The following is a 57,671-nucleotide window of genomic DNA, read 5'->3' as shown; positions in this document are numbered from 1 at the left end:
GATAAAGAAAATTGAAAAAGCGGAACGAGTTTTTTTCGTGGGGGTTGGCAGAGTACTGTTAGCGCTAGAAGGAATGGCAAAACGCTTAGGGCATCTAGGAATTCAGACAGTAGTCGTAGGACAAATCACTGAACCGGCAATTACAGATAAAGATTTATTGATTGTTGGTTCTGGTAGTGGGGAAAGTGCTTTCCCACTAACTATTGCAAAAAAAGCAAAGGAATTTGGGTCCCAAGTTGCCCATATAGGATCAAACCCAGACAGCACAATGAAAGAATATTCAGATCTTTTTATTCGTATACCCGTACAAACAAAATTAGCGTTACCAGAGGAAATTTCTTCTATACAGCCAATGACTAGCCTGTTTGAACAAAGTGTTCTTTTGTTAGGAGATAGTATTGCTTTAGTGATGATAGAAGAAAAAGCAATTGATATGTCAAAGTTGTGGCAATACCATGCTAACTTAGAGTAGGTGAAAAATGAAAGCGGTACATTTTGGAGCAGGGAACATCGGCAGAGGGCTTATTGGACAAATTCTACATCAGAATGGATTCGATCTATGTTTTATTGATACGAATCCTGAATTGATCCATCAATTAAATCAAGATAAGGGTTATACTATCGAAATTATTGATGAAATGAACAGGAGTGATTTCATTGATCATGTTGTGGCACTGAATAGTTTATCCGAGCTAGAAGAGGTGATTACAGCAACAAAAAATGCAGATATCTTAACAACATCTGTTGGCGCAATAAATTTAGTAAAAATTGCACCGATCATTGCGCAAGCCTTAAGTAAGCGATTTGAACAAAAGCATAGCATCAATATCGTAGCTAATGAAAATGTGATAAATGCAAGTGATGTGTTGAAAAAAGAAATTTATTCTTTGCTGTCAGAAAAAGAACAAGAGAATTTTGATGAATATGCATATTTTGTGAATACGGCAATCGATCGACAATCTTTAGGAAAAGTTCTTGGAGGAAAAATGATCTCTGTTGTCGAACCTTATTATGAATGGATAATGGATCGACAGCAGTTAGATCCAACTACATCTTTTGATCTGAAAAATGTAAATTTGGTTGATGATATGGAGCCTTACATTGAGCGAAAGCTTTATATCGTTAATGCTGCCCATGCGGCAGTAGCTTATTTAGGCGCACTGAAAGGATATAAGACGATTCAAGAAGCAATCCAAAATATGGAGATTTTCAATCTAGTCAAGCAATTTTTAATGGAGAATATAGAGTACTTTGTACAAAAATATCATTTTTCTAGAGAAGAATTAACATCTTTTGTGGAAAGAACATTAAACCGTCATGGGAATCAGAAACTCTCCGATGAAATTACTCGTGTAGGAAGTTCCCCTATTCGAAAATTAGGCCCTAATGATCGTTTAATTGCTCCCATAGTAAAACTAGATTCATATCATTTACCTTACGATGCAGGAATAAAAGTAATTGCTGCGGGATATCATTATCGGAATCTTGCTGATCCAGAAGCTGAACAACTACGTCGAATGATTGTAAATGATGGGTTGAAAGCAACGATTAAAAAGATTTCTCGTTTGGAAGGTAAGCTGCTGAATGAAGTTGTCGCTGCTTATGAGTCCCAGATTTAGAGGAGGAGAATATGCTAAAAGAACAATTGTCAGGAAATACAATGTTTATGGATGCGATCGATTCATGGCAAGAGGCAATCCGAGTAAGTGCGCGTCCTTTGATAGGAAAGGGAATAATAGAGGAAAGCTATGTACAAGCGATGATACAAAATGTGTTGGATAACGGAAATTATATTATATTACTGCCACTAGTAGCAATGCCTCATGCGCGTCCAGAATTTGGGAGCAAAGGGGTCGGGATGAGCTTTTTATGTTTAGATAAGCCAGTCATGTTCCCAAGTGAAGAACCAGTAAAATTCTTCTTTACCTTTTCTTCTGATTCGCCAAAGGGACATTTAGACTTAATGGCCAATCTTGGAGAATTGCTGAGTGATGAAAAAATGTATCAAAAATTATTCGATGTGAAGACAGAAAAAGCATTGTTAGATTTGATAAAGAAGTAAAGGAGAGAAGAAAATGGAGGTAGCAAACAAAAAAAACGAGTCTCCATGCGAGCTAAAGTTCAAGCGATTGGCGGTTTCTTAACAAATATGGTATTGCCAAATATAGGCGCATTTATTGCATGGGGAATTGTTACTGCATTATTCATTCCAACCGGGTGGTTCCCAAATGAATCTCTGAATGAACTCGTAAGTCCGACAGTCAGCTATCTATTGCCGTTACTACTTGCCTATACTGGTGGTCGGATGGTTGGTGGTACACGTGGAGCTGTTTTAGGTACAATCGGAACAATAGGTTTGATTATTGGTGCTGACATACCAATGTTCATGGGAGCAATGATTATGGGGCCACTTGGTGGGTGGATGATGAAAAAAACAGATGATTTTTTAGATGGGAAAGTTCCTGCTGGTTTTGAAATGGTCGTCAATAATTTTTCTATAGGAATTATTGGTTTCATACTGATGTGCCTTTCTTATCTGGTAGTTGGACCAATAATCCAATCAGCTAATCAATTTGTAACGAGTGCAATTGAAGCATTAGTTTCAACTGGTTTTTTACCGATACTGTCCTTAATCAACGAACCGGCAAAAGTCTTATTTTTAAATAATGTTATTGACCAAGGTGTTTATTATCCATTAGGTATGCAACAAACATTAGAGGCAGGCAGATCAATTTATTTCATGGTAGCATCAAATCCTGGCCCTGGCTTAGGACTATTGTTAGCTTATTCTTTATTTGGTAAAAAGGCAGCAAAACAGACAGCACCAGGTGCAATCATCATCCATTTTTTCGGCGGAATACATGAGATTTATTTTCCATATGTATTAATGAAACCACTCACTATATTATCTATGATTGCTGGTGGAATGACAGGAATCATCACTTTTGAATTATTTGATGCGGGCCTGGTAGCAGGTCCAAGTCCAGGTTCTATTTTTTCTTATTTAGCTCTAACGCCTCGAGGAAATTTTTTGGGTGTCATGGCGGGAGTGGTCACAGCAACACTGGTTTCCTTTTTTGTAACATCAGTAATTTTAAAAGCAGATAAATCAACAGATGAAGACAGAAATTTTGAACTATCAGTTCAAAAATCGAAAACGATGAAATCAGAAGGAAGAAAATTATTAAAAGAAGAAAATGCTAGAGAAATATGTACCGAGAAAAAAGAGATGAATAAAATTTCCTTTGCTTGTGATGCAGGAATGGGAAGCAGCGCAATGGGCGCAACAATATTCAAGAAAAAATTGCAAAAAGCAGGTATTACTGATGTTGAGATAAAAAATTATCGAATTGAAGAGGTACCAGAAGATAGTGATTTGGTGATCGTACATCAAGATTTGGAGGAACGGACTAGAAAAGCACATCCTAACATGAAAATTGTGACATTAAAGAATTATTTGCAAGATCCAGTAATCAATGGATTAGCAGAAGAAATCATTGGATTAAAAACAGAAGACTAATTTATGGGAATTTTTGATTAACCTTTATTAAAATTATTTTGCCTAATATAAAAAGGTTGTGACATGGCTTGTGTCGCAACCTTTTTTTGTCGCACAAATAATTAATCGGATATTTTATGTTCATATTTTTTGTGATCAACGAGAACTGATGGGGCAAAGATACATTTTAGATACTTTTAACTGTTAATTTACAAAACAAGGTGAAACGAATAGAAAAATGAAAAAATCGATACGGAAGAATATGTTTGATTAAAACATGCATGAAGAGAAGGAGGTTGATGATACATGAAAAAAATATATTCAAAGGAAATCGATTGTTTTAGAGGCATTGCTGTTTTAGCAGTTATATTTTATCATTTGCCAAATAGTTTGCTGCCAGGCGGATTGCAAGGAGTAACGATCTTTTTTGTGGTTTCTGGTTTTTTAATGGCTAAAAATACGATAAGAGATGAAAAAAACAGACAATTCAATTTTTTACATTTTTACTATAAGCGTATCAAACGTATTTATCCATTTTTACTGTTTTCTTTGGTCGTATTCATTTTCATACTAGGGATTAGCAACATTCGATTGATAGGAAACATTCGTAGTGAGCTACCCAGTTTGATTTTTGGCTATAACAATTGGTGGCAGCTGAATCAAGGAGTATCTTATTTTGACTCTTACTTTAATGCTTCTTTATTTAAACATTATTGGTCGCTTTCAGTTGAACTACAATTCTATTTGATATGGCCATTTTTGTTTATTGTCATTAAGCGTATGAGAAGAAAACAAGTGTTTTACTTAATCTATACATTGATTTTTGTTTCTATTCTTTTTAGTTTGTTTTTACCTTCAACTAAGGCATATTATCATACGATAGCTAAACTTTTTCCATTTTTATTAGGAGTTTGGGGGTATTTTAATCGAATAACTATTGGCCGTTTCTTTGAACAAAACACTTTTAGTAAAATCTGGCTTTTATTACTAGCTAGTCTTTGTCTGATTCTGTTCCCGATTTTTCCTTATACACTAAATGAACTACTGATCAGTATTTGTTTTGCTCTATTGTTAGCCAGTGTCGATGATATGAACATTGCAAAAAAGACCAAAATCGCTAGTACAAAACTTTCTTTTGTAGGAAAAATCAGTTATGAACTTTATTTGGTGCATTTCCCAGTATTGATTGCTCTGACAAATCTATTCAAACATCATCATTGGAAATATTTGGATATCGCAGGTCTATTCACTGTGTTTTTATGTACATTACTCATGATTACTTGCTTTAGAAAAGGAGTGCAGAAGATGAGATCACCCAAAATTTGGACAGCTATGGCACTAATGATAATCGGAGTTTCTGTACTGGTATTACGTGCTCCTGAAAATCGACTGACCGCTGACCAAAATCAGTTGCAAAGTTTATTAAAAGAAAACTCTAGTAAAGCAAATGCAGGAGAAAATCTGTTGTCACAAGAGAAGAAAATATTATTTATCGGTGATTCTGTTATGCTGGGGGCGTATCAGGAACTGAAAGAGACATTTAAAAAAGAAGCATTGGTAGATGCAAAAGAATCAAGACAAATCACTGCGTTACCAGAAATCTTAAAGGAGCATAAAGATTTAGTTTCTTACCAACAAATAGTGATCGGGTTAGGAACCAATGGTGTGATAACAGATGAAGCTATAGAACAAACAATGTCTTTGCTGAAAGATAAAAAAGTATACTGGGTAAATATAAAAGCACCAACTGGCTGGCAAGATACGATAAATGCCACATTATCTACATTGCCAAATCAGTATTCTAATATAACGATGATCGATTGGTATAGTGAGAGCAAAAATCATCCTGAATTTTTTTATGATGATGAAACCCATTTGAATGAAAGTGGACGTACAGCTTATGCAAAGTATATTGCTTCAGTTATTCAATAAGGTAGTGATTACGTGTGTTAACCTTACTTTTTCCTAATAGGTGAATCAATTTAAATAAAAAATACTTCATATGATAAACGGTGTTTAAGAGGAGGAGCTTTTTAATATTCGTGGTAAAAAAGAGATGGGCGAGGTCGTTAACTGAGAGCTTCTTGGAAAGAAATCGCTTTGGATTTATCCTCTTTGTTATACAGAACATGAGCGAGACGACAATACTAGGATGTATGTTCTGATCGAAGTTTTATGGTTACAAGCAGCAATCAGCTTAGATAAAATTAAGGATCGTAGGAACCAAGTAAAGAAGGCTGTTAGTAAAGAAACAAACGATCAAGTATGTTTTACTCTTAAGAAGATGCAGTGAATAAATAATAGTAATATAATGCTAGAAGGGACTGTGACAAAAGACGTGTCACAGCCTTTTTTGTTATTTTAATTATCGTCCAGTCTTTTTTTATAAATGATTGCTTAAGCATTAAATATTAAAAAATATAGAGTTCAAAATTACTGCACAAATTAGATGAAAAATTTGAACAACAAAAAGTGTATTTTTATACTATAATAGCTTTTGAATTTAGTTACTCTATTCAAAAGTTATGCTATGGACAAGAAAAAGAATAAATAGAGGTGAGAAAATGAATAGTTTCAAGAAAAAATTTGTGAGTAGATTTTTAAATATGAAAAATTTTTTTGAAAAAAAGGGAGATTATGATGCATATAATTATGTATTAAATCTAGAAAAGCAAACATATTATACACTACGTAAAAACGATGATAATGACTTTTGGACTATGTTACCTAAAATGCTTTCGATTGACTCTAAGCTTTCCCTTTTAGAGGAATTTATTAATTTAGACATTGAAGAATTTTGCGGGGGAAAAGAGTTAATTAATATGGTAGAGAGTGATTATCATACCTATTATAAAGAAAGTTGTGGATACAAAGTGGATGAGCAATGTCCACAATCAATTATTTTTTACATTGAGTAATATGAACTATTAAGCAGGAAAGCAACTAGAAGCTACTGATTTAGTATTTACAAATATAAACTATATTGCTAACAATTATTTTCTAGAAGGAATAAAAGAACTAAGAATCAAGATGACGTCTTGATTCTTAGTTCTTTTAACATGGAAAAGATTGATAATGCACTGTTAATTCATGATGCATCAACAGAAAAGTTGGAAGGAGAAGATAGAAATCATTAAATGATTTCTACAGATGGTAAATGAAAAAACAAAATATTAGCAAAAATTTGCCTAAATAGATAGTAACACTTTCTAAATTAAATACAAGCGCATTCATAAAATGTTTATACAAATATCTATGTGATAAAAATTGATATGTTCACAATAAATAGGAATTAAAATAACGAATTTACGTTTGTTTTTATTTACCAATCAGATTATCTTAATGCAGGAATAAAAAATTAAATTACATATTGTTAATCATTTACATCTCCGTTAATAACTCAAAATGAAAAGATGTTTTTATTTTTATTCTATATTTCAGAAAAAAATTAAACTAGATTATAATAATTCTTTATGTAAAAATAAAAACAATTACAGATATGATGTTTAAGATAAAACAATTATGAAATCGATATCCGTTTATATACTTATCATAAGCTAGAAGCAAATAACTAGCCTATGTATGTAAGTGAGATTATATTTATTAAAAGGCTTCTTTTGTTCGATCAGTTATAGTCGAGCGAGAGAAGTTTATTCTTTGATTAAAATAAACAAAAGTAACTTATTGAGGTGAAATGATGCAAACTTTTTTAACTAAAACATCTTTCAAAAAAGTAGTTTTATTAGATTATTTGTTAGAAAAAGACAATTGGTGTGCAATGGAAGAACTTAGAAATTTACTTAATGTTACGGAGAAGTCGATCTTACACTATATAGAAGAACTAGAGGATTTATTTAAGCAATATAATGGTAATATCCTTCTGAAAAATGGAGATAATAAACGCTTTTTCATAAAAAAAGAGAAAGATTTTCCTATTTATAATATTTATCTTCATTTTTATAAAGCTTCCTATAATTATCATTTGATTGATTTTATGTATAAATATCCTAGAAGTGTTCTAAATGATTTTGCTAAAGAGCAATTTACTAGTGTATCTACTGTTTTCAGATATGCGAAGCTCTTAATTCCATATTTTAGGCGTTATCATATAACATTTCATCCATTTCAGTTAGAATTGAATGCATCAGAGGCAAACATTCGTAGCTTTTTTTATTATTTCTATTGGAATTCTACACGTGAAAGTAGTGATAGGTGGCCATTTCATATCGAACAAAAGGAAATAGAGAAGTATATAGTTGCTTTTGAGGGGATTTATGATATTACGTTAACTATTTTTCAAAAACGTGTATTTTCTTTTTGGTTAGCCATTAATATAGAAAGAAGTTCATTTAGAAAAGTACGAGTAGATAATGAATATAAATCAGTTATCTCAGATGATCCGCATTTTAATCTTTTGAAGAAGTGGTCAAAACAAATCAATCTTTCTTTTAACAGCGATGAATTGTGTTTCCTTTATCGAATAATTTATTCTTTTGGAGTAATTGATGGAAATGCAATATATGAAAATAGTCATGCATATGCACATCAGCGACAAAATACTTGTTCTTATCGAGCAGTTGAGAATTTGGAGAAAGTTTTACAAAGCATGTTCCGTTTTTCTTTAGATATAAAGGATCCAGAACTCATATTCAATTTTATTGCGTTTCATGAAAGAAGTTATCTATTTTATGGTAATCCAGATCTTTTTTTTAATCGTTCGTATATCGAAGAAATGAAAGAAGAAGAACCTCGAACTTATCACATAATGGAAAAACTCAAAAAAGAATTACAAGCAAATGCGGATTTGGACGTATCAAAGAAATTAGAAAACTGGGCACAATTATTTTTGGATTATTATTATGTGTTAGATTATTATGATTTATTTTTAACAAATGTTAAACCGATTAAGATTTTAATACAAGATGATTTACACCATACGCATCGGTTATGGTTAATGAATAAAATTAATTTGTATTTTGGGCATTCTTATGTTTTTGCTTTTTATGATTACAGGACAAATATAACTGAAGTAGATTTGGTTATTTCTAATTACTACATCGACACTGGAAAAACGCCATTACTGTTAATGAAAAATATACCTACCGAAAGAAACTGGCGTTTGTTCGAGAAAACGATTTATCAATTGAAAAAAGAAAAAGAGGTTGTGAAATCAGCGTTTTGTCCTGAGTATTAGAGAAACAAACGGAAAAATAGTTTTTCATATTTTGCCGTTTTTGAGCTAATACCGAGGGACAGCTGATTGAACACCATTTATTGAGAGGTTGTGAAAAAACTGTCCTGCATCAAGTAATAAGAACAGCCAAGTAAAAATAGCTTCTTATGTTTTTAACTTGGCTGGACTTATTACCGCAGATGCAAGCTTTTGAACACCGTTTTCCAAGAGGTCGTGAGCCTCCCGTTCATCTTCGAGTCACAAGGAACAATTTCAAAAAACAGCTTCTCATGTTTGATGAATATTGTGACTTGTGACCGAGGAGTTGGCAAGAGAACAACGTTTATTCGGAAAAAGGGACTGTGACACTACATGTCACAGTCCCTTTTTGATTGAATTATCTCATTTGTTTTCTAATTTTTTTCTTTATTTGGGAAAATAGTTGAACTAGATAAAAAGTACTGGACGTGTCAAAATTATTTTGGATCAAATTAGATCTATTATTATTTAGGAGGAATTATAAAATGAAGAAAACAATGATCACAACTGCTGCGTTAGGTTTGTTAGCAGTAACTGCTTCGGGAAGTATGGTTTCTGCAGATATGATATCAGGGACAACTAATAAGACAGACGTTACTTTGACGGAGGGATCTGGAACAGATGTCACACCAGTTGTGCCAGATGACACACACGATGATGATCCAAGTACAGGAGACGTTGGTTCTTTATCGATTCCCTTTGCATCTAATATCACATTTGGCCAACAAGAAATCCAACAGGGAGATACGGATTACTATGCATTGAATAAAAAACCGCATGTACAAGTAAACGATACTCGTGGAGGAGCAAAAGGCTGGACATTGGGAGTTACCATTTCTCCATTTATTGGAGAAAATGGGAAAGAGCTAACTGGAGCGAAGATGTCTTTGACAAATGGCCGGGTAGTAACTAAAGACAATACTTCTGAAGCTCCTAAATTAGCCAATCAAACATTTGATTTAAATGAAGCTTATCAAGATGTGATGCTTGCTAAAGAAGGACAGGGAGCTGGAGCTTTTGCTGCAGTTTTTGAAGGAGAAGATGGACATAATGAAAGCGTGAAGCTTCATGTACCACGAGCTGGAGTAGAAGCACAAAGCTATACAGCTGATTTGACTTGGGTGTTGTCTGATGCTCCAGCATAATGTCCAAAAAGGGTGGGGAAGAAGCTTTCCCCTCTTTTTTGTTGGTATAGTATTCTTTGCTTTATTTTATTTGTCTACAAACATATTCGCAGATTCAAACAAGGTATCTTATGATGCACAAGCCATTTTACCAGATAACCAGCAGTCAGAAGCAAGTTATTATGATCTAAAGGTGACACCTGGCGCCACACAAGATTTATCACTAAAATTGAAAAACACTACTGCCAAACAAATAAAAGTAGTGGTAGAGGCCAATAATGCTTGTACTAATAAAAATGGAGCAATCGATTATTCTAACCATGAGGCTAAGTTATTGGGAAAACCTGTATTCCAAGATTTAATTTCTAAATCACAGACGATCACATTGAAACCTTCTGAGGAACGTGATGTGACCTTTCAATTGAAAATCCCAGAGAAAGGTTTTGAAGGAACCATTTTAGGAGGATTTTATTGCTATGAAGATACAAAAGGAAAAGAAGAAAAAAATGAAGGTTTTAGTCTAAAGAATAAGTTTGCATATACAATCGGTGTAAAGCTGGTTTGTTCAGATAAAAAAGTGGAACCAGGATTTGCTTTAACGAAGGTTAAACCCGGATTAGAGAATGGCTATTTGACTCTTTTTGCCAATTTAGAAAATTCAGAGCCTGTGCTTAAAAGCAAAATGGATCTACATGCAGTTATCAAGAAAAAAGGGGAAAAAGAAGCGTTACATGAATTCAACCAAAAAGTGTCTTTTGCACCACGCACACAATTTCAGATTCCTTTTAATTTGAATGATGAGCCACTGAAAAAAGGAACCTATGAATTAGGTATTCAGTTAAAAGATGATTCAGGTAAAAAATGGATACTCTATAAAGAATTCGTAATCAAAGGAGAGGACGAAACGCTCAACAAAGATGCAGTGGAAGTAAATAAAGAAAATAATGATCATTCTTTATTCTATATTCTTTTAGTTCTTTGTTTGATCATTATCATCAGTTTAATTGGGTATATTACTAAGTTACGACGAAAAAATCCATAAAAGTATTCGAATCATTTTTTAAGATTATGAAGTGGGGAAACGATCTTAAAAAATGTGTGAATAATTCATATATATAATAGATGATTTGGATAACTTTCTATAAAAATGATTGTATAAAAGATGTAGAAAGGAGACAAAAATGAAAAAAATTTTAACAATTATTTGTCTGGGATTGCTGATTGGGGCAGCAATCCCAGTGTCTGCATCAGCTGATGATCAAACAACTAGTAGAGTAGGAATTGCTTTTTACCAGTCTACTAATAAGGTAGTACCTATGAAAAGAATAGTTGTACCTGATAAGCTAGATCAGATTGCGCCAAAAGAATATAACCAATTGTTACCTAAAACAAATGATAAACAAAACTTTTTTAGCAGTCTAATAGGTATAAGTTTAGTATTAAGTGTTGCGTTATTTTACTATTTAAAAAAACACAATGGGACGTGGAGAAAAAATGAAAAGAAGTAAAAATTTAATATTACTATTTCTTATTTTTAGCGTTATTTTAATTTTTACCTCTAAAAAAGTAGATGCTGCGCCACATTCTTTAACTGGGTTGGGGTATTTTCACTGGGCAAACGAGGTAAAAACACCGGCTGACAATACTTTTATTATGCACTACAGTGATGATCTTTCAGTAGAGCCAATAGAAGGGATAGCTAATACAAGCTTTATAGAAGTTAATCGTAACACTAATAAAAGTAAAGCATTAGTAAAAAATGTAGGGTTTTATAAAGGAAAAAAAGTAAATTTACTAATAACTTTGGAAAGAAATAGAGGAAACTTAAATGGGGGATCTATTTATTTAACCAAAGATGATTTTTTAAGAATTTATATTTACGGAGAAATGATTGTAACCTATGATTTTTTAGATGAGGATAATCAGCCTCTGACATTGGAAACTGCATTTAATTATAGTGGCTTAAATCAAAACAAATATATCGGTTTTTTGTCTCCTGCAACTTTGATTAAAGGGCTGTATGCTAATAATCCCACGAATATTCTATATGATGTTTGGGATGGAGGGCCAGATGACTATTGGGTATATTTTAAAAACCCAACAGGAGGAGGAGCTTGGGCAGTTGATCCGAGACAAGATTTGGAACTAACAACAAAACCAATTTCTAACGTAAAATTTGTCATCCATAATAATGATTCAACTACTTCTTCGATAAAGTACAGAACAGATTTCTTAGCTGAACCAGAGTTTCCTGTAGCTTACGGAGTAGATTCTTCATTTGAGAAAGCAAATCAGGACATTTATTTAAGAGCACAGCAAACGATTCCTAATATAGAAAAATGGGAAAAAAATAAATCGATGGAGTTATGTTTTAATTTACAAAAAATTTATTCTACCCATCAATATTCTTTTAAGGAAGCAAAAGTAACTAATCTCAATGGTGATGATTTAACAGACTTGTTTAAAATAAGCAATGAACCAAACGGCAATGTCGCTTTAGTGATAAACAATTTAAATGACAAACGTTTATATGACACGGTACTGCTATATGATATTAAACTAAACTGGAAAGGAATGGATTATCCTGTAGACATCGGTCTGCTTAAAGATGAAAAGTTACCATTATCATTCGACATAAAGACATTGCTCAATGATCAACCACTAGGAGAACAATCAGGGAAAAGTTCTGTAAATTACAAAGGTAAAATAATCATTCCTTTTCTTGATGAGAAAGATAATATCTTACAATCGCCTTCAGTCAAAGAGGGAATTATCACAACTCCATATGATGTTTCAAAAGATTATCCTGAAATAAAAGATTATTATCCTATAAAAAATGAGAAGGAAGATGTAGGGGTTTATTTACCAGATGAACAGACGATTGTTCATAGGTATAAGAAAGGCGAGCCAATACAATTTGAATTACTAGATAAAGAAGATCCCTTATACGTATCTCGCTTCACTAAAGATAGAGAAATTACGTTTAATTTTTCACATAAAGCTAACGAAAAGATTTATTTGATGGCTAAATGTGGGAAAGAAGAAATAACTTTGGAAAAATACTCTGAAGCGGCTGAAACAGTAAAAAATCGTACTTTCCATTTTAAAGCACCAGAAAAATGGTTGGGTCAACAAGTCTCATTTTATTTAAAAGATGAAGAAGGCCGTGTTTCTCAAGAGGAAGTAAGAACGATTCAAACAGAACCAAGTCCCCAACTCACACTTCCTGAAGATATTAATTTTGGGGTGAAAGAAATACCATCCATGAATACTGTTTCTTCGCTAGAAGAAGGAAATATTTTTAAAGTAGAAGACAATAGCAAATTAGATAAGAGCTTATGGACCATTAAACTGTCTGAAGAAACCCCATTAATGAATAGCCAAGGTAACAAACTTAATGACCGATTGTCTTTTACTACGTATGAAGGAAAAGAAGTTCATCTAAATTCTACGGAACAAATTATTTGGCAAGATAGCGGGAATGCAAAAGTCGATCTATCTGATAAACTGCATTTGAAACTACAGCCTTCGGATAACGTAGGCATCTACAGTGGTATATTAAAATGGAATTTTGAAGATGCGCCAAATTAAAATAAGGGTGGGCTGGATGAGGAAAAACGGAGGGAAAACATGTGGCATTTACTAAAAAAAGAGTTTTTATTAGGTATATCTATTGTTTTTATGCTGACACTTATCTGTGTTATGGAACCAATAATAGTATGTTCTGAAGATATCCAGCCCGACTCTTCTATTTCAGATTCCTCCTTTCCAACTAAGAAAGGTAAAGAACAAGTAGTAAATTCTGATAATAACCAGAATGAAATATCAGATTCCAATAATAACAAAACAATAAGCGGCTCTAAAGAGGAGACTGATCCAACTTCAGAGTCTATTAATAAAGTAGAAGGAAAACAAAACTCTGAAAAATCGGATAGTCGTGAATCTATGCCTTCAGACGATAGCGAGAGTATTAAAGATTCAAAAGAAAATTCTAGTGTGAAAGTAAGTAATTATAAAGAATTCAAAGATGCTTTGTTGAATAAAAATATTCGTACGATTTATTTGGATAAAGATATTAAGATACTTGAGTCGTTTAACTTTTCTAGTAATAAGGACATTTACGGAAATGGTCATATTATTGACATGAATTTTCAAAGCATTGGCATAGCTTTAAAAAATGCTAATTGTAAAATCAGCGATATTAAATTAACCAATCAACCTATTTATCCTTTATTTTGGTCAGAATATCCTGGTGTCACAGTAGATTATACTAATGTTTCTTCAACAGGTTATCAGTTTATTTATCTAAGTGCTGGAACAGCTAATTTAGAGGGAGAAATAGAGGCTACGGCAACTGCGGAAGAAGTATTTCAGGGAAAGCACATAAACATAAACAAGCAAGCAAACGTTTATTTTAATGACACTTCTGGCGCTAATGCTATCTATACAGGAGACGGAATCAATATAGAAGAAGGTTCAAATTTAATCATGAATGCTATGGGACTAGGTTTGTACATGTATAAGCCTAATGGAGCCATCAACATTGCTGGCAATGTGCAAATAAGTTCCCAAACTAATTCTGCTATTAGAAGTGATGCTACTGGTGGAGAAATGAATTTACAAGAAGGAGCTACGCTAAAGGCATATTCAAAAGGTACAGATGAAGAAGCTATTCTGCTATGTAATGGTAGCATCGTGGTAAAAAAACAAGCTAATTTGGAAGTTACTTCTGAAGGGTATCAATCAACGGTACAAACAGGGAATAAGCTAGAGTTATTAAAGGGTTCTAATTTCTTGATTTCTAACAGGAAAGGAAACGCTTTAGGCGCTTGGACGCAAAAAACTTCAGTAAGTCTCTCTTCTTCTAAAGGAATAGATACTTGGAAGGTAGGTAGTTCTTTATCGGAAGATCCTGATAAAACCTATAAAGGCCCTTTGACGGCTTCATTTATTTTAGATACGTACGTGCCTGCTCAGCATACTACAAACGTGATATCTAACAACATAGATTTTCAAAAAAGTTTTGATTCAGGGGATGTCGGGACAATAGCTGGAGGAGACTATGTGAAAAGAAAAGAGATAGCTCCAACTACTATAGAAGAACTGACAAATGAAAGTACTGAGGTTAAGGGTACGGCAGAACCGAATGCACATATAGAAGCAAAGATTAATAATCGCTTAATAACTAGTGGAAAAGTTGACGGTAATGGGATTTATCAATTATCTATCCCTAGACAAAAAGCAGGTACAGTAATAGATGTAGTGGCTAGTATAGATGGGTTATATTCCGAAAATAGTACAGTTGTAAAATATGTGGGACCTTCTATTTCAATTCCTAATGCTATTAATTTCGGGAAACAAGAGATTCCTCCTGTCGACAAATTGATTACTGCCAGTGACTCACAAAGTATAGATATAACAGATAACAGTTTACTTAAAGATAGTACATGGAAGCTATCAGTGAAAGAGGATCAGCGATTAATAAATGAAAAAAAAGAGCAGCTTTTTAATCGTATACTCTTTAATAAGGGAAATAAAAAAATAACTATTAATGCTCAAGACCAAATAGTTGCGGAAGGAAAAGGTAATAAGGAATTTAGTTTAGATAAACACATGTATCTATCTTTACATCCTTCAGATAAAATTGGCATGTATGAAGGGGAACTAACGTGGACATTTATTGTCGCACCAAGTTAAAAAATATAAAGTAACATCTTTTTTACTTTCTTATTCATTTTAATCCTAAGCCTAATAATATAGATTTTTAAATAAAATATTTATATAAGAAAAATAAGTTTTGGGAGGTATTTGATATATAATAAAGGAAAAGGAGGAGAGTATGACATATTATTTAGAAAACAAGGTTATTGGAAAGTACTTTCGATCAGCTACTAATCAATTTTTAGGAATTGTTCGTATCTATGGTACTTATACAGAATACCGTGTAATAGAAGGGGTCCCTGAAAAAGATGCTATGCTAGAAATCATAGGTGTTCAGTCCGGTGTGCTTCTTACAAGAGTGAATAATAGTTTATTTGAAAATGGAAGAGGGTATATAGAATGTTGGTTGTGAAAATAATCGTTGGAGTAATTGTTGCAGCTTTTCTTATATGGTTATTGACTAGTACGGCAGTCGTTGTACGTCAAGGGGAAGTAAAAGTAGTAGAAAGTTTTGGGAAATATGTGAAAATTCTGGAACCAGGATTACATTTTCTTATTCCAGTACTATATACTGTTCGAGAAAGAGTATCGCTAAAACAGATTCCTTTAGAAATAGAACCTCAAAGTGCTATTACAAAAGATAATGTAATGGTTGAGATTGACGAAGCTATCAAATATCATGTTACAGATGTACGAGCATTTGTTTATGATAATGAAAATTCCGTAGTATCAATGATCCAAGATGCGCAATCGAATTTGCGTGGAATTATCGGGAAAATGGAGCTAAATGAAGTATTGAATGGTACTGAAGAAATTAACGCCTCTTTGTTTGCTTCAATTAAAGATATTACTTCTGGCTATGGTTTGGCAATCGATCGAATTAATATTGGGGAAATAAAAGTATCTAAAGAAATTGTTGAATCAATGAACAAATTGATAACAGCTTCAAGAGACAAAGAATCAATGATTACTCGTGCAGAAGGTGAGAAATCATCTGCGGTACTTAATGCTGAAGCTAATGCATCTAAAATGACCATTGATGCACAAGCAAGGGCACAACAAACCCAAATTGACGCAGAAGCAAGAGCAAAGCGTATTCGTATTGACGCAGAGGCAGAAGCTGATCGTATTGAAAAAATTACTGAAGCAGAGAAAAAAAGAATAATAATCTTAAATGAAGCAATCAAAAATAGTCAACTCGATGAGACATCCTTATCTTATTTAGGAATAGAAGCATTTAAAGAGGTAGTTTCTAGTCAAACAAATACAATTATATTACCTTCTAACATGACGGAATTAGGCAATATCCCTGTAGCAAAACAGTTATGGGAGAAACAAATAAAAGAAAATTAATTATGAATTGCATTTATATTTTAAAATAGTATAAACCTTTATCTTACTTACATTGTTACTGAAAAGGTTAGTGATACGTAACCTTGGATTTCATAGTTAGAGAAAATTCACTATCCTGTTTTATATTGTCAAAAAGTAATAGATACAATTCTCCCTCTCAAAAGTTAGTTTAACTATTAACTTAGGAGGGAGAATTTTTAATTAGATATAGATTTCAATAGATGCAGATTCAAGCCTTATGTTCAATGAATGTCACGATATCTGACTAGAGATGTTCTGAAAAAACTTTCTGCAATATAATATTTATTCTGGGCCAATACCTTTCCGGTGTTTGAATACAAGTCTTCAGTCATCAAAACCAGTTTTTCGCCTTCAGCAAACCCTCTTCTAAAACTATCGGGATTTCTTGAAGAAATAGTAATAGTTAACTTTGAATTACTCACATCTTCATAAATGTCTTTTTCTAGAAATTGGATAATTTGATTTTTATCTTCTAGATTTAGGTTGAATTTTTCAATTGTCTCTGGTAATAAAATAGAAAAAATATTTGCTATATTTGAATTGCCCAGTACATACCATACATTTAAAGTGAAATAGGAAATATCTTTCACTTCAAATAATTTATCTGTAAAAATACTACTAGGATTCTTAAAATAGTAAGCATCTTTTTTTGAAATTTGTTCTATAGGAACTGTCAAACTCTCTAAAAGAGGACAACTTAATGAGCGAAGACCTTGTTTGCTTTTTTGGGCGTGTGTAAAATTAACAAAATGGCCTTGACCATGAATACTAGTAATGATTCCATCCTCTTTTAATAAAGATAATGCAGTCCTTAATGTCACTCTACTAACATTAAAATCACTAGTCAATTTTTCTTCCGATGGCAATTTTGAACCAGGAAGAAACTGAGAACGTTTGATCATTAATAAAATTTGGTTATAAACTTGGACATATTTTGGCGTACGATGCATATTTCACCATTCCTCGCATAAGTATATAATTAATTTTAACATATTACTTGTTTACTTAGTAAAGAGGATAGATAAATTCAATAAAATCACCAAAATGTTCACGTCCAGGAATTATATAAGCTCTTTTAGAATGGAATCCTAGATCCTTAACTAAATTTTGCATAGGAAAATTAGAATGATTCGTAATTAATTTAATATTATGAACAGTGGGCCTGATTTTTTCCTTTGTGATAATGTCTTTTAAAATCATACGAGCTATGCCTTTTCGTTGGTAACAGGAATGAACAACTAGACGTTGGATCAATAACGAACAATCGCTTGTTGTAAGAGTTACGCAGCCATAAATAGGATGACCGTAAATCCATAATTGTTGCTCTGTAATATCCTTCAAGACTGTCCCAGAACTAGGATAAACATTAGTCCATTGATTGATACCATTTGTTATCATTTGTCGCTTTCCATCAGCAATAAGAGCTTTAATCTGTAAATAGTCTTTTACTGTGGCTAATCTTTTATCTAAAGTCATTGGTCTATTGAAAAAATAAGATAGATAGTATTAGTGATAAAATTACTCCGAATACCATTGGGACAGAAGTTCTGCGTACAATTTGCATGGGAGACAATTTTGTTGTTCCAGCAACAATCAAAACCACAGCAGCCACTGGAGAAACCGCTCTCAGTAAGTTGCCGGATAATTGCATTGGAATAGATAAAGCGACAGGGTCTATTCCAGCTGCTTTAGATAAAGGGATCATTAAAGGGATCATTGCAAATAGTAAAGCTGTTCCACTACCGCTAAGTAAAACAATAATAGCTGTAAAAGCAACCATTACAAGCGGTAAAAGTATACCTGCACTATTAATATTTTCCATTGTTTTTTGTATAATCTCAATAATTCCAATCGAAGTAAGGCCTTGAACGAATACTTGAGCAGAAACTAATAATGCGACGATATTCATCACATTTCCCATACCCTCAAAAAAGTAACTAGTTTCTTTTAATACGGTATTTATCGAACGACGATTGAAGAACTCTATGATAACAGCAATCATAAAGCTAATTAAACTGACTACCTGGACACTTATATTTAACGTGGTATTTAAAACAATATTTCCTATAAACACAATTAGAAGCAAGATAATCGGTAGTAAAGGCAAAATACCATAGACAATTGCTTTGATACCTGAGTAAGAAACTTGGATCTCCTCATCAGAATTGCTGGAGCTATATAAGTTTAGCTCTTCTTCATAAGATAAAGTTTCTTTGCTCTTCTTATCTTCATGCTTTTGCCACCAGTAATGTACAAGAGCAATTGCTAGTAACGTCGGCACTGAAACGATAGCATGATTTTTAAACACATAGTCTGTAACATTGATATTTAGCAAAGATGCTATCGCTACATTATCTGATCCCAATGGTGTTGGTACAATTGTTGCTGAGGTACCAATAATTGCAGCTGCGCTTAATCTGGACATTCCAGCAGATCGCAAAACAGGATATAAAGTTGCTAACAGAATAATTGCTAAATTTGAAGCACTTGGAATAACTAATGACAATAGATTTCCGATTAAAAAAACGATGGGAATAAGGATATAAATGGATCGAATCCTTGAAATAGGCTTTGTTAAAGCTTGTACAGTAACTTTATTTGCGCCAATATGATTCATATAAGCGCTGTAGCCTCCTAAAATCAATATAACGAAGCCTGGTCCTACTAACGTACTCGTGAATTGGTCAACAACAACTTGAAAAGGATCTAACAAAGAAGTGCCAGTACTTTCACTTATTTCTAAATGTCCACCTATTAAAATTGCAATATATAGCAGTAGTATACCTAATATTAGTAGAGTCATCTTTATATCATTTTTTTTAAGTAACATATAAACGAGGATTCCTACGGCCAATAATCCAATGAAGCAAGTCAATAAAACATTCATTTACAGCCCAACCTTTCTTTTATTAAAAAGTTTTAGCAATCGAAGCAACGAACCATTTTTCAAATTTATTTGGATCCACATGGGTAGCGACCTCTGCATTAGCAGGGAGATTGAGATACCCATTTAAATCAATTAACGATGCACCAGTAGTTAATTTACCAACTGTTTCAATTTCAACTCTTGTTTTAACAGTCTCAAACATATCTGGATTTAATATTAAACCTACAGCTAAACTATCATACATGTTGAGTCCTGTTTCGAAACTGCCACTGCGATATTTTGAAAATAGTTGGTAAAACATATTACCTATTATTCCAAAATCCTTTATTTTTTTTGAAACCTCCGGCATGATTTTTGCCTGACGACCTACTTCCATGGGGGCAACTCTAATGGGAAGACCACTATCAAAAACAATTTTTGCAGCTTCCGGATCAGCAGCAAAATTAAACTCAGATAATACCCCATAATTTCCTCTTCCTAGGCTGCCACCCATGACAACGATTTCTTCTATTTTATCTAAATCATGAGGATATAGATGGATGTATAAAGCAATATCAGTTAGCGGCCCTATGCCTACTATTGTCGTTTTATTTTCTTCCTGGGTAATAGTTTCATGCATCGCCGATACAGCTGTTAATGATTGTTCGCAGTGAATAGTTGGTTCTGGGAATAGATAACCATCCATTCCAGTTTTTCCATGAACATTACTGGCATTGATCACATTTTTTAGGAGGGGATGCGCACTCCCTAAAACAACACGAGGATTTTTTTTGTATAGTGTTAGTAACTTTTCCACATTGAGTTTAGTGTATTCTAAGCCGACATTTCCAAAAATGGGACAAATTAACTTCACGTCTAGATTCTCACTGAATAATGCGAGTGCAAGGGCAACAGCATCATCTATGCCTGGATCGGTACTAATAATTACTGATTTTTTATTCATAATCTCTCTTCTTTCTTGATTTTTTAGAAGCGCTTCCAAAAAGATAATACAACATTGTATTATATAAGTCAAATTTAGATACAACGTTTTAGTCTATATTGTTTCTAATATTTCCAAGACATGTGACTAGTATTTTATATTTAGAAAAAATATTAATTTGTAATAATCGTTAACTCTAAGTATAGTACTAGCTAAAAAATTCTTAATAGGATATAACTATTTTGAAATAAAACAGCAAAACTACAAAGTTAGCTGAACAGTCTAACTTTGTAGTTTTGCTGTTTTTAAACATTTCACTCAAATTCTAGTGGCTTATTAAGAATATTTCTTTTTCGCCATACTAATATAATAAGTATTACCAACACAATAGATGAAACAATTATACTCATATAATCAATTGAGCTATGGTAGATAGTTTGAAAAAGTATGCCTTCGCTATCTTTTGGAGAGTTTGCTAAACCAAAAAAGTCCGACATAAAAAAGTTATAGGCTCCATGAGAGGCTGCGGCTACCCAGGTGTTAGAAAATAGAACTCTTAGTAAAGCCCAAACCATACCGATCAAAAAATAATCTAATAACTCTAGAGTGAATCCTCCAGTATTGCTAAGATGCATTAACATAAAAAATAAACTACTTACTATAACTCCCCATAAAAGATTAGTTTTTTTAGCAATTCCACCTAATACGAAACCTCGGCTAATTACTTCTTCTTGTGATCCTTGTGCTAGATAAAACACTATGCTTGTTAGTAATTTAGACCAAGAAGATTTCGAAAAAACCTCTTGAAAATCAGCACCACCGACTAGGACATAGCCAGCTACGATAAAAGTAATTATAAAAGCTCCAGTAAGGTACCCAAAGAAAAAGTTTTTAAAAAAATTCTTTTTGGAGAAACCTAGTATACGTATATCTTTATAAATTATTTTAGTTAGAAGGATAAAAAGGAAACTAATCATCAAAAAAAAGAATACATCCATTATTAGGCTAACAAATAGATTTCCTTGTAAATTTGGAAATAACTGTTCATAAAAAATGGACTCTAAATAGCTTGAAATAAACAAACCAAAAAAAGCAATAAAAAAACTTAAAATGGGAGGTATTAAGATTACAACAGTTTTTTTATTATTTTCATAAATCCAACTCCTTTTATTATTAAATTTTAATTAACTATACTTATTTAGTAAAGAGTAAAGTGAGTTCTTTAAAATATGATTTTTATTCTATCAGCATATCTATAGATAGAAATGCCGGATACTTCATGGTATTTAAATAGGTTCATTATACTTTTTCAAAAGTATATGTGTTTTCATAACATCTTTTGATTGTTAAATCAAATTTCTGGTTTACCATTGAAATTAGGCATATTGCTAATTGATAATACTGTTTTTTCTTCCTTAGTAACCTGCTGAAAGCAGTACATCCTTAAAAATTAAGTGAAAGCTGATTACTTTCAAAGCAGGAGACCAAGGCAGATAAATAAAGGCCGTTTATAAAGTAAATAAAGAAGAAAAATGATAGTACGAAATCATTATGAAAAGCTGTCTCAATAAAATATTGAGAGAGAATTTTAGCTCTTTGAAGTGTAAGTTTAGCGCTTGCTTAAGAGAGGTATTTGCCAAAAACATGTTCCATAATAACCGTTAAGAGAATATTTTTTATTTATAGATTTAAAAAAATTCTAAAAACAGTAAAATTTTCAAACTATTTTTATTTCTATTACTGTGACATAATTAAGTCACTATCACAGACCGTTGACAACTATCTTCCTTTTGAAAACTATTCTAAGAAGTATTTGTGATAGTACTCTTGTCATTATCATTATTCTGCTAGCACTAAACCATCTCCTATAAGTATGATGATAATGAGCTTCCGTTCAAAAGCCACTTAAAAAAGTGGTTTTTTTGTAATTGAAAAATTCATCTTTCGGGAGTGATAAAAAATTATTTTTTACATTTTGGGTTATTAGTAGTCTTACCTTAAAATTTTTGTGAAAAGAGGATTTTCTCTCATATATTGAATGAAAGTTAACCTTAGCGAAAACGCATATGTATAGTTAATTAGGTTCGAAGTTCGTTATAACTTAAAAGGAAAAGTACTACTGGTTTAGGCAGATTTACTAACAAGCTTTCTGTCACCTATTACCATCTGTTTAGAAGTAAATCAAACTGTTTAAACAGTTTGAAAAGTATAAGAAAGCTCAAGAAATGGGACTTTCTTATACTTTTCTTTTTTGGCATAGTATTTGCTTAATATAAAGTGAGGTGAAAAATATGAAAAAAAAATTTTTAGTTGCAACACATGGGCGACTGGCAAGCGGTTTTCAAAATTCAATGGCGATTTTAGCTGATAAAGGAGCAGAACTTGAAGTCATTAATGCATATTTAACAAATGAAGACTATACGCCCATCATTTCGAACTTTATAGATTCTATCGAAGAAGGAGAACAAGGAATTATCTTTACCGATCTGTTTGGCGGAAGTGTAAATCAAACAGTGGTAGCAGAACTGATAAAACAAAAAAAAGATCAATTGTTTGTCATTTCTAATAGTAATTTAGCAATTATATTATCTTTAGTCCTCACACCGGAAAATGAAGTCTTTACAAAAGAAAGTATAAACGAAGCAATTGAGATAAGCCAGGTTCGTTTAGTATCAACAGATTTGCCTACAGAAGAGACATTTTTTTAAATCAAAAGTGTAAGAAGAAACTATTATAGTAATTTGATACAAAATAAGGAGGAAAAAAGGATGATAACTCAAATACGTGTGGACGATCGACTAATCCATGGTCAAGTAGCTGTAGTTTGGACGAAAGAATTAAATGCGCCATTATTAGTGGTTGCTAATGATGAAGCAGCAAAAAATGAGGTCATGCAAATGACATTGAAGATGGCTGTACCAAACGGAATGAAACTATTAATTCGTTCGGTGGATGATGCTATCAATATATTCAATGATCCAAGAGGAGCCGACAAACGAATTTTTGTCATTGTAAATAGCGTATCCGATGCAAATAAAATAGCTCAAAATGTGGAAAACATAGAAACAGTCAATGTTGCTAACGCAGGTAGATTTGATAAATCTGATCCATCAACGAAAAAAATGATATTTCCTAGTGTGCAGTTGAATCCTAATGAATTAGCTGCAGCAAAGGAATTAGCTAAGTTAGATCGAGTAAATAGTTACAACCAGGTGTTGCCGTCAAATCCGCAATTAAGTTTAAAAGATGCATTAGAATAGGGAGGAATAAAATATGTTAATGCACGCAACTATGGCAGCTTTAGCAGTATTTATCTGTTTTGCGGGTAACTATTTGACTGGACAAAGTATGATGGAACGTCCATTAGTAGTAGGTCTCGTTACAGGTATTTTAATGGGGGACATGAAAACGGGTATTTTGATGGGAGCCTCTTTGGAAGCCGTATTTTTAGGAAATGTAAATATTGGCGGAGTGATAGCAGCAGAGCCAGTAACGGCCACAACTTTAGCTACAACTTTCGCCATCATTTCTAATGTAGAACAAAAAGCAGCAATGACTCTCGCTGTGCCAATTGGTATGTTAGCTGCATTTGTCGTTATGTTTTTGAAAAATGTTTTCATGAATATCTTTGCTCCAGCTTTAGATAAAGCTGCACGTGAAAATAACCAAAAAATGATCCTTACGCTGCATTTTGGTACATGGGTGATCTATTATTTAATCATTGCATCTATTTCTTTCATTGGAATTTTAGCGGGGAGTGGTCCGGTAAATTCCTTTGTTGAACATATCCCTCAGAGTCTAATGAATGGTCTTAGTGCAGCTGGAGGGTTGTTGCCTGCTGTTGGATTTGCCATGTTGATGAAGCTCTTATGGGACAATAAGTTAGCTGTTTTTTATATCCTTGGATTTGTTCTAACCGCTTACTTACAACTTCCGGCAGTGGCTGTTGCTGTGATTGGGGGTGTTATCTGTGTTGTCAGCGCTCAGCGGGATATTGAAATTAGAGAGGCTGGTAAAAATGGTAATAGGCACGATAAAGGGCTAATGACAAAAGCAGAAGAAGAGGAGGACTTTTTCGCATGAAATTCCAAGAAAACTTGACAAAAGAAGAAAAGAAAATGATGCGTTCTGTCTTTTGGCGTTCATGGACGATGAATGCCAGTCGTACTGGAGCAACGCAATACCACGCAGTAGGCGTCATCTATACGCTGCTGCCAGTTATCAATCGTTTTTATCAAACAAAAGAAGAACGTGCAGAGGCAATTGTTCGCCATACAACTTGGTTCAATGCAACGATGCATATTAATAATTTCATCATGGGATTAGTTGCTTCAATGGAAAAGCAAAATAGTGAAGATGAACATTTTGACGCCAGTTCAATCACTGCTGTTAAAGCATCATTAATGGGACCAATATCAGGTATTGGTGATTCATTTTTCTGGGGTATTTTACGGGTAATCGCAGCGGGTATCGGTATCTCTTTAGCAGCAACCGGTTCTCCGCTAGGTGCAATCATATTTTTATTGATTTATAATATTCCGGCTTTTCTCATTCACTATTATGCACTGTATAGCGGTTATTCTGTGGGTGCCAGTTTTATTCAACGAATGTATGAATCAGGTGGAATGAAAATTTTGACAAAAGCTTCAAGTATGTTGGGCTTAATGATGATGGGATCAATGACAGCATCGAATGTCAAATTCAAGACCATCTTAGAGGTGAGCGTAGAAGGCAGCAAAGAAGTGATGAAAATTCAAGATTACCTTGATCAATTATTTATAGGTATCGTACCATTAGCGGTGACGTTATTTGCATTTTGGTTATTACGGAAAAAAGTCAACGTAAATGTAGTAATGTTTGGTATTATGTTTTTAGGTATTATATTAGGTCTGTTAGGGATATGCTAGAAAACATTGCTGTTTTTTTCGATGTTGATGATACATTATTAGACAATTATAGTGCCTTCAAATGTACCATCCGAAAGTACTATCCTGACTATTTCCTCGAAGAACCTTTTTTAAAGCGTCTTTATCATGAATTTCGCTGTCATAGCGAAAAGATTTATAAGTTTTATCAAGAAGGAAAACTAGCTACAAAAAAGAAAGACGAACGATGGTTACTAGTGATGGAAACATTAAATTTAAAGAAGAATACCAATTTATCGGAATTAGATGCTTACTATCATTTATGTCAAAGCAAACAGACTTTGTCAGTCGAAATGTCTTTGCTTTTAAATGTTTTGAAAAAAAGTGGAATTCTATGTGGAATTATAACAAATGGATTCACTCAGCAACAGCAAAGAAAATTAGAACAATTAGATCTTGATCGTTTTATCGAACCGAGATGGCAATTTATTTCGGAAAAGTTAGGTGATGCAAAACCAAGTGTAAGCTGTTTTCGAAAAGTTTCTAAACAATTGCCAGAAAAGATAACAAAAATTTACTATTTAGGGGATAGTTATCAAAATGATGTTATTCCATCTAGATTAGCCGGCTGGTGTCCGATCTGGTTGAATCATTTTGTTGACGATGAAGCAGCAGAGATTCTACAAGCTAAAACCGATAATGAAGCAGCCACCTTGATATTATCTGAATTACTACATTCGAAATAAATAGAGCCGTGTCCCATAGGAAAAACTACTGTAGCTAAGAGTATGATTTGATGCACTCTGACTGCAGTAGTTTTGATTTTTTAATATTTCATCTGATGTGAGGCTTTTTGGAAAATATGACATTTCCATTTCTTATCATATACTGTATTTTTTATGAGGGAGGTTTAAGTATGCGACAAGAAACGAGAGAACAGTTACTAAATTTATTATCTGAAGCAACTACTTTGACGACACAGGAGATTGCTGATTCTATCTCATTAAGTCGCTCAGCAACAAGCTTATATTTGAATGAGTTATTAGATCAAAATGAAATACAAAAAAGCGGAACAAAACCAGTGTATTGGTCAATTGCCGAATCAGAAAACAAAGGTGGGAAAGACGCGTTTGCTCAGTATATTGGAAGTAATGGCAGTGCTAGACGAGCAATTGAGACGTGTAAGGCAGCGGTATTGTATCCACCATTAGGATTACCACTTCTTTTGCATGGAGCAAGTGGAGTTGGAAAAAGTTTTTTAGCACACTTAATTTTTAAATATCTTAAAGAAAACAAGTGTAAAGGAACAAAAAATTTCTTTGTTTTCAATTGTGCAGATTACGCTAATAACCCTGAGTTATTATCTTCTATTCTATTCGGACACACAAAAGGTGCTTTTACAGGAGCAGAAAAAGAAAAGGTTGGTCTTTTAGCGCAAGCTGATGATAGTGTTTTATTTTTAGACGAAGTACATCGATTATCTCACGAGAATCAGGAAAAACTATTTCAATTTATGGATACAGGGAATTTTCGGTCTATCGGCGAAGAAGCAGAAATGATTTCTTCGAATGTTCGATTATTATTTGCAACGACTGAAACGCCTGAAGAAGCACTATTACCGACATTTTATCGACGTATTTCCGTTATTGTTGAATTACCAGCTTTTCATGAACGACCAATATTTGAGCGTATAGAGCTAGTCAAATATTTGTTTGAAAGAGAAGCAAAGCGAATAAAAAAGAATATAGTTATTTCAAACGAGAATTTTTTTGCCTTAACAACACAAGAACTTTCAGGTAATATTGGAAGCTTATCAAATCAGGTAAGGATGAGTTGTGCTGATGCATTAAGGCTGACACCTCATAGTCAAACATTATTTATAGGTCAAGATAAGAAAACAACAGTTAAAATAACTTACCCTTCTACATCTAGTCCATCTATTGAGGAATACCAGATTTTTGCAGAGAGACTGATGCCTATATTAGATATAAATGAATTTGCTGAATTAAAAGAAAAATTACAAAAATTTGATAGTCAATACTTAGAAAATGTAGTGACTTTGTCAAATGATAGTTTGTCTTTAAGTATGAAAACAAGCATCCAAAAACAAAATCGTAGAATCATTGACAATGAAGCGATGACGCTAGAACCCCTTGAAATTGTTTGCAGGTTACTACAAATCTTAAAAGGAAAACTACCAGAAAAAAAATTAAAAGAAAAAATACATCTACTATCAAAACAGTATCCTAGAACTATACTTTTAACTACTAATCTCACAAGAGAGCTTCCTCTAGAAATTCGCCCCTTTGTTACTTTCTTCTTAGGTGTAATGCTGATCGGCAAGGTCTCAGAAGACATCCGTTACCAAGCATTACTAGTAGCTCATGGAAACGCGACTGCTAGTAGTATTCAAGCTGTGGCAAATAAAATGTGTGGAGATTACGTTTTTGATGCTATCAATATGCCTTTATCATCTTCTGCTAGAGATATTATCACAAAAGTTAATGATTGGCTTTCAGAAAGAGATACATCTGAAGGAGTGATCATGCTTGTGGATATGGGCTCATTAACTCATTTATATAAGAGCTTGAAGCCTCAAATTTTAGGAGAATTATTAGTTATTAATAATTTAACTACCTCTTATGCACTAGAGATTGGACAGCAACTAATCAATGGAAATCTTTTTTATGAGATTGCAAAAACGGCAGAAAGTGATTTTGTAACGAATATCCAGTATTTTGAAGGTTTTGCCGTAGAAAAAAATGTCATTATTTCCAGTATATCTGGTCGTGATATTGCTAAGAAAATAAAAATGATCTGTGAAAAATACTTTAATCCTGATATTAAGCTAATCGTATTAAATTACGGAGAATTAGTGAGCGCATTAGAACGCGCTTCTTCGGAAGAAGGATATTTGAAAGAGACGGCGTTGATCTTGACAACTTCCTATCTGGATAACACAACCCCGGTTCCCAGTATTAATCTAATTGATGTTTTGGATGAAGATGCAGAGAATAAATTGAATAGACAATTGAAAAACCTAATTCATCCTAGTAGTGTTCCATTATTAACGAACGAATTCATCCATTTCTTTTCAAAAGAAGGCTTATCTGAAAAACTCGAATTTTTAAACCCTGATGTAATTATCCGGCAAGTAGAAGATGTAGTAGAAAAGTGCGAGAAAAGATTCAGTCTTCAGTTGAATGCTAAAATGAAGTTCAATTTAATGATGCATCTAGCTTTGATGGTCGAACGAACGATACTTGGTGCAAAAGACTATCCAGTCCCAGAAGATATCAACCAGCTGAAAATCAACAACAAATTGTTTTATCAAAATACACAAACGATTTTCTATACTTTGGAACAGTTTTATAAAATCAAAATATCGACATGGGAATTATATATACTTTATGAAATTTTAGCAGGATAGAAAGTATGAATCCATCTGTTTGAATATTTTTTATTTGAGTATGATCAATACCACTAAACGTGTATCATTGATTAGTTTTCTTTTATTCATTACTTTTAAATATTTATAGTCATAGATAAGCTTCATGTAGGAATTCGTCAGCCGCGTATTATTCTACATGGAGTTTAATTTTTGTATGGTGATCCAGTCAAACTTTATTTAGGATAGAACGTGTAAGCCATGATATTTTTAGAGAATATACGGTTTAAGATATTGAAAGCTGTTCTCAATTTTTTAATTTAAAAAATTTGAAAAAGCGTTTGATTATTTATATTACGACTTAGTGCAATAAAAAACGCATTTTAACAGTACATGTAGTCGTCTTTATAATAGATAAACTCTGTAATATTAGTTAAAAAGCTATAAGTTGCACTTAGTTAAGTGCAAACATTTCATATTGTCGTTAGTTTAGAAAACGCTTATATTAGCAATGTAAGGAGAGATGATAATGCAGCAGCTAACAAAAAGAGAAAGGCAGCTTTTGATTTACTTGGTGGAAATGTCTGAACCGGTAACAATCAAAAAGTTGGCTGAAAAAGAAAATGTTAGTGTTCGGACGATAAAATACGATCTAGATGATATAAGAGAGTGGCTGAATGAGCGGAAGCAAGTCCTATATAGCAAACGTAGTCAGGGAATTTGGATGAATATTAGTAGCTCTGATCGAATCAAATTAAAAAGCGAATTGATGGATGTTAATCGTTTTGAAATATTTGCAGATCAAAGTCTCCGAATCAAACGTTTACTAATTATGCTTTTAGTAACAAAAGAAGCTATTACTGGAATGAAAATGGCCAACGCATTAGATGTCAGCAAAGATACGATCATGAACGATTTAGATGTGCTGGAAAATAATTTTCTTAAGGAAGGATTGACCTTGAATCGTCAGGCGCGAAAGGGTTTTTGGATCACAGGAGAAGAACGTCTAGTTCGATTAACGATTGAAGAGATTCTTCAAAAAGAGTTCACGGATTATGACATTTATAAATTAATGTCATTGTTATTGAATGGCGGTGAGACTGAATACTTTGAAATGTATTCTGCTACTGCTACTGCTACACCTATCCAAGAGGTATTTAATCAAGTAATCATTCGAATGCGGCACTTACTGGAATTTGAAAATCTAGAGAAACTGAATTACGCGGAATTACTAAATATTCTGATTCGAGTGACAATTGCTACCGTTCGCTTACGCAAAGAGGCTACGATTGGTCGTTATCAATTGGTTGCTGAACAAGAATTAGACAAAAACGATCTTTCTTATCGCGTCATGCAGCAGGTCTTTGATTATTATCAGTTGCCACTGTTCGAGGATGAATATCATTATATCTATAGTGATACATTCGACACGATTCACCAGCAAGACGTCATGAAACTAGTTGAGAATGTGATTTATAAAGTAAGTAAAGCAATCAACCATTCTTTTTATCAAGATCCACAATTGTTGACGAATCTGTATGCTCATTTATCCATGCGATTATCGAGAAAGAAAAAATTTGTCAATGAATATAATCCTTTTAAAGAAGATATCAAGCAGAAATACCCGGAATTATTTGATGCGATCAAGCAAGCAGTTCGACAAGAAATAAGTGAACAAAATATTCTGATCAATGATTCTTTCGTGGCATATATTGCCTTACACTTTTTGGTTTCCTACGAAAGAGAAGAAGATCTACGAAGCGTTAGAGCCGTCTACATTTGTTCAACAGGGTTGGGTGTGACTAGTCTGATCAAGCAAAAGATCAATGAAGAATTAAATAATATCACTATCGTGGCATTTGCTTCAGTATTGAATGCGCAAGAAATGATTGCTACCAAAGATCCTGATTTGGTGATTAGTATTTTTCCAATCAATGGCATCGATCGTCCTTTCATCAAAGTCCATCCATTACCCACTGAACAGGACTTGAAAAAAATTCAACAAATAATAAAAAAAATACTTGCTTCTTCCAATCAGCAGGAAAGGCATAACTTGAATCTTAGAGAAACGTCCATCAATAAAGATACTTTAGAAGACTTTAGCAAGGAATTGATTTTGAAAGCTTATACGATTTATGAACGTTTACTTGTCATTTTGGAAGCAGAATTGATCCAAGAATATCGAGAAGCTTTTTTGCTTCATGTATTCTTAATGGTTCATCGTATCACATTTGATCAACAATATATGGCAGAAGGTCGTCAAGCAGACCAGATTATTTTAGACAAAGGAACACTGGTAGGAAAAATCGAAGCAGTTTTTGCAGAAAATAATTTAGGAATCAATCAGTCAGAAATCAGTGCATTATTCTCATATATAAAAGAAGGAGCGTCAAGTTAGTGAAAATGTCAGACGAGGCTTTAAAAATTATCGAGGAAAGTCAAAATCGGGAAAAGTTAAAACAAGTGATTGATCTAATTGAAGAGCGATTAGCAGAACATGCTATTGTACCAACCGAGTTGCAGTGGACCATTCTAATTAATCACTTGAATGAGATGCTGAAACGTTCTCAAAGAAAGGAAACGATTCCCGTAGTCGATCGGGATTTGTTCAAAGAAGTATCCAAAGAAGCCATAACTATTTCTGATGAAATAGTTAGAAGTATCGGTAATTTAACCGAGGATGAAATATATGTTTTGTCGATTCATTTTGAAACAGCAAAAAATAATTAATATTTAGGAGGAAACAATCATGATTAAAGTAGTTATTGCAGACCGTATGGGTAAAGGACAAAATGTGGCCAAAGGGGTAGAAGCAGCTGGCGGAAAAGCAGTTGTCGTACCAGGAATGGGGGCAGATATGCGTTTGGGCGATGTGATGCAACAAGAGCATGCAGATATGGGTATCTCTTTTTGTGGTAGTGGTGGTGCAGGTGCATTAACAGCAGCAACAAAATATGGCTATCCAGAACGACATGGTATGCGTTCGATTGAAGAAGGGATCACAGCTATCAAGGATGGCAAAACTGTTCTAGGTTTCGGCTTTATGGATCAAGAGGAATTAGGGAAACGTCTGACAGAAGAATTTATCAAAAAGCATGGAAAATAGAAAGAGGGACATGAAATGAGCGTTCAAAAGACAATTCAGCAAAAAGTTATCGTCTCCGGTAAAGGGGAAACAAAGCAACATGCTTTTGCATCAGCGTTAGCAGAAATTCAAAACAAAATAATGGAACAATCAAACGTATTATTGCGAATCGAACCAGTCAATGTGGATATTTTAAAGGCGGTCGAAAACAAATACACAGAACGCTTTCTATTTTTCTTCTTCCCACGGCAACGTATTAGCTATGAAGTCGAACTCTCTGTTACTGTGGCTGTAACAGAAATAAAATTGGCAGACATATCGTTCAGCCAGCAAATGACTGAAGATCCAAATGGGATTGCCATTCCATTTGTAACTAAAAAAATCTAATTTTGAATCATAAGGGGGAAAGAATAACGTGGATTTCGTAATCATTCTAGTCAAATCGGTCATTATCGGGGGATTACTTGGTTTTGCAGCATCTGTCGGGGCAGCTCGAATGTTTCATGCACCTAATACACAAGGTTTAGGAGCTTTTAGAACATTAGACGAAATGAATGCCTGCATGGGTGATCCAGCTTCTCATTTTTCATTTGGTTTAGGCTTTTTCTTTAATGCATGGGCTTCTTCAGTTGGTGCTGGTGCATTCACACAAGATGTGACGCATCGAATCATTCCCAATTGGGCAGCGGCAGCACTTCTAGCAAAAAACAAAGATGTCACCCAGACCATGCATGATCCGAAAAAAATGGGGATCATTGGAGCGGTTATCGGGGCAGTGGTGGTAGCCTTCTTAAACACAACAGCTGCAGCAATTCCAGAGGCGTTACAAGTGACGGCGGTTTCCGTTTTGGTACCAGCAGCGACGATTCTGATCAATACAGTAATGCCAGTTATTTTTTGGTTGGCAGCTTTAGACGCAGGGAAACGAACTGGTTTTTGGGGCACTCTTTTTGGTGGTATCGCGCAATTGATTATGGGAAATGCGGTACCTGGTGTTGTTCTAGGAATCTTGATTGGTAAAGGCGTCGATGAGAGCGGTTGGAATCGCGTCACGAAGAGCATGATGATCGCTATTGTTTTATTATTTATTTTCAGTGGATTTTTCCGTGGATTTGATATGGAAATGATCAAGAGCTTCCAGCTTCAAGTGCCTAATTGGCTTGATAACTTGCACAACATCTTTAGTGTGAAATAGGAGGAGAATCATGGAGACAACAGAAGAACAAGCAAAAGTATTAGAAGCAAAGCGGCAAAAGAGCTTTTGGTTTGCAGACTGGTCTTTTCCGCTAATCGTAGGAATTATGTCCGCTGCTGTATTTGCAGGAACACACATGTATGTGATGTATGGTGTGGGTGCATTCAATGAAGTTTCGATCGTGGCGATGTTAAAAGCCGGGCTGGATGGCGGATCCTATGGCGCAGCGGCAGCGTTTGGTGCTAGTTTCTTATTTGCCAGAATTTTAGAAGGCTCTTTAGTTGGGATCTTGGACTTAGGCGGTTCGATCCTAACTGGGATCGGAATTGGGGTACCAGCAATTCTCTTAAGTATGAAAATAGCGGCACCAATCGATAATTTTGCACTCTCTTTATTGACTGGTTTGGTTCTAGGTTTGATTGTTGGTGGCATCATTGTCTTGATTCGTAAATTTACGATCAATCAATCAAATTCCACTTTTGGTGCTGACGTCATGATGGGGGCAGGAAATTCATCTGGACGTTTTTTGGGTCCATTAATTATATTAAGCGCGTGTGCAGCATCTATTCCAATCGGTATTGGCGCTACATTAGGAGCACTAGGATTCTATGCTTGGAAAAAACCAATTGCTGGAGGTGCTATTTTAGGAGCAATGATTTTAGGAGCAATCTTCCCGGCAGTAAATTAATAGAAAGAGGGTCATTAAATGTTTGATACTTTGATTAAAAATGGAAGGTTGGTTGATGGATCTAAAATAGAGGTCGCTATAGAAAAAGGCATGATTAAAGCAGTTGCAGCAGAAATAAATCAGCCGGCGCAAGAAGTAGTTGACTTGGAGGGAAAGTATTATTTATCCGCTGGGTGGATCGATGATCATGTCCACTGCTATGAAAAGATGAATCTTTATTATGACTATCCTGATTAGATAGGGGTCGAAAAAGGTGTGACGACGGTCATTGATGCTGGAACTACGGGAGCAGAAAACATCCGTGAATTTTATCAATTGACGAAATCGGTCAAGACAAATGTGTATGCGCTAATGAATATCTCTAAATGGGGCATTGTCAAACAAGATGAACTTGCTGATCTAACAAAGATTCAAGAAGATCTAGTAAGTACTGCGTTAGCAGAACTGCCGGAATTTATTGTCGGGATCAAAGCGAGAATGAGTAAGACAGTTGTTGGTGAAAATGGCATTAAGCCATTAGAATTAGCTAAAAAAATCCAGTCAGAAAACAATGATCTGCCATTGATGGTTCATATCGGTTCTGCACCTCCTGAGTTAGAAGAAGTATTGTCAAGAATGGAAAGAGGCGATGTATTGACCCATTGTTTTAATGGAAAACCAAACGGTATTTTAGATCCAAAGACAGATCAAATTAAAAACTTTGTCTGGGATGCTTACAATAATGGTGTCGTCTTTGATATTGGACATGGGACGGATAGCTTTAATTTCCATGTGGCAGAAACCGCACTAAAAGCAGGAATGAAAGCTAGCTCTATTAGTACGGATATCTACATCCGCAATCGTACAAATGGCCCAGTTTTTGATCTAGCAACTACTTTAGAAAAATTGAGGGTAGTCGGCTATTCTTGGGAAGAAATCATTGAAAAAGTTACAGCAGTTCCTGCACGGAATTTTCATTTGAAGAGTAAGGGCCAGTTAGCTGTCAATTATGATGCAGATTTGACGATATTTGAGATTGTTGAAAATGAAAAGGAATTGAAAGATTCCAACGGATTTACACGTATAGCTAAAGAACAAATTTTACCGATTAAAACAATTATTGGAGGCGTCATATATGACAATTAGCTATGGAAAGTTTGATTTAAAAGAAGTCATTAATGCATCGGGAAAAATGACGATCCTAGGGGTTTCTAAGGTATCTGAAAGTGTCCTAGCAGCACAACGATTTGGAGGCGAGCATTTTTTTGAGATGAGTGATCTTGCCATCAAAACCGGCGCTTATCTTTCTCAATTACTGAAAGTGGAAGATGCGCAAATCGTTTCTTCTGCTTCAGCAGGGATTGCTCAATCTGTTGCTGCTTTAATCGGACAGGGCGACATGTACCATGTCTATCATCCCTATACAGAAAAAATCGCTAGACGGGAAATCATCATACCTAAGGGACATAATGTAGATTATGGGACACCGGTTGAAGTAATGGTTGCTCAAGGTGGAGGAAAAGTCATAGAAGCTGGCTATGCAAATATGTGTACACCGGAACATGTTTCCATGATGATTACGGAAAAAACTGCTGCGCTTCTATATATTAAAAGTCATCATGCAGTTCAGAAAAGTATGCTGACGGTGGCAGAAATGGTAGAAGTTGCCAAAGCTCATCGTTTGCCATTGATCGTTGATGCAGCTGCGGAAGAAGATTTATTCAAATATAGCGAAATGGGCGTTGACTTAGTGATTTACTCTGGTGCAAAAGCAATCGAAGGTCCGAGTGCCGGACTGGTCATAGGAAAAAAGAAGTATATTCAATGGATTCGGCTACAGTCTAAAGGTATTGGCCGAGCAATGAAAATCGGTAAAGATAATATTTTAGGCTTTACCCAGGCACTAGAAGATTATTTAAAAAATGGGAGCGAATCTGGTGACTCCATGAAGCAACGATTAGCGCCTTTTGTTAACGCAATCAATCAACTTCCTGACCTAACAGCGAAAATAGTTCAAGATGGTACCGGCAGAGATATTTATCGAGCAAGTGTAACGATTAATGGTGATAAAAGTGCGAAAGAAGTCATTCAGGAATTAAAAGCACGAAATCCAGCAGTCTACACCCGAGAATATCAAGCAAATAACGGAATCATTGAGTTCGACATTCGTTCTGTCAGCCAAAACGAAATGGAAAAAATTATAAAAAGATTGAGAGAAATCATGTAGGAGGCTTTTAAATTGTCAGTTATCCCAAATTATTATAAAAATCGTGTATGTTTAAATGTATTAGCTCATTCAGTTGAAAATGCAAAAGCATGCTATGAAGCAGCGGAAGGGCATGTCGTACTAGGTGTGCTATCGAAAAATTATGCTAGCGATGAAGCAGCAATCGAAGATATGAAAAGGTACCAAGACGCAACCAATAATGCGTTGTCAGTTGGATTAGGCGCTGGAGATCCAAACCAAAGTCAGATGGTTTCGCGTTTATCTGGGGTTTTACATCCACAACATGTCAATCAAGTATTTACTGGCGTGGGGACTTCTCGTGCTTTATTGGGCCAAAATGATACGGTCATCAATGGATTGGTTTCACCAACAGGTAAGATCGGCTATGTCAATATTGCTACAGGTCCGTTAAGTTCACAAGCGCCAGCAGCTGAAGTGCCTATTGAAACTGCCATTCAAATGCTGCAAGACATGGGAGGTACTTCAATCAAGTATTTCCCGATGAAAGGCTTAGCACATAGGGAAGAATTTAAAGCAGTTGCGGAAGCTTGCGCAAAATATGAATTCTATTTAGAGCCAACAGGAGGAATTGATCTTTCAAACTTTGAAGAAATTCTGAAAATTGCAATCGATGCAGGTGTAAAAAAAGTGATTCCTCATGTTTATAGTTCAATTATAGATAAAGAAACAGGAGATACGCGTATAGGAGACGTAAAGATACTATTAAGCATGGTAAAAAAAATTATTCACTAACTCATTAGAAAATAAGAAGCTTATTCCAGAATGAAATTAAATGGAATAAGCTTTTTATAATTAATTACGGAAATTGTTAATGTAGATAATAATTTAGATGTACGTAAGCAGAAGTACAGAAATGTAAGATTTTCCAATATTATTTTATTCAACATAATAAATTGTATATCAATTTTTTTAGCGAAATTTCTATTTATTCCAAGAATTTCAGTTATTACGGAATCATTTTGTGCTTAATAAAAAGAAACCGTTTTTATATACTGTAAATGTAGAAAGAAAGGCGGTAGGAAAATGAAAAAAATTATTGCAATCACATCCTGTCCAGTTGGCATTGCCCATACATACATGGCAGCAGAAAACTTAGAGAAAGCGGGAAAATCTGTTGGCGTCGAGGTAAAAGTCGAAACACATGGTTCTATCGGTATCGAAAATGAATTGACTGCAAAAGATATCGAAGAAGCAGCTGGTGTAATCATCGCAGCGGATACTAAAATAGATAAATCACGATTTGGCGGCAAACCATTGATAACCGTAGGCGTGCAAGAAGGAATCCATCATGCAGATGAATTGGTAGGAGAGATTTTAGCAGGAAAAGCGCCAATCTATAAAAGTACAGAGACAACTATTTCTGCCGAAAATAAAAGTGAATCAGAAAATTTAGGTAAGAAAATCTATAAGAGTTTGATGAATGGTGTTTCATATATGGTACCATTCGTAGTTACAGGAGGATTATTGATCGCAATTTCATTAACATTGGGCGGAACAGCGACACCTGAAGGAATCAAGATATCAGAAGGAACGATTTGGGCAACGATGAATAGTATCGGAAGTATCGCTATGGGGTTGATGGTTCCAATTCTATCTGCATTTATTGCGCAAAGTATTGCAGACCGTCCAGGACTTGTTCCTGGATTTGTTGGTGGGATGTTAGCGGCAAACGGAGCATTATATGGTAGTGATGCGAATGCGGGATTCTTAGGCGGGATCATCACTGGATTTTTAGCAGGATTCATTGCTTTAGGAATCAAGAAAGTGCGAGTACCGAAAGCTTTACAATCGATCATGCCAATTATTGTTATCCCAATTTTAGGATCATTGGCAGTTGGTTTTGTGTTTATCTATGTTATTGGAGAACCAGTAGCTCTTCTATTTAGTTCATTGACTCACTTTTTAGCAGGGATGCAAGGAGGAAGTGAAATTGTTCTAGCTATGATCTTAGGAGCGATGATTGCTTTTGATATGGGGGGGCCGTTCAATAAAGTAGCCTTTTTGTTCGGATCTGGCTTGATTGCAGAAGGCAATTATTCCATTATGGGGCCAATTGCTGTAGCTATCTGTATCCCTCCATTAGCATTGGGGCTGGCATCATTGATTTTAAAAACCAAATTTACGAAAACAGAACGAGAAGCTGGTAAGGCGTCCTTAGCAATGGGACTGTTTGGGATTACAGAAGGCGCTATTCCGTTTGCTTCAACAGATCCACTGCGGGTGATTCCAAGCATTGTAGTCGGGGCAATGACAGGAAGTGTGATCGCGATGCTTTCAGGAGTGACAGATCATGTAGCTCATGGCGGTCCGATCGTAGCGGTTTTAGGAGCAGTGGATCACGTAGCCATGTTTTTTGTAGCAGTGATTGCTGGTATTGCTGTAACCGTGCTAATGTTAAGAATCCTTAAACCGACATTACAACAAACTGCGGTTGCTGCAGCAAATGGTGTGACAGTAGCAGATCTATCAGAGACTGAAACAAGTGATGTTTATACGAAAACTGAAACTTTTGATTCTATCACGGATATTATGTCAGATGAAGCAATCGTTTTAGGTGAAACAGCAACAACAAAAGACGGAGTAATCGAAGATTTAGTCCAACGTTTAGAAAAAACAGCGGCGATCACAGATAAAAACGGGTTTAAAGAAGTCATCTATGATAGAGAACATGAAAGTACGACGGGAATCGGCATGGGAATCGCTATTCCACACGGAAAATCAGCTTATGTTCTTAAACCAACAGTGGCATTTGCCAGAAGTCAATCTGGGGTAGATTGGCATTCTTTAGATGGAAAACCTGCACATATGATCTTTATGATTGCTGTACCTGAAAACAGCCAAGGTGATATGCACTTGAAAATACTGCAACGTCTATCACGTAAATTGATGGATGATGACTTCCGTCAAGCACTGATGGAAGCGCCAGATAAAACAGCAGTTCACCAATTATTAAGCGAAATGTAACATAAGATGAAAAATCGACCGTGATGAGACATAATAGATGTGTTATCATGATCGATTTTTTATTTAGAAGGGAGTTTCTGCACATTATGAATCAGCGTCAGCAATCTTTGATCTATCAATTAAGTGAGAACAATAATTATATAACAACAAAAAAGCTAGCAGAGCATTTCCATGTGTCAGAAAGAACGATTCATAGCGATTTGAATACCATTGAAACTTGGTTGAGAGACAAACATCTGCCTTTAATGTTTGAAAGAAAAAAAGGTACAGGTATCTTGTTGAATGGTCTGCCTCACGAAAGGGAACAACTGAAACGAGCGCTTAATGAAGAGGCTCAAACAGAAATGGATAAAAAACAGCTTCGTCAGTTATTGATTTTCCATCTGCTAGTAGCAAAAGACGGATTTAGTCTTGAAGAACTTTCAGAAAAACTATATGTTGGAAAACGTACGATTCGTAAAGAATTGACAGAGTTGCAAAGCTTTTTTGAGTATCACCATTTACAGCTAGTATCCAAAACAAAACTAGGAACTTTTCTTAAAGGCGATGAACAAGAAAAAAGACAGTTGCTTGTTAAGACATTACGAAATATGCAGAAAGAAGATCCGCAAAGTCCGTCGTTGAAAGAATTCTTCGCTAAAGATACATTAAAAGTTATCCAACATACATTACAAGATGTTTTTTATGAAAACCATTTAGAACAGTCGAATGGACTGGCTAGTGTGGAGATTCACATCTACTTTATGCTCGAGCGAATGAAACAGTACCAGAAAGTGAAATTAAGTAAAGACGAAAACGAAGTCGTGGAACACACCCAAGCACAAAAGTTAAGTAGTCAGATATTAGCAAAACTAGCCACCATCTATCCAATTGAATTTTCTCCTGATGAAATCAATTATCTGGCTTTGCGTATCGCCAATCTTTTTACAAATTCACAAGCAGCCACACGTTTTCAAAAGGAATCTAGCGCACTTGCTGATCATTTGATCGAACAAGTGGAACAGTTTCTAGGCTATTCATTAAAAGAAGATCAGCTACTAAAACAAAATTTAAGGTCTCATTTATCTTCAACTTATTTTCGACTCCATTATGGTTTGCAGATTTCTAATCCATTGACGAAAAATGTGTTTAGTACGTACACACAACTTTTCTTAGTTTTACAGTTAATTTTAGAAGATTATTTTGAAAAGGAAAATTTTTATGTTCCACAAGAGGAGACAGCTTATTTAACGATCCATTTCCAAGCAGCGATCGAGCGACACAAACATCAGAAAAGTAGAAGATATCAAACGGTTTTAGTTAGTGAATATTCAAAAGCTATGGCTACTTTTCTCGAAGCACGGCTGAACAGAGAACTTCCAGAATTAACGATTATGGATCTAGTTGAATATAAGCCAGAATTAAAGAGGCAAGATTTTCCCTCTGTTGATTTTATCTTGGCTACGTTACCATTTAAACATATAAGCATTCCAGTAATCGAGATCTCACCAATGATCACAGAAACTGATCTAGCCTATTTGACAAAATATATGCTGGAGCATGTGCCTATCAAGAAGAAAAAAATATTTGATCTAGCAAGCTTTACTCATCCATTTCTGATCTTTCCTCAACTTGAACGGACAGACCCAGCCGATATTTTAAACTTTATGGGAAACGTCTTAGTGGAACATCATTATGTGGAGCCGGAATTCATCGATTCTGTCTTGGAAAGAGACAGTCACTCCAGTACTAGAGTAGCCCCATTTGTAACGATCCCTCACGGTAATCCGCTGTATGTGAAGCATTCGATGATTTCTATTGCTACAATGAAAGAACCAGTCCTATGGCACGGGGAACAGATACGTATCGTACTGCTATTAGCAATAAAGAAAAATGATTTGAAACATGCAGAGTTCAAAAAAATATTTTCTGTTATTCACTATTTAGAAAAGCAGCCAGAACAAATGGCTCAGTTGATGCAATCCAATCATCCGCTAGAAATCTTAACGTTGTTATCTAGTTATGAATAAGTAGCGATTAAAAAACTGCCTTTATATTTATAATAATTCTATCTATTTATTTGGAAGTAGAAAACTAAATACAAAAAAAGAGGATGTGGCCAAAGTTGTGGCACATCCTTTTATTTTGAGTTTCTTATAATTTTTTATAGTTGCTTACGATGTCTTGACTACTGGTAAACGGTGTTCAAGAGACAATTTGTCGGCAATAAGGCACAATTTTGTAAAATATGGAAAGCTATTTTTTTAACATTGTTTCTTAGTGCTTGAAAAATCATTTTGAATACTTCTTTATACGATCGATGTACGTTGATTTAAGTCTAAAACTTTTCTTTTGATTCCTTCTCTGACTTTTCTGAATTCCGCTAATATTTCTTCTTCGCTCCCGACAGCTTGTGCAGGATCTTTTAGGTCCCAGTGAAGGTGTTCGTGATTGTTTGGAACGGCAGGGCACTTGTCTTTGGCATCACCACAAAGTGTAATGATCAAGTCTGCCTGAGTAAAGTAATCTCTATCAATCAAATCAGACGTCTGTTTGGAAATATCGATGCCGTCTTCTGCCATGATTTTTACAGCTCTTGGATTCAAGCCATGTGTCTCGATCCCCGCACTTCTGATCTCAAACATTGAAGGAGACAAGTATTTACGCGCGTAGCCTTCTGCTATTTGACTGCGACATGAATTGCCCGTACATAAGAAATAGATTTTTTTCATTTGATTTCCTCCGTTATGGATTAGTAAATGTCACTGTTTATCTAAAGTAAACTCTATGTGATGGAGCGAAAAAAACAATGGGTTTCTTAGTTTATATATTTCTTTTTGTTCAGCGTATAAATCGATGTGTACAAAGAACTCATCTTGTCTTTTTTACCATAAATACATGTTAGAAACAATCATTTTGAGTCAAAAATCAACGATGTAACAGACTGTTAAAAGAGATTAAGACACGGCAGATGATGAAGAAAGTAGGGGTGTAGTAAGCCGATACATTTCTTGATTGTGAGGCGAGAACAATTATTCGTCTTTTAAGAAAAAAAGTAGTAGAATCAGTTCATATTAAAAATAAAAAACCTTCCATTTTTGTAGGGTTAAAGGGGGTCATTACCTTGAAAAAAATCGGCTTTTTAAGCTTTGGACATTGGATGGAGCAAGGATCGCTTGTGAAATCAGCTCAAGATGCTTATTTGCAATCGATTGATTTAGCGGTGGAAGCAGAAAAAATCGGAGTGGACGGAGCGTTTTTCCGCGTACATCATTTTGCCCCTCAGATTGGGTCGCCGTTTCCTTTGCTAGCGGCAATCGGCGCAAAGACAAGTAAGATTGAAATCGGTACAGGACTTATTGATATGCGATATGAAAACCCTTATTATATGGCAGAAAATGCCGGATTGACAGATATCATCACGCAAGGAAGAGTGCAACTAGGAGTGGGGCGTGGTTCACCTGAACAAGTTCTAGATGGCTGGAAATACTTTGGTTATGATTACAGTGAAGAAGAAATCAAAGAGGTAACACGGGAACGCACCCTTGAATTCTTGGAATTACTTGAAGGAAAACCATTTGCAGAACCAAATCCTCAACCAATGTTCCCACAAGGATCAGGAAAATTACGGATAGAACCTTATTCAGAAGGATTACGACAAAGAATCTGGTGGGGAGCTGGTTCGCAGCAAACGGCAATCTGGGCAGCACAACATGGAATGAATCTGCAATCATCTACATTAGTCAATTACGAATCCCATGAGCCATTCCATATCCAACAAGCAAACCAATTACGTGCGTATAAAGAAGCGTGGAAGCAAGCAGGTCATGATTTTGAACCAAGAACATTAGTTACTCGCTCGATTCAGCCAATCACCACTGATTTGGATCGACGCTTATTTGGACAAGACGGTAGTCCGCAACAAGATGCTGTCGGCTATCTTGCTTATCACCGGAGCCCAACGATTTTTGGAAAAACTTTTGCTGGTGAACCTGATCAATTAATCAAGGAGCTAGCTGAAGATGAAGCAATCAAAGAAGCAGACACAGTACTTGTCACGATTCCTAATACTTTGGGGGTAGAATACAACATGCACTTGCTTGAAACAATTGTAAAAGATATCGCTCCAGAATTAGGATGGCGGTAAAAAGGATATTTTTGTAAGTGCAGGATACTTGAGTGAAAAAATAAACACTTCTAACAATCAGTTAGAGGTGTTTATTCATGTTTTCATGAAGTTCATAGAGAAGGAGAGTGAGTTATCCGTTTGTTCAATGAGAATGTACATAAGCTTCTTTTACATGTTGGGGTAAATCATCAGGAATCATTGTCAATACGGCTTCTTCATTGCCGGCTTTTATTGCTTCTTCATAGTACCAGCTTTTGTAGTTTAGCATAGCGAGTACTCTTTCTAATTTTGCTATTTCTTTTTCTACTACTTCTTTTTGTTTTTCAAATAGTTCTTTACGAACCTCAAATGTCTTACTGCCTTCTTTGCTCCATTCCATGAATTGCTTGATGTCTTTTATTTCTAAACCAGATTTTTTCAAACAGTCAATGACTCTCAAAGCCTCTAACTCATTCTCTGAAAATTTTCTAATACCAGAAACACGCTGGATATCAGGAAATAATCCCTCTTTGTCGTAATAACGTAAAGTAGAAACAGGCAATCCAAACATTTCAGACACTTGTCCAATGGAATACATAAAAAAATCCTCCTAAAATAAAATTTTTACCTTGACCTAAAGTCAAGTTTAAGTTTTATCATAATAATACATTCAAAAACAAATGTCAATTTTGATCAAAGGAGAGTATAGAATATGAATAAAGAATTAAACATCACACAAGAATGGGACAAAGTATTTCCAAAAAGCAATCAAGTCAATCATCGAAAGGTGAGCTTCCCGAATCGTTTTGGTATCACATTAGTCGCTGATTTATATGAACCAAAAGAAGTAAGTGAAAAGAAATTGCCGGCAATCGCTGTGAGCGGGCCATTTGGTGCAGTGAAGGAACAATCGTCTGGTCTATATGCGCAGACGATGGCTGAAAGAGGCTTTTTAACGATTGCGTTTGATCCATCGTTTACAGGAGAAAGCGGAGGAGTACCTCGATATGTTGCTTCGCCTGATATCAATACGGAAGATTTCCAAGCGGCAGTAGACTTTTTATCTGTACAAAAAAATGTAAACCCTGAGAGAATCGGAATCATTGGTATTTGTGGATGGGGAGGTATGGCATTGAATGCAGCAGCTATCGATACGCGGGTCAAAGCAACAGTTGTTTCCACAATGTATGACATGACTCGAGTAACAGCAAATGGCTACTTCGATGTTATGGATGAAAATGCCCGATATGAAATGCGTGAAGAATTAAATGCACAACGCATCATTGATTTCAAACAAGGGGACTACGCACGTGCTGGAGGTGTGGTTGATCCGTTGCCTGAAGATGCTCCTCAATTTGTCAAAGACTATCATGCGTATTATAAAACAGACCGCGGATATCATGTCCGTTCTTTAAACTCCAATGATGGTTGGAATAGGACATCAGGGTTGTCACTTATGAATGCAAAACTATTGCATTATATTCCAGAAATCCGTCATGCAGTCTTAGTCATTCACGGGGAAAAAGCTCATTCACGTTACTTTGGGGAGGACGCTTTCAAAGAACTAAAAGGTGACAACAAGGAACTCATGATCATTCCAGGAGCATCCCATACAGATCTATACGACAAGACATACATCATTCCATTTGAAAAAATGGCAACATTCTTTGAAGAGAACCTTGTGTAACCAAAAGGATTTAATCTAAAAGAGATTATGAAAAAACTGCCCTGCATCAAGTAATAAGGACAGCCAAAAAAGCTCCTCATTTTTGACTTGGTTGGACTCATTAGCGCAGATGCAAGCTTTTGAGCACCGTTTAAAGAAGAGGTTGTGAAAAAGCCGCTTAGTTTCGAGTATTAAGAAAAATTTTGTGAAAATGGCTTTCCACATTTTTGCATAAATTTGGCTTAATACCGAGAAACTGGCTTTTGAACACCGTTTATACCAAGAGGTCGTGATCCTGCCGTTTAACTCTGAGTCACAAGGAGCAATTTCAAAAAACAGCTTCTCATGTTTGTTGAATATTGTAACTTGTGACCGAGGAGTTGGCAGGAGAACACCGTTTATTCGAAAAAAGGACTGTGACAATGTATCGACTCCCAAAAGTTAGACCAAAAAATCTAACTTTTGGGGGTCGGTACACACGTTTTTTGTCACAGTCTCTTTGTGTCTCATTTCATATAAACAATTATTTACTTTGTACTATTTATTTCATTTCTGTGATTTTAATATTTTTTGCTAAATTTTTTACATCAGCTGGGATAACTTTCCCGACTTCTGATTGCTGTGCATTCGACATGCCGCAAGCCATTGCGTACCTTACACATTCTTTTAAAGGATAATTCTGTTCTAATGAATGAGCAAAACCTCCAACAGTGGCATCCCCAGAGCCTGTTGTATTAATGATAGGAATCTTAGGGATCTCAACATTCCAAAATTCTTCTTTTACTTTGACTACTGCACCATACGAGCCGCAAGAAATCATGATAACATCGATATCTTTAAATAGTGGATTTGTTTTTAGATGGTATTTTATGTCGCTTTTTTGAGTAATTTTTTGATGGATGATATCTGAAAACTCATGGATATTAGGTTTGATGAACATCGGTTTATACTTACTTGCTAAGACTTCACGGAGATGTTGTCCAGATATATCCATTAATATATAGGTGGAAGGATCTATTTGTTCTTTGATATATTGTAATAATTTAGCATACAAAAAGGGATCTGGATTGTTAACAGAACCATTTATTGTAATGACTGAAAGGTAATTATTTTTACTAATTTGTTTGATATCATTCATTAATTTTTTGATAGTAGTATCTGCTATTTCAGGACCAGCTTCCACTAGCTCTGTCTGCGTTTCATCATCATGCATGATCGTGACGGCACCTCTTGATTCTTCTGCAATAGGTAAAAAATGCAAATCAAACAAATTTTCATTTTTCAGCATATCTTGAATCATACTGCCAAAATAACCGCCCAAAAACCCCGTTAAAATAACTGATGAACCTAGTAGAGCAGAAGCTCGTCCGCAATTGATTCCCTTGCCGCCTACATAGCGTACCGGAGAATCAAAGCGTGTCATCGTACCTAATTCAAAGTGTTTTGTAAAATAAATGGAATCAATGGATGGGTTCATCGTGATTGTCAGTATCATTTTTGGGCTCCTTTAATATTGTTAAGTATTTTGAATAATGATTGAAATCCTGTTCTGATAAATGATTATCGGTTATTAGATAATCAAAATCGGTTAATTTTCTAAAAGTATAGACGTCTGATTTATTTAATTTTGAATAATCTGCAACAATGCATTTGATTTTTGCTGCATTGAGCGCTGCGTTCTGAATATTTCCCTCAATAAATTGAGCGGTTGTCACATTGTTATCAAATATGCCGTTTGTTGCAGCGAAAGAGATATCGACATTCAAACTTTCAAAAGATCTTTCTGCAACTTCCCCAATGAACTCTTCTGTAATAGGAGAAAATTCGCCACCAGTAAGTAAAATCCGATAACTTGTATGATTCTTTAAATAGTTGAAAGCAATCAAACTGTTTGTAATTACAAATAGATTTTTCTTTTGAATGAAAGGAAGTGCATATAGGATCGTTGTTCCAGCACCGACATAAATAGTAGAATTATCGGGAATCATACTGTTCATGACTTGACCAATATATTTTTTTTCGGCTACATTCGTATCAATTTTTTCTTGAGTCGATAGTTCTCGATTATAAGGTTCCTTTCGTTCAACGCCACCATATAGCTTTTTTACTTTATTTTTTTTTGCTAATTCAGTGACATCTCGGCGTATGGTCATTTCTGATACGCCTAATTTGTTAGCGATTTCTGAATTAGTTAAATAAAAATCTTTCTCTAATAACGTAATGATTCGTTCTTGTCTTTCTTTTTTCAGCATATGAATTACTCCTTTAACATAAAAGTCAATTTTTGTTCGACTTTGTTCTTCTTAATTATATAGATAAACGATTTTATTTTCAAGTAGATCAAATTTAACAAAATAAATTTCTTTTGAAAGCGTTTACAAAACAAACTAACAGAAATATAATGTTCTTGTAAAACAAAGATGAACTTAGTAGAACAATAAATTAACAAACTTAATCAAAAAGGAGGAGGTTGGAATGAAATATAAAGAGATGTTCGTTCCTAGTTTGATTCAATTAGCGGTAGAAGTAAAAAATAAAGAAGAAGCTTTTTTAATCGCTGCACAACGATTAGAAAAAATGGGGTACGTCAATGAGAATTATTTGAATGGACTGATTGCAAGAGAAAGAGAATTTCCTACTGGATTGATTACTAAGTATTTAAATATCGCGCTGCCACATTCGGAATGTGAATATGTCGAAAAGCCATTTGTTTTTGTTATGCAGCTGAAGACCCCAATTTATTTTTATCAAATGGGGGATAATCAGGAAATGACTGTAGAAAATCTATTTTTTTTAGGAATCAAAGAACCAAAAGAACAAGTAGGATTACTTCAAGCGTTTATGAATTTATTCATGGATGAAACATTCGTGGAAAATTATAAGAAACAAGAAACACCGCAAAACATATACGAACTTATTACAAATTATATTTAGGAGGAAGAAAAAATGAAAAATCGGTTAATTGTCGCATGTGGAAGTGGAGTAGCAACGAGTCAGACAATCGCTAGTAAGATCCAAAGTATGTTAGAAGATGACGGCATCGCATTTCCTGTAGAAGCAGTTGATTACAAATCGATTCAAAATGAGCTTCTAACTGCTGGAATCTATGTGTATGTCGCACAACCTGATGAGGAAGTACTTGAACAAGCAAAAGATTTGGGTATTGAAGTATTTCCAGGAATTCCATTTTTAACTGGAATGGGTGTAGAACCTATTTATGACAGTATCAAAGAGTTAGTACAGTAAAGGAGGATTGTTGGATAAAAAAGTTGGTTCATAGTTTTATCTACTATATTTCGAAAGAAAGAAGGTTTATTTATGGAAGTTTTCCAAACCATTATCAATTATGTTTTGAACTTAGGATCAGCCATTTTTGTTCCCCTGATTATTTTGATACTTGGATTGTTGGCAGGGATGAAATTAAAAAAAGCATTCATGTCTGCTTTAACTTTAGGGATTGCTTTTAGCGGAATGTCTATGGTCATTGGCTATATGTCTAACGCAGTAAGTCCAGCATCAGAAGCATTGGCTAAAAATACGGGAATCAGTTTGCCTGCACTTGATCTTGGGTGGACAGGTGCAGCAAGCATCACATGGTCGTGGAGTTATGCTTTTATATTTTTTGCAGTAACGATTGGGGTCAATTTTGTACTGTTAATTTTTAATTGGACGAAGACGTTAAATGTTGATATGTGGAATGTTTGGGGGAAAGCTTTAACTGCTTATTTAGTTTATTATGTTTCCGGTAGTTTGGCTGCAGGCTTTCTTACTGCAATGGTCCAAGTTATATTGGAATTAAAGCTTGGTGATATGTTTCAAAAACATATACAAGATCTCACAGGGATTCCATTAGTAACAGTGACTCATTTTATGACATCTGCCGCTGTCTTGTTGCTGCCTTTCAATATGATCATGGATAAAATTCCTGCTTTAAATAAACGAGCGGATACGAATGCATTGAAGAAGAAAATTGGGATCTTCTCTGAAAACTCTGTAATGGGATTCATTATTGGATTGGGGCTTGGATTTGCTGCTGCGTATGGCGTTTCAGGTTCTCTTAATCTAGCGATCCAAACAGCTACAGCATTAAGTTTGTTTCCTATGATCTCTAAAATGTTCATGCAATCTTTGTCTCCTCTAGCAGACGCTATGTCAGAATTTATGAAAAAGCGGTTTAAGGATCGTGAAGTATATATCGGATTGGACTGGCCGATATTAGCTGGTCGTTCAGAAATTTGGGTTACTGCTATTTTACTTGTTCCTGTGTTTATTGGTTATGCCATTATTTTGCCAGGAAACCAAGTATTACCATTAGCAGGGATTATCAACTATTCGATTGCGGTCGGCGGATTACTTTTAACAGGAGGAAACTTGGCTCGTATGCTGATCTTGGGAATCCTCACGATGCCTATTTATTTGTACGGGGCCACTTACCTTGCGCCAATACTCAGTGATTTAGCAGAAAAAAGCGGAGCAGTCGAGGGAATCAAGAAAGGACAGTTGATCACATGGTCATCCATAGAAGGGCCGGAGTTCAGGGTTTTATTTGCGGAGGCATTTAATAGGAATATTCTCGCTATTGTAGGATGCGTGATTTTTCTAGGACTGTTTGTTCTACTTTATAAATATATGATAAAAGCGAAAGTACCGAGTGAACGTTATGCTGAACTACAAAAATAGCATTGAAATGGTGGGAAAGTAATGAAAAGAGAAGAGACAGATAAAATAAAATGGACAGTCGCTCTTTGTGGTACACTTCTGCTATTTCTATATGGACTCTTTACTCAGAATATCATCATCAATCTATTGGTCATTTTTTTCGCACTAGTGATCTATAAATATGGAAATCACGTTTTATTCAGAGAGTACGATGAAAAAAGAAAACGGAAAATAGAAGAATCAATAAAAATAAAAGAAGCTACCAAAGAAATATTGAGAGAAAAAAGTTTTATAAAAAGATAATGGAGGGGTCATTATGTCAGATGGACGTATGTTATTTGAGAGAGAACGACAGGACATGGCACGTATCGTAAGAGTGATTTTCGAAAGGAAAAACACAAATGTCGCAGGAGGGAATTTTTCCTTTAAAACCACTGATGATCAAGGGAAAGACTACATCATCATGACGCCGACCATGATGTCAGAAGCCTATCTAGGAGAGATTTCTCCTGCACAGGTTCTAGTAGTAGAACCAAGAACGCGTAGAATCGTTGACGGAGTCGGTCATTTAACTCGGGAGATCAATATGCATGAAGCGATGTACGAGACTAATCCAGCTATCAAAGCTGTCCTCCATGCTCATGCGCCTAATGCAATGTTCTGGGCGACTACTGGGTTGCCTATGCCTAATTTGACAGAAGCCACAGCTAAAGTAAAAGAGATTCCTGTCATGGACTTTGAGCCTAATTGCTCTGAAGAACTTGCTGAATTGACAAGCGACTATGTAAAAAAACAGCATCTTGAATTACCGCATATGTTGCTGCTCAACTCTCATGGCGTATTGATCAACACAGGTGGAGAATCAGGAATCGAAGCTATCCATAAAGCACTGCAAATCCTTGATACAGTTGAATGGAATGCAGAAATTGCCTACAAGCAGACGATTTTTCAAGCATTAGGGATTACTGACGGTTTTTATTCAAAAGGTGAGAAAATCGGGGGATTGGAAGAGTTGAAACATAAAACGGCTATTTATAATAAATCTGTTATTGCAGCTGGTGGAGACTAACCTATCTGACACAAAAAACTACGACTTTCACAAAATCTGATCCAGATCGATATCTGCTTCAGGTTGTATTATGTAAGTCGTAGTTCTTTTATTTTATTTAGTTAAGAGGTGGTCTGTCCATTCCCTCGCTTGCTCGATTTCGTCCATCGTCAACTGATGACCTGTTACAGTTAGCTGGATGGTCACATTTGCTTGGCGTGTTTCGAATTGATCGGCCAATTCTTTAAAGGAAGCAGGGGAAACGATTGGATCGTTATCACCATAAGAAAGCCAGACGGTTTTATCCTCTAATGTGGAATGGCTTTGATGAACACCTAGAGACATTGGATGGAAAAACAACCCTTTATTTAGCTCGGTCTCACGCTCCAATAATAGATGGGCAGCGATATTTGCGCCATTTGAATAGCCGACAAGCAGCCAATCACTTAACGGTATCTGTTCTGTTTCGCTGATTTCTTTGATTTTTTCATGGAGTTTATCTGTTTCTTTTTCCAAACTGTCCAGGTCGAATTGATTCAATCCATTACGCTTGAAAAAACGATTCATCCCATCTTCTTGGACCGTGCCACGAAAAGAAAGCAATGTACTGTTTGGTGCAAGAAAGTGAGCGATATCCAGTAAAGAATGTTCATCGCCACCTGTGCCATGAAGTAAGATCAAATGCTTGCCACTTGTTCCTTTTTCAAAAATATAGGTCATTTTGTTCCCTCTTTTCTGTTTCTATAGATGCAAAAAATGAAGTAGCATGAAGAGATTATTCACGTTTTTTATTTGCATCACTTGTATCGAAAGGACGGACATAGGCTTCAATGGCTTCACGACGTTCTTCTAAGAATGGAGGAAGAGATAGTTTTTCTCCTGCTGATTCTGCTGGTTCATCTTCAAGGAATCCAGGACCATCAGTTGCTAATTCAAACAGTACGTGATGAGCGGCTAGGAAGTACTCAGATTGGAAATAGAAACGATCGACGAAACCAGAATTTGGCAATTCAATCTTATTGATTACTTGAATCCAGTATTCCAATGCTTCTTTGTCTGCTACACGCAATGCTAAGTGATGGATATTTCCAAATCCTTCGATTGCTTTTGGCAAGTCTGTCCGATGTTCAATAATGATGCTTGCACCATTTCCCCCTTCACCGATTTCAAATAAGTAGAAATCTCCTGAATGGTCTGTTTCTTTGAATCCTAAGATTTTTTCAAGAATCAAGCGGATATGCTCTAATTGACTGACACGGACAAAGACAGGTCCAAGTCCTGTGATCGCAAACTCTGTCGGTACATTGCTGTTTTTCCAAGGAATGCCAGCTGCTACACCTTGATTGTTTTCGTCAGAGATCAATTGATAATACTGATTATCGAAATCTTCAAATTCGATATATTTTTTGCCGAAACGTTCATTGATTGCTGAATGAGTAACGTCATATTTTTCAAAACGTTCCAACCAAAAGTCTAATGCTGCGTCACTTGGCACACGGAAAGAAGCACGAGAGATCGTATCTGTTCCTTTTTTTCCTTTTGGCTGATTTGGAAAATCAAAGAAAGTCATATCTGTTCCTGGCGCACCAGTATCGTCTGTAAAGTAAAGATGGTAAGTTTCGATGTCATCTTGGTTAACTGTTTTTTTGATTAAGCGCATTCCTAAAATATCTGTAAAAAAGCGGTAGATTTTTGTAGCGCTAGATGTCATTGCTGTGACGTGGTGAATTCCTCTGATTTGTGTATCCATGATAAATTTCCTCCTGTTAACTTACAAAAAGTAAGTAGTTGATTTAGACATAGTATAGAGGATGCATCTCTATTTTGCAATTAATTTGTCTTCTAAAGTATCAGGAAGGGATCAAGAATGGAAAAGAGGAGGGACGGATCAATAAAATAAAAAGACTTACGACTAGCTGTATCGATTTCAAAAAAACTAGCTTTAAAAAGCTAACTTTAGAATCATTACGGGTGGTCATAAGTCTTTTTATGCTGAGTTATTTTTTCATTTTTGAGCTAATGCTTAGGATAGGATAGAATGTTGATTTCACGATCTCTTCTTGTTACTTGAAACTGCTTACCACTGTCACGATCTCTTGGTAAACGGCTTTTTCACAACCTCTTCATTTAAGTTGAACGCACATCCAGCACAGAATAGTTCCGAACATCAAATCGGTTTCGGCTGGAAGAATATTCAATCGGCTGTCCATCTTTGAGATAGACGACTTGCTGAACTTCCAGTACAGGATCGTTTTCTGCACAGTTCAAATATTGCTGATCATATTCATCACTTTTATCTGCAGAAATAGCACGATAAGCCCCTGCAAAATGGACATTCAATTCTTGATGAAGATGATCATAGATAGAGGCTAACAAATGTTCTTTTTTTAAACCCGGCACAAGATGGACTGGCATAAAGGTATGCTCTAAAACATATGGCTCGCCATCTAAGATCCTTAACCTGTGAATATTGTAGACAGGTTGCTCGGCATCGATCATCAATCGTTCTTGGATATATTGATTAGGGAATTCAACATCAAAATGAATGATTTGACTCTTCAAAGAACGATGTCTGCGTTTCATTTGGAGACTCAAACCTTCATACTCGTTAGCGGGCGATGTGTCTTTTTGCATAAATGGATGATTCAAGATTTTCGTTCCTGATCCTCGCTGCGAATAGACAAGCCCTTCCATTGCTAAGATATTGATGGCTTTTTTGATTGTCATCCGGCTCGCACCAAATTCTTTTACCAAGTCCACTTGATTAGGCAAAAAACTATCGGGAGGATACTCTTTTGAACGGATACGTTCTCTTAAAATATTTGCGATTTCTTCGTATTTTGGCACGTTATTCACCTCTTCTAGAGTATAACGAAAGATTATGCTTCCGACAACTCGAAGTAGCATCTGGAACATTGTTTATTCGAAAAAAGAGGTCGTGACAAGTTTTTGTCACAACCCCTTAATGATCTATTAAGCAATATCTAAATCTGGTTGTTTATCTAGTACTTTCAGGAATGGGTACCAGATAAAGGCAACGATGACAAAGTCGATGACTTGCAGCATACCACCAAGCCATGAATTTGTTGCTAAGACACCGCTTGCAATGATTGGCACAGTCCATGGAACAGAGACGCCAGTTGGTGCAGGGACAAGTCCAGCAGCCATTACCAAATAATTGAACGTCGTTACGATTAGAGGTGCCACAACCCAAGGAATAAGGATTGTTGCATTCAATACGATCGGTAGACCGAAGATCGCTGGTTCATTTACATTGAAAATACCAGGTGCTAAAGCTAATCGTCCAACATCACGATACTGTTTCTTTTTAAGAACAAAGGCCATCAATAAAACGACAGCTAAAGTCATTCCAGAGCCACCAATACCAACAGTGAAGGTTTCCATGAATGGTTTTGTGATGATGTGTGGTAATTCTTTTCCATGTTGATAAGCTTCTAAGTTATCAAGCATCAGTGTATTCCAAATCGGGTCCATTACAGAGTTGACGATGATTTGTCCGTGAAGTCCGAAGAACCATAAGAATTGGACAAAGAACAAAGCAATCAATGTTGCAGGTAAACTACTTCCCAAACCAGTTAATGGTTTTTGGATCACTTCATAAACGACGTCATGTAAGTTAGCATTGAAAATACCAGTCATCACAGCATTGATTACTAAGAAAATAGTTAGTGTCACTACAGCAGGGATCAAAGCGGCAAATGATTTTGTTACTGCAGGCGGAACTCCATCAGGCATTTTGATCTGCCAGCCGCGTTTCGTGATTCTGCAGTAGATTTCTCCAGCCAAGAAAGCAGCGATCATTCCAATGAACATTCCTTTTGCGCCAAGACGATCAAGTGAAAGCACACCAGTCACATCTTCACCGCCAGCGGTTTTCATTGCAAAAGGCGTAAGAATCAAGAAGCTGGCAAAAGACACGGCACCACCGAAAATACCTTCAACGTCATAAGATTTTGATAAATAATAGCCGATACCAAAAGTAACAAAAACCGACATGATGCTCATTGTTGCATTTTGTCCGTTACCGAATAAGTTCGATAAAGTTCCCTTTGTTGCGTCACTGAAAAAAGGCAAGTTATTGATAACGACAACGATCGAACCGAACATCGTTAAAGGGAAGGAAAGCATGAAAGCATCCCGCAGCACTGTAAGGTAACGATTTTGCCCTAATAAATTAGCTAAGGGCATGATTTTCTCAGAAAGCTTGTCCATAAAACCGTTCATTTTTATTCACCTCAAATTTATTTGCAATCGATTACATACAAAGTATAACGCCAAAAATTTTAAATGTCTAGTCATTTTCATAAAAAGTATTGATTTATTTTTTAGGGTTCGTTATGATTACGGTATCAAGAAAAAAGAGAGGAAGTAAAAAAATGAAAACCTACACATTCCCAGAAAATTTTTGGTGGGGTTCTGCTGCTAGCGGACCGCAAACAGAAGGAAGAGTAAGTGATGATGGTAAAGGAGAAAATATTTGGGATCATTGGTATGAATTAGAGCCTGAAAAATTCTTCGATCAAGTAGGACCTGAAAAAACTTCGCAAGTTTACACAAAATACAAAGAAGATGTTCAGTTAATGAAAGAAACTGGCCATAACACATTTCGTACATCTATCCAATGGAGTCGTTTGATTCCAGAAGGGACAGGTGAAATCAATCAAAAAGCTGTTTCTTTTTATCGAGATTATTTTACTGAATTGCTGGATAATGGTATTGAACCTTTTGTGAACCTTTACCATTTCGATATGCCACTACCACTGCAAGAAAAAGGCGGATGGTTATCAAGAGAAACGGTCGACGCTTATGTTTCTTATGCAGCAGCGTGCTTTGAACTGTTTGGAGATCTGGTCAAAAAATGGTTTACTCATAATGAACCAATCGTACCTGTAGAAGGAGGCTACTTGTATCAATTCCACTATCCAAATCATATCAATATGAAAGAAGCGGTCCAAGTAGGCTATCATGAGAATCTAGCAAGCGCAAAGGTAATCAAAGCCTACCATGAAGGCGGACATGATGGTGAGATCGGAATCATCTTGAATCTGACACCAAGCTATCCGAGAGATGAAACGAACCCAGAAGATGTAAAAGCGGCGAAGATCGCTGACGCATTCTTCAACCGATCATTCCTTGACCCTGCAGTGAAAGGAGAGTTTCCACAAGAGTTGATCGAAATTGTCAAAGAATTGGCTATAATGCCAGAGATCCATGAAGGAGACCTAGGACTCATCCGTGAAAACACGATTGACCTGCTAGGAATCAATTACTATCAGCCTCGTCGAATCAAAGCAAAAGAAACTCCAATCAATCACGAACATAGCCCCATGCCAGATGATTATTTTGATAATTACGACATGCCCAATAAAAAAATGAATCCATATCGTGGATGGGAAATTTACGAAAAAGGAATCTATGATATTTTAACGAATACAAGAGAAAACTATGGTAATATCAAATGCTATATTTCTGAAAATGGGATGGGGGTCGAAGGAGAAGAACGATTTGTTAACAGCGAAGGAATTATTGAAGATGATTACCGGATCGAGTTTGTTACGGATCATTTGAAATACGTCCATCAAGCAATCCAAGAAGGAACCAATTGTGTGGGTTACCACATGTGGACATGTATGGACAACTGGTCTTGGACAAATGCTTATAAGAATCGCTATGGCTTTATCGCTGTTGATTTGGCACAAGACGGTAAACGGACGATCAAAAAATCAGGTCGCTGGTTTAAAACGGTCTCTGAAAAAAACGGATTTGATGCCTGATATTTTTTGATAAAACGTTCACAAAATGTTTGTTCTAACACTGTAATCGTGCTACACTAACAGTGAAGGAGGCGTTTACAATGGTAGATACTTATCGTAATATTTTAGTAGCAATTGATGGTTCTGAAAAGGCAGAAAAAGCATTTCTTGAGGCAATCACGATTGCCAAACGAAATCAGGCAACGTTGCACATCCTGTATGTCAATGAAGTAACAGGCAATTACTTTGGTGATTTTGCATTTGTTACAACAAGCCTTCAGGAAGAATTGGATGAGGTTGCGGAAAACCAGATGAAAGAACATCGAAACTTGGCAATTGAAAAAGGCCTGACAGATATCGAGACATATGTTCTTTACGGTTATCCAAAGACACTGATTGCTAATTTCCATGAATCGAAAGAACCAATCGATCTGATTGTTATGGGGGCGACAGGTCTGAATGCGGTAGAACGTGCACTAGTAGGTTCCACTACTTCCTATGTAGTCAACCACGCATCATGTAACGTCATGGTTGTAAAATAAATAAATTAAGGGAACAGAAAGCAAAAAAGCATAACGCTTCTTTTGCTTTCTGTTCCTTTTATTTTTTTGTAAAAAATTACTTTACCTGATGAAGTAATCATGCTATTCTAATTACAACGACAGATGGAGTAATATGGAGGAAAGAAAATGATTTCAAGTGATGGAATACGCGGATACAATGATGCGATTATTTTATCGATCCTTAACAAAAACGATTCTTATGGATATGAAATTTCTAAAACGATTCGTGAGAGGACAAATGATTCCTATGTGATCAAAGAGACAACACTTTACTCCGTTTTTGCCCGTTTAGAAAAGAATCAACTGATTGTTTCGTATCCTGGAGAAGTGACTCATGGAAAAAAGCGGACATATTATAAAATCACTGAAATAGGGCGTAATCTTTTAGAAGAAAAAAAGCAAGAGTGGCTGACGACGAAAGACGTAGTCGATCAATTTTTGGAGGGAAATTAAATGGATACAATCCGTAATTATTTAGACAGTCTTTTTATCGGAGTACCTCAAAGTACCGAGATAGATAAGCTGAAAACTGATTTGTTGGCAAATATGGAAGACCATTATCATGAATTGATGGGAGAAGGAAAAAATGAACAGGAGGCCATCGGTACAGTAATTTCGACATTTGGTTCAATCGATGAATTATTAGAAGAACTAGATGTCGAAAAAAAACATCAAGCTGACGAGACGGAAACAAACACAGCTTCTATTTATTTAAGCGAAGCAGAAAACTACTGGAAAGAATACAGAGCGGCAAGTCTCCAAGTGGCATCAGGTGTTCTATTC

54 protein-coding genes and 1 pseudogene (2 of these 55 running past the window's edge) are annotated in these 57,671 nt (G+C 35.4%); 42 read left to right on the top strand and 13 right to left on the bottom strand.

The genetic code is table 11. From position 1 onward, the window contains the following. The 14 genes from hxlB to OS139_RS02475 all read left to right on the top strand — a co-directional run. Positions 1-472, top strand: partial view of a 6-phospho-3-hexuloisomerase gene (gene hxlB / locus OS139_RS02540; RefSeq protein WP_002307014.1) — the 3' portion only. The gene continues 86 nt to the left of window position 1, outside the view; 472 of the gene's 558 nt are visible here — the last part of the coding sequence; its start codon lies off the left edge, out of view; its stop codon occupies positions 470-472. 7 nt (positions 473-479) lie between these two features. Further along, the gene (locus tag OS139_RS02535) at positions 480-1,619 is read left to right on the top strand and encodes a mannitol-1-phosphate 5-dehydrogenase (protein WP_325066782.1); all 1,140 of its coding nucleotides are present in this window, start codon (positions 480-482) and stop codon (positions 1,617-1,619) included. An 11-nt stretch (positions 1,620-1,630) separates the two neighbouring features. Then, positions 1,631-2,062, top strand: coding sequence for a PTS sugar transporter subunit IIA (locus OS139_RS02530; protein WP_002307011.1), 432 nt, complete (start codon positions 1,631-1,633; stop codon positions 2,060-2,062). 45 nt (positions 2,063-2,107) lie between these two features. After that, a complete protein-coding gene (locus tag OS139_RS02525; RefSeq protein ID WP_002307009.1) occupies positions 2,108-3,520 on the top strand; it encodes a PTS mannitol transporter subunit IICB in 1,413 nt (470 codons plus the stop codon). 285 nt (positions 3,521-3,805) lie between these two features. Next, the gene (locus tag OS139_RS02520) at positions 3,806-5,431 is read left to right on the top strand and encodes an acyltransferase family protein (protein ID WP_002307008.1); all 1,626 of its coding nucleotides are present in this window, start codon (positions 3,806-3,808) and stop codon (positions 5,429-5,431) included. 632 nt (positions 5,432-6,063) lie between these two features. Continuing rightward, complete coding sequence (locus tag OS139_RS02515) at positions 6,064-6,417, top strand: DUF7006 family protein (RefSeq protein ID WP_002307007.1); 354 nt, start codon at positions 6,064-6,066, stop codon at positions 6,415-6,417. A 779-nt stretch (positions 6,418-7,196) separates the two neighbouring features. Further along, a complete protein-coding gene (locus OS139_RS02510) occupies positions 7,197-8,693 on the top strand; it encodes a helix-turn-helix domain-containing protein (protein ID WP_002331894.1) in 1,497 nt (498 codons plus the stop codon). A gap of 503 nt (positions 8,694-9,196) precedes the next feature. Continuing rightward, positions 9,197-9,856, top strand: coding sequence for a WxL domain-containing protein (locus OS139_RS02505; protein WP_002330241.1), 660 nt, complete (start codon positions 9,197-9,199; stop codon positions 9,854-9,856). Then, positions 9,843-10,877: a DUF916 and DUF3324 domain-containing protein gene (locus OS139_RS02500; RefSeq protein ID WP_325066781.1), complete on the top strand. Its 1,035-nt coding sequence runs from the start codon at positions 9,843-9,845 to the stop codon at positions 10,875-10,877. Before OS139_RS02505 ends, OS139_RS02500 begins: the two co-directional genes overlap by 14 nt. A gap of 139 nt (positions 10,878-11,016) precedes the next feature. Then, a complete protein-coding gene (locus OS139_RS02495; RefSeq protein ID WP_002307001.1) occupies positions 11,017-11,343 on the top strand; it encodes an LPXTG cell wall anchor domain-containing protein in 327 nt (108 codons plus the stop codon). Beyond that, the gene (locus OS139_RS02490; RefSeq protein WP_016627916.1) at positions 11,330-13,426 is read left to right on the top strand and encodes a hypothetical protein; all 2,097 of its coding nucleotides are present in this window, start codon (positions 11,330-11,332) and stop codon (positions 13,424-13,426) included. The genes OS139_RS02495 and OS139_RS02490 overlap by 14 nt, the downstream gene beginning before the upstream one ends. A gap of 39 nt (positions 13,427-13,465) precedes the next feature. After that, complete coding sequence (locus OS139_RS02485) at positions 13,466-15,532, top strand: pectate lyase-like adhesive domain-containing protein (RefSeq protein ID WP_002331891.1); 2,067 nt, start codon at positions 13,466-13,468, stop codon at positions 15,530-15,532. Positions 15,533-15,674: 142 nt separating this feature from the next. Next, positions 15,675-15,908, top strand: a complete 234-nt coding sequence (locus tag OS139_RS02480; protein ID WP_002306996.1) for a hypothetical protein — start codon at positions 15,675-15,677, stop codon at positions 15,906-15,908. After that, on the top strand, positions 15,896-16,849 hold the full coding sequence (locus tag OS139_RS02475) for an SPFH domain-containing protein (RefSeq protein WP_002331890.1): 954 nt from the start codon (positions 15,896-15,898) through the stop codon (positions 16,847-16,849). The genes OS139_RS02480 and OS139_RS02475 overlap by 13 nt, the downstream gene beginning before the upstream one ends. A gap of 242 nt (positions 16,850-17,091) precedes the next feature. On the opposite strand, the gene OS139_RS02470 is transcribed toward OS139_RS02475, so the two are convergent. The 5 genes from OS139_RS02470 to OS139_RS02450 all read right to left on the bottom strand — a co-directional run bounded on the left by OS139_RS02470 (position 17,092) and on the right by OS139_RS02450 (position 21,656). Further along, on the bottom strand, positions 17,092-17,820 hold the full coding sequence (locus tag OS139_RS02470) for a GntR family transcriptional regulator (protein WP_002299848.1): 729 nt from the start codon (positions 17,818-17,820) through the stop codon (positions 17,092-17,094). Between the two features lie 55 nt (positions 17,821-17,875). Beyond that, positions 17,876-18,346 carry a GNAT family N-acetyltransferase gene (locus OS139_RS02465; RefSeq protein WP_002299847.1) on the bottom strand — a complete coding sequence of 157 codons (471 nt, stop codon included), beginning with the start codon at positions 18,344-18,346 and terminating at the stop codon, positions 17,876-17,878. A 4-nt stretch (positions 18,347-18,350) separates the two neighbouring features. After that, positions 18,351-19,757 carry a C4-dicarboxylate transporter DcuC gene (dcuC, locus tag OS139_RS02460; protein ID WP_002331889.1) on the bottom strand — a complete coding sequence of 469 codons (1,407 nt, stop codon included), beginning with the start codon at positions 19,755-19,757 and terminating at the stop codon, positions 18,351-18,353. A gap of 22 nt (positions 19,758-19,779) precedes the next feature. Next, positions 19,780-20,700, bottom strand: a complete 921-nt coding sequence (locus tag OS139_RS02455; RefSeq protein ID WP_002299844.1) for a nucleoside hydrolase — start codon at positions 20,698-20,700, stop codon at positions 19,780-19,782. A gap of 293 nt (positions 20,701-20,993) precedes the next feature. Then, positions 20,994-21,656, bottom strand: coding sequence for a CPBP family intramembrane glutamic endopeptidase (locus OS139_RS02450; RefSeq protein ID WP_025479119.1), 663 nt, complete (start codon positions 21,654-21,656; stop codon positions 20,994-20,996). Between the two features lie 1,314 nt (positions 21,657-22,970). Between OS139_RS02450 and OS139_RS02445 the strand changes: the two genes are divergently transcribed. The 17 genes and pseudogenes from OS139_RS02445 (at position 22,971) to OS139_RS02365 (ending at position 41,100) form a co-directional block, all read left to right on the top strand. Further along, positions 22,971-23,387 (top strand): PTS mannose transporter subunit IIA, encoded by a 417-nt coding sequence (locus OS139_RS02445; RefSeq protein WP_002306992.1) that lies wholly within the window; start codon positions 22,971-22,973, stop codon positions 23,385-23,387. A 60-nt stretch (positions 23,388-23,447) separates the two neighbouring features. Further along, positions 23,448-23,939 carry a PTS system mannose/fructose/N-acetylgalactosamine-transporter subunit IIB gene (locus tag OS139_RS02440; protein WP_002306991.1) on the top strand — a complete coding sequence of 164 codons (492 nt, stop codon included), beginning with the start codon at positions 23,448-23,450 and terminating at the stop codon, positions 23,937-23,939. Positions 23,940-23,952: 13 nt separating this feature from the next. Continuing rightward, positions 23,953-24,762, top strand: a complete 810-nt coding sequence (locus OS139_RS02435; protein ID WP_002331056.1) for a PTS mannose/fructose/sorbose/N-acetylgalactosamine transporter subunit IIC — start codon at positions 23,953-23,955, stop codon at positions 24,760-24,762. Further along, a complete protein-coding gene (locus OS139_RS02430; RefSeq protein WP_002306989.1) occupies positions 24,759-25,586 on the top strand; it encodes a PTS system mannose/fructose/sorbose family transporter subunit IID in 828 nt (275 codons plus the stop codon). Before OS139_RS02435 ends, OS139_RS02430 begins: the two co-directional genes overlap by 4 nt. Continuing rightward, positions 25,580-26,290 (top strand): HAD family hydrolase, encoded by a 711-nt coding sequence (locus OS139_RS02425; protein ID WP_002306988.1) that lies wholly within the window; start codon positions 25,580-25,582, stop codon positions 26,288-26,290. Before OS139_RS02430 ends, OS139_RS02425 begins: the two co-directional genes overlap by 7 nt. A gap of 170 nt (positions 26,291-26,460) precedes the next feature. Then, positions 26,461-28,974, top strand: coding sequence for a sigma 54-interacting transcriptional regulator (locus OS139_RS02420; protein WP_002331887.1), 2,514 nt, complete (start codon positions 26,461-26,463; stop codon positions 28,972-28,974). Between the two features lie 487 nt (positions 28,975-29,461). After that, entirely contained in the window at positions 29,462-31,330 is a 1,869-nt protein-coding gene (locus tag OS139_RS02415) for a BglG family transcription antiterminator (RefSeq protein ID WP_002331886.1), read from the top strand. Continuing rightward, positions 31,330-31,662 (top strand): PRD domain-containing protein, encoded by a 333-nt coding sequence (locus OS139_RS02410; RefSeq protein ID WP_002306983.1) that lies wholly within the window; start codon positions 31,330-31,332, stop codon positions 31,660-31,662. Before OS139_RS02415 ends, OS139_RS02410 begins: the two co-directional genes overlap by 1 nt. A gap of 19 nt (positions 31,663-31,681) precedes the next feature. Further along, on the top strand, positions 31,682-32,038 hold the full coding sequence (locus tag OS139_RS02405; protein ID WP_002288314.1) for a glycine-rich SFCGS family protein: 357 nt from the start codon (positions 31,682-31,684) through the stop codon (positions 32,036-32,038). A gap of 15 nt (positions 32,039-32,053) precedes the next feature. Further along, positions 32,054-32,404 (top strand): DUF4312 family protein, encoded by a 351-nt coding sequence (locus tag OS139_RS02400; protein WP_002288312.1) that lies wholly within the window; start codon positions 32,054-32,056, stop codon positions 32,402-32,404. 28 nt (positions 32,405-32,432) lie between these two features. Then, positions 32,433-33,212: a DUF4311 domain-containing protein gene (locus OS139_RS02395; protein ID WP_002331885.1), complete on the top strand. Its 780-nt coding sequence runs from the start codon at positions 32,433-32,435 to the stop codon at positions 33,210-33,212. A gap of 10 nt (positions 33,213-33,222) precedes the next feature. Next, complete coding sequence (locus tag OS139_RS02390; protein WP_002296962.1) at positions 33,223-33,900, top strand: DUF4310 family protein; 678 nt, start codon at positions 33,223-33,225, stop codon at positions 33,898-33,900. An 18-nt stretch (positions 33,901-33,918) separates the two neighbouring features. After that, a pseudogene (locus OS139_RS02385) lies at positions 33,919-35,025 on the top strand (amidohydrolase/deacetylase family metallohydrolase). Next, a complete protein-coding gene (locus OS139_RS02380) occupies positions 35,015-36,106 on the top strand; it encodes a DgaE family pyridoxal phosphate-dependent ammonia lyase (protein ID WP_325066780.1) in 1,092 nt (363 codons plus the stop codon). The pseudogene OS139_RS02385 and the gene OS139_RS02380 overlap by 11 nt, the downstream one beginning before the upstream one ends. A gap of 12 nt (positions 36,107-36,118) precedes the next feature. Continuing rightward, complete coding sequence (gene dagF / locus OS139_RS02375) at positions 36,119-36,859, top strand: 2-dehydro-3-deoxy-phosphogluconate aldolase (protein WP_002331882.1); 741 nt, start codon at positions 36,119-36,121, stop codon at positions 36,857-36,859. A 291-nt stretch (positions 36,860-37,150) separates the two neighbouring features. After that, positions 37,151-39,091: a PTS fructose transporter subunit IIABC gene (locus tag OS139_RS02370; RefSeq protein ID WP_002331881.1), complete on the top strand. Its 1,941-nt coding sequence runs from the start codon at positions 37,151-37,153 to the stop codon at positions 39,089-39,091. An 86-nt stretch (positions 39,092-39,177) separates the two neighbouring features. Next, on the top strand, positions 39,178-41,100 hold the full coding sequence (locus OS139_RS02365) for a BglG family transcription antiterminator (RefSeq protein ID WP_002331880.1): 1,923 nt from the start codon (positions 39,178-39,180) through the stop codon (positions 41,098-41,100). A gap of 279 nt (positions 41,101-41,379) precedes the next feature. Here the strand turns inward: OS139_RS02365 and arsC are convergent, their stop codons facing one another. After that, a complete protein-coding gene (gene arsC / locus OS139_RS02360) occupies positions 41,380-41,802 on the bottom strand; it encodes an arsenate reductase (thioredoxin) (protein WP_002306976.1) in 423 nt (140 codons plus the stop codon). 392 nt (positions 41,803-42,194) lie between these two features. On the opposite strand from arsC, the gene OS139_RS02355 reads away from it, so the two are divergent. Continuing rightward, positions 42,195-43,217: an LLM class flavin-dependent oxidoreductase gene (locus OS139_RS02355; protein ID WP_025481587.1), complete on the top strand. Its 1,023-nt coding sequence runs from the start codon at positions 42,195-42,197 to the stop codon at positions 43,215-43,217. 124 nt (positions 43,218-43,341) lie between these two features. On the opposite strand, the gene OS139_RS02350 is transcribed toward OS139_RS02355, so the two are convergent. Next, on the bottom strand, positions 43,342-43,776 hold the full coding sequence (locus OS139_RS02350; RefSeq protein WP_002288290.1) for a MerR family transcriptional regulator: 435 nt from the start codon (positions 43,774-43,776) through the stop codon (positions 43,342-43,344). Positions 43,777-43,890: 114 nt separating this feature from the next. Here OS139_RS02350 and OS139_RS02345 point away from each other — a divergent pair, with 114 nt between their 5' ends. Continuing rightward, entirely contained in the window at positions 43,891-44,865 is a 975-nt protein-coding gene (locus tag OS139_RS02345) for an alpha/beta hydrolase (RefSeq protein ID WP_002306973.1), read from the top strand. Between the two features lie 520 nt (positions 44,866-45,385). Here the strand turns inward: OS139_RS02345 and OS139_RS02340 are convergent. Next, positions 45,386-46,339 (bottom strand): 1-phosphofructokinase family hexose kinase, encoded by a 954-nt coding sequence (locus OS139_RS02340; protein WP_002306972.1) that lies wholly within the window; start codon positions 46,337-46,339, stop codon positions 45,386-45,388. Further along, complete coding sequence (locus tag OS139_RS02335) at positions 46,305-47,096, bottom strand: DeoR/GlpR family DNA-binding transcription regulator (protein ID WP_002306971.1); 792 nt, start codon at positions 47,094-47,096, stop codon at positions 46,305-46,307. The genes OS139_RS02340 and OS139_RS02335 overlap by 35 nt, the downstream gene beginning before the upstream one ends. Before the next feature lie 223 nt (positions 47,097-47,319). Here OS139_RS02335 and OS139_RS02330 point away from each other — a divergent pair, with 223 nt between their 5' ends. From OS139_RS02330 to OS139_RS02310, 5 genes are all read left to right on the top strand, one after another. Next, positions 47,320-47,778: a PTS sugar transporter subunit IIA gene (locus tag OS139_RS02330; protein ID WP_002306970.1), complete on the top strand. Its 459-nt coding sequence runs from the start codon at positions 47,320-47,322 to the stop codon at positions 47,776-47,778. 12 nt (positions 47,779-47,790) lie between these two features. Beyond that, on the top strand, positions 47,791-48,090 hold the full coding sequence (locus OS139_RS02325) for a PTS sugar transporter subunit IIB (RefSeq protein WP_002288285.1): 300 nt from the start codon (positions 47,791-47,793) through the stop codon (positions 48,088-48,090). A 72-nt stretch (positions 48,091-48,162) separates the two neighbouring features. Continuing rightward, positions 48,163-49,524, top strand: coding sequence for a PTS galactitol transporter subunit IIC (locus tag OS139_RS02320; protein ID WP_002306968.1), 1,362 nt, complete (start codon positions 48,163-48,165; stop codon positions 49,522-49,524). A 21-nt stretch (positions 49,525-49,545) separates the two neighbouring features. Next, entirely contained in the window at positions 49,546-49,806 is a 261-nt protein-coding gene (locus tag OS139_RS02315) for a hypothetical protein (RefSeq protein ID WP_002291816.1), read from the top strand. Between the two features lie 13 nt (positions 49,807-49,819). Then, on the top strand, positions 49,820-50,572 hold the full coding sequence (locus OS139_RS02310) for a class II aldolase/adducin family protein (protein ID WP_002288278.1): 753 nt from the start codon (positions 49,820-49,822) through the stop codon (positions 50,570-50,572). A 93-nt stretch (positions 50,573-50,665) separates the two neighbouring features. Here the strand turns inward: OS139_RS02310 and OS139_RS02305 are convergent, their stop codons facing one another. The 4 genes from OS139_RS02305 to celB all read right to left on the bottom strand — a co-directional run bounded on the left by OS139_RS02305 (position 50,666) and on the right by celB (position 54,796). Then, the gene (locus OS139_RS02305; protein ID WP_002306966.1) at positions 50,666-51,271 is read right to left on the bottom strand and encodes an alpha/beta hydrolase; all 606 of its coding nucleotides are present in this window, start codon (positions 51,269-51,271) and stop codon (positions 50,666-50,668) included. A 55-nt stretch (positions 51,272-51,326) separates the two neighbouring features. Continuing rightward, a complete protein-coding gene (locus OS139_RS02300; protein ID WP_002288275.1) occupies positions 51,327-52,301 on the bottom strand; it encodes a ring-cleaving dioxygenase in 975 nt (324 codons plus the stop codon). 377 nt (positions 52,302-52,678) lie between these two features. Next, positions 52,679-53,398 carry a GntR family transcriptional regulator gene (locus OS139_RS02295; RefSeq protein WP_002294363.1) on the bottom strand — a complete coding sequence of 240 codons (720 nt, stop codon included), beginning with the start codon at positions 53,396-53,398 and terminating at the stop codon, positions 52,679-52,681. Between the two features lie 126 nt (positions 53,399-53,524). Beyond that, entirely contained in the window at positions 53,525-54,796 is a 1,272-nt protein-coding gene (celB, locus tag OS139_RS02290) for a PTS cellobiose transporter subunit IIC (RefSeq protein ID WP_002294365.1), read from the bottom strand. Between the two features lie 152 nt (positions 54,797-54,948). Between celB and OS139_RS02285 the strand changes: the two genes are divergently transcribed. The 4 genes from OS139_RS02285 to OS139_RS02270 form a co-directional block, all read left to right on the top strand. Then, entirely contained in the window at positions 54,949-56,346 is a 1,398-nt protein-coding gene (locus tag OS139_RS02285) for a glycoside hydrolase family 1 protein (RefSeq protein ID WP_002331876.1), read from the top strand. A gap of 80 nt (positions 56,347-56,426) precedes the next feature. After that, positions 56,427-56,867 (top strand): universal stress protein, encoded by a 441-nt coding sequence (locus OS139_RS02280; RefSeq protein ID WP_002289467.1) that lies wholly within the window; start codon positions 56,427-56,429, stop codon positions 56,865-56,867. A gap of 147 nt (positions 56,868-57,014) precedes the next feature. Beyond that, positions 57,015-57,341: a PadR family transcriptional regulator gene (locus OS139_RS02275; protein ID WP_002289468.1), complete on the top strand. Its 327-nt coding sequence runs from the start codon at positions 57,015-57,017 to the stop codon at positions 57,339-57,341. After that, positions 57,342-57,671 carry the beginning of a permease prefix domain 1-containing protein gene (locus tag OS139_RS02270; protein WP_002306962.1) on the top strand. Its footprint extends 420 nt past the window's final position, so 330 of the gene's 750 nt are visible here — the first part of the coding sequence; its start codon is at positions 57,342-57,344; its stop codon lies off the right edge, out of view.

The sequence above is a fragment of the Enterococcus sp. E4-223 genome (assembly GCF_035727065.1).
Lineage (GTDB): Bacteria > Bacillota > Bacilli > Lactobacillales > Enterococcaceae > Enterococcus_B > Enterococcus_B faecium.
Note: the sequence above shows the minus strand (reverse complement) of the source record. Positions and strands in the feature narration are given on the sequence as shown.

Bases quoted from the DNA above. Each gene is read 5' to 3' on its own strand.
- OS139_RS02535 (WP_325066782.1), top strand. From the start codon at position 480: ATGAAAGCGGTACATTTTGGAGCAGGGAACATCGGCAGAGGGCTTATT.
- OS139_RS02530 (WP_002307011.1), top strand. From the start codon at position 1,631: ATGCTAAAAGAACAATTGTCAGGAAATACAATGTTTATGGATGCGATC.
- OS139_RS02525 (WP_002307009.1), top strand. From the start codon at position 2,108: ATGCGAGCTAAAGTTCAAGCGATTGGCGGTTTCTTAACAAATATGGTA.
- OS139_RS02520 (WP_002307008.1), top strand. From the start codon at position 3,806: ATGAAAAAAATATATTCAAAGGAAATCGATTGTTTTAGAGGCATTGCT.
- OS139_RS02515 (WP_002307007.1), top strand. From the start codon at position 6,064: ATGAATAGTTTCAAGAAAAAATTTGTGAGTAGATTTTTAAATATGAAA.
- OS139_RS02510 (WP_002331894.1), top strand. From the start codon at position 7,197: ATGCAAACTTTTTTAACTAAAACATCTTTCAAAAAAGTAGTTTTATTA.
- OS139_RS02505 (WP_002330241.1), top strand. From the start codon at position 9,197: ATGAAGAAAACAATGATCACAACTGCTGCGTTAGGTTTGTTAGCAGTA.
- OS139_RS02500 (WP_325066781.1), top strand. From the start codon at position 9,843: ATGCTCCAGCATAATGTCCAAAAAGGGTGGGGAAGAAGCTTTCCCCTC.
- OS139_RS02495 (WP_002307001.1), top strand. From the start codon at position 11,017: ATGAAAAAAATTTTAACAATTATTTGTCTGGGATTGCTGATTGGGGCA.
- OS139_RS02490 (WP_016627916.1), top strand. From the start codon at position 11,330: ATGAAAAGAAGTAAAAATTTAATATTACTATTTCTTATTTTTAGCGTT.
- OS139_RS02485 (WP_002331891.1), top strand. From the start codon at position 13,466: ATGTGGCATTTACTAAAAAAAGAGTTTTTATTAGGTATATCTATTGTT.
- OS139_RS02480 (WP_002306996.1), top strand. From the start codon at position 15,675: ATGACATATTATTTAGAAAACAAGGTTATTGGAAAGTACTTTCGATCA.
- OS139_RS02475 (WP_002331890.1), top strand. From the start codon at position 15,896: ATGTTGGTTGTGAAAATAATCGTTGGAGTAATTGTTGCAGCTTTTCTT.
- OS139_RS02470 (WP_002299848.1), bottom strand. From the start codon at position 17,820: ATGCATCGTACGCCAAAATATGTCCAAGTTTATAACCAAATTTTATTA.
- OS139_RS02465 (WP_002299847.1), bottom strand. From the start codon at position 18,346: ATGACTTTAGATAAAAGATTAGCCACAGTAAAAGACTATTTACAGATT.
- dcuC (WP_002331889.1), bottom strand. From the start codon at position 19,757: ATGAATGTTTTATTGACTTGCTTCATTGGATTATTGGCCGTAGGAATC.
- OS139_RS02455 (WP_002299844.1), bottom strand. From the start codon at position 20,700: ATGAATAAAAAATCAGTAATTATTAGTACCGATCCAGGCATAGATGAT.
- OS139_RS02450 (WP_025479119.1), bottom strand. From the start codon at position 21,656: ATGATTAGTTTCCTTTTTATCCTTCTAACTAAAATAATTTATAAAGAT.
- OS139_RS02445 (WP_002306992.1), top strand. From the start codon at position 22,971: ATGAAAAAAAAATTTTTAGTTGCAACACATGGGCGACTGGCAAGCGGT.
- OS139_RS02440 (WP_002306991.1), top strand. From the start codon at position 23,448: ATGATAACTCAAATACGTGTGGACGATCGACTAATCCATGGTCAAGTA.
- OS139_RS02435 (WP_002331056.1), top strand. From the start codon at position 23,953: ATGTTAATGCACGCAACTATGGCAGCTTTAGCAGTATTTATCTGTTTT.
- OS139_RS02430 (WP_002306989.1), top strand. From the start codon at position 24,759: ATGAAATTCCAAGAAAACTTGACAAAAGAAGAAAAGAAAATGATGCGT.
- OS139_RS02425 (WP_002306988.1), top strand. From the start codon at position 25,580: ATGCTAGAAAACATTGCTGTTTTTTTCGATGTTGATGATACATTATTA.
- OS139_RS02420 (WP_002331887.1), top strand. From the start codon at position 26,461: ATGCGACAAGAAACGAGAGAACAGTTACTAAATTTATTATCTGAAGCA.
- OS139_RS02415 (WP_002331886.1), top strand. From the start codon at position 29,462: ATGCAGCAGCTAACAAAAAGAGAAAGGCAGCTTTTGATTTACTTGGTG.
- OS139_RS02405 (WP_002288314.1), top strand. From the start codon at position 31,682: ATGATTAAAGTAGTTATTGCAGACCGTATGGGTAAAGGACAAAATGTG.
- OS139_RS02400 (WP_002288312.1), top strand. From the start codon at position 32,054: ATGAGCGTTCAAAAGACAATTCAGCAAAAAGTTATCGTCTCCGGTAAA.
- OS139_RS02390 (WP_002296962.1), top strand. From the start codon at position 33,223: ATGGAGACAACAGAAGAACAAGCAAAAGTATTAGAAGCAAAGCGGCAA.
- OS139_RS02380 (WP_325066780.1), top strand. From the start codon at position 35,015: ATGACAATTAGCTATGGAAAGTTTGATTTAAAAGAAGTCATTAATGCA.
- OS139_RS02370 (WP_002331881.1), top strand. From the start codon at position 37,151: ATGAAAAAAATTATTGCAATCACATCCTGTCCAGTTGGCATTGCCCAT.
- OS139_RS02365 (WP_002331880.1), top strand. From the start codon at position 39,178: ATGAATCAGCGTCAGCAATCTTTGATCTATCAATTAAGTGAGAACAAT.
- arsC (WP_002306976.1), bottom strand. From the start codon at position 41,802: ATGAAAAAAATCTATTTCTTATGTACGGGCAATTCATGTCGCAGTCAA.
- OS139_RS02350 (WP_002288290.1), bottom strand. From the start codon at position 43,776: ATGTATTCCATTGGACAAGTGTCTGAAATGTTTGGATTGCCTGTTTCT.
- OS139_RS02345 (WP_002306973.1), top strand. From the start codon at position 43,891: ATGAATAAAGAATTAAACATCACACAAGAATGGGACAAAGTATTTCCA.
- OS139_RS02340 (WP_002306972.1), bottom strand. From the start codon at position 46,339: ATGATACTGACAATCACGATGAACCCATCCATTGATTCCATTTATTTT.
- OS139_RS02335 (WP_002306971.1), bottom strand. From the start codon at position 47,096: ATGCTGAAAAAAGAAAGACAAGAACGAATCATTACGTTATTAGAGAAA.
- OS139_RS02330 (WP_002306970.1), top strand. From the start codon at position 47,320: ATGAAATATAAAGAGATGTTCGTTCCTAGTTTGATTCAATTAGCGGTA.
- OS139_RS02325 (WP_002288285.1), top strand. From the start codon at position 47,791: ATGAAAAATCGGTTAATTGTCGCATGTGGAAGTGGAGTAGCAACGAGT.
- OS139_RS02320 (WP_002306968.1), top strand. From the start codon at position 48,163: ATGGAAGTTTTCCAAACCATTATCAATTATGTTTTGAACTTAGGATCA.
- OS139_RS02315 (WP_002291816.1), top strand. From the start codon at position 49,546: ATGAAAAGAGAAGAGACAGATAAAATAAAATGGACAGTCGCTCTTTGT.
- OS139_RS02310 (WP_002288278.1), top strand. From the start codon at position 49,820: ATGTCAGATGGACGTATGTTATTTGAGAGAGAACGACAGGACATGGCA.
- OS139_RS02305 (WP_002306966.1), bottom strand. From the start codon at position 51,271: ATGACCTATATTTTTGAAAAAGGAACAAGTGGCAAGCATTTGATCTTA.
- OS139_RS02300 (WP_002288275.1), bottom strand. From the start codon at position 52,301: ATGGATACACAAATCAGAGGAATTCACCACGTCACAGCAATGACATCT.
- celB (WP_002294365.1), bottom strand. From the start codon at position 54,796: ATGAACGGTTTTATGGACAAGCTTTCTGAGAAAATCATGCCCTTAGCT.
- OS139_RS02285 (WP_002331876.1), top strand. From the start codon at position 54,949: ATGAAAACCTACACATTCCCAGAAAATTTTTGGTGGGGTTCTGCTGCT.
- OS139_RS02280 (WP_002289467.1), top strand. From the start codon at position 56,427: ATGGTAGATACTTATCGTAATATTTTAGTAGCAATTGATGGTTCTGAA.
- OS139_RS02275 (WP_002289468.1), top strand. From the start codon at position 57,015: ATGATTTCAAGTGATGGAATACGCGGATACAATGATGCGATTATTTTA.